At 67.7% G+C, this 57,671-nt stretch carries 45 protein-coding genes, 6 tRNA genes and 1 pseudogene (1 of these 52 running past the window's edge); 23 read left to right on the top strand and 29 right to left on the bottom strand.

Annotated features, from left to right (window positions below):
• The 8 genes and pseudogenes from DEU38_RS25455 to DEU38_RS25490 all read right to left on the bottom strand — a co-directional run.
• Window positions 1-169 (bottom strand): annotated as a pseudogene (locus tag DEU38_RS25455) (pyridoxal 5'-phosphate synthase lyase subunit PdxS); the annotation flags it as partial.
• A 159-nt stretch (window positions 170-328) separates the two neighbouring features.
• Entirely contained in the window at window positions 329-1,345 is a 1,017-nt protein-coding gene (locus DEU38_RS25460; RefSeq protein ID WP_114724169.1) for an NUDIX domain-containing protein, read from the bottom strand.
• Window positions 1,342-2,469: a glycosyltransferase family 4 protein gene (locus DEU38_RS25465; protein ID WP_114724170.1), complete on the bottom strand. Its 1,128-nt coding sequence runs from the start codon at window positions 2,467-2,469 to the stop codon at window positions 1,342-1,344. The genes DEU38_RS25460 and DEU38_RS25465 overlap by 4 nt, the downstream gene beginning before the upstream one ends.
• The gene (locus tag DEU38_RS25470) at window positions 2,466-3,371 is read right to left on the bottom strand and encodes a phosphatidylinositol mannoside acyltransferase (RefSeq protein WP_114724171.1); all 906 of its coding nucleotides are present in this window, start codon (window positions 3,369-3,371) and stop codon (window positions 2,466-2,468) included. The genes DEU38_RS25465 and DEU38_RS25470 overlap by 4 nt, the downstream gene beginning before the upstream one ends.
• Entirely contained in the window at window positions 3,368-4,060 is a 693-nt protein-coding gene (gene pgsA, locus DEU38_RS25475) for a phosphatidylinositol phosphate synthase (RefSeq protein ID WP_114724172.1), read from the bottom strand. The genes DEU38_RS25470 and pgsA overlap by 4 nt, the downstream gene beginning before the upstream one ends.
• A gap of 103 nt (window positions 4,061-4,163) precedes the next feature.
• A complete protein-coding gene (locus DEU38_RS25480; RefSeq protein WP_114724173.1) occupies window positions 4,164-4,724 on the bottom strand; it encodes an HIT domain-containing protein in 561 nt (186 codons plus the stop codon).
• Entirely contained in the window at window positions 4,721-6,772 is a 2,052-nt protein-coding gene (thrS, locus tag DEU38_RS25485; RefSeq protein WP_114724174.1) for a threonine--tRNA ligase, read from the bottom strand. Before thrS ends, DEU38_RS25480 begins: the two co-directional genes overlap by 4 nt.
• 110 nt (window positions 6,773-6,882) lie before the next feature.
• On the bottom strand, window positions 6,883-7,293 hold the full coding sequence (locus tag DEU38_RS25490; protein ID WP_174914651.1) for a TIGR02611 family protein: 411 nt from the start codon (window positions 7,291-7,293) through the stop codon (window positions 6,883-6,885).
• Window positions 7,294-7,708: 415 nt separating this feature from the next.
• Between DEU38_RS25490 and DEU38_RS25495 the strand changes: the two genes are divergently transcribed.
• From DEU38_RS25495 to DEU38_RS25505, 3 genes are read left to right on the top strand one after another with little or no spacing between them, the layout of a single operon-like run.
• Complete coding sequence (locus DEU38_RS25495; protein ID WP_258558160.1) at window positions 7,709-8,959, top strand: hypothetical protein; 1,251 nt, start codon at window positions 7,709-7,711, stop codon at window positions 8,957-8,959.
• A 55-nt stretch (window positions 8,960-9,014) separates the two neighbouring features.
• Window positions 9,015-10,022, top strand: a complete 1,008-nt coding sequence (locus DEU38_RS25500) for a glutamate ABC transporter substrate-binding protein (protein ID WP_258558161.1) — start codon at window positions 9,015-9,017, stop codon at window positions 10,020-10,022.
• A 4-nt stretch (window positions 10,023-10,026) separates the two neighbouring features.
• On the top strand, window positions 10,027-12,378 hold the full coding sequence (locus DEU38_RS25505) for a serine/threonine-protein kinase (protein WP_114724177.1): 2,352 nt from the start codon (window positions 10,027-10,029) through the stop codon (window positions 12,376-12,378).
• 103 nt (window positions 12,379-12,481) lie between these two features.
• On the opposite strand, the gene DEU38_RS25510 is transcribed toward DEU38_RS25505, so the two are convergent.
• Window positions 12,482-12,553 (bottom strand) — tRNA-Val (locus DEU38_RS25510).
• 494 nt (window positions 12,554-13,047) lie between these two features.
• Here DEU38_RS25510 and DEU38_RS25515 point away from each other — a divergent pair.
• The 5 genes from DEU38_RS25515 to DEU38_RS25535 all read left to right on the top strand — a co-directional run bounded on the left by DEU38_RS25515 (window position 13,048) and on the right by DEU38_RS25535 (window position 13,548).
• Window positions 13,048-13,120, top strand: a tRNA-Gly gene (locus DEU38_RS25515).
• Window positions 13,121-13,145: 25 nt separating this feature from the next.
• Window positions 13,146-13,216 (top strand) — tRNA-Cys (locus DEU38_RS25520).
• Window position 13,217: 1 nt separating this feature from the next.
• Window positions 13,218-13,292: transfer RNA gene (locus DEU38_RS25525), tRNA-Val, on the top strand.
• Between the two features lie 45 nt (window positions 13,293-13,337).
• Window positions 13,338-13,413: transfer RNA gene (locus tag DEU38_RS25530), tRNA-Gly, on the top strand.
• A gap of 60 nt (window positions 13,414-13,473) precedes the next feature.
• A tRNA-Val gene (locus tag DEU38_RS25535) sits at window positions 13,474-13,548 on the top strand.
• A 212-nt stretch (window positions 13,549-13,760) separates the two neighbouring features.
• On the opposite strand, the gene DEU38_RS25540 is transcribed toward DEU38_RS25535, so the two are convergent.
• On the bottom strand, window positions 13,761-15,146 hold the full coding sequence (locus tag DEU38_RS25540) for a GH1 family beta-glucosidase (protein WP_254622981.1): 1,386 nt from the start codon (window positions 15,144-15,146) through the stop codon (window positions 13,761-13,763).
• Between the two features lie 58 nt (window positions 15,147-15,204).
• Here DEU38_RS25540 and DEU38_RS25545 point away from each other — a divergent pair, with 58 nt between their 5' ends.
• The gene (locus tag DEU38_RS25545; protein ID WP_114724179.1) at window positions 15,205-16,407 is read left to right on the top strand and encodes a sugar MFS transporter; all 1,203 of its coding nucleotides are present in this window, start codon (window positions 15,205-15,207) and stop codon (window positions 16,405-16,407) included.
• Between the two features lie 112 nt (window positions 16,408-16,519).
• A complete protein-coding gene (locus DEU38_RS25550; protein WP_114724180.1) occupies window positions 16,520-17,050 on the top strand; it encodes a GNAT family N-acetyltransferase in 531 nt (176 codons plus the stop codon).
• Between the two features lie 27 nt (window positions 17,051-17,077).
• Here the strand turns inward: DEU38_RS25550 and zapE are convergent, their stop codons facing one another.
• Window positions 17,078-18,091, bottom strand: a complete 1,014-nt coding sequence (gene zapE / locus DEU38_RS25555; protein WP_114724181.1) for a cell division protein ZapE — start codon at window positions 18,089-18,091, stop codon at window positions 17,078-17,080.
• Between the two features lie 22 nt (window positions 18,092-18,113).
• Here zapE and DEU38_RS25560 point away from each other — a divergent pair, with 22 nt between their 5' ends.
• The 4 genes from DEU38_RS25560 to msrB are packed head-to-tail and all read left to right on the top strand — an operon-like array spanning window position 18,114 to window position 22,283.
• Window positions 18,114-18,911, top strand: coding sequence for a pyrimidine reductase family protein (locus DEU38_RS25560; RefSeq protein WP_114724182.1), 798 nt, complete (start codon window positions 18,114-18,116; stop codon window positions 18,909-18,911).
• Between the two features lie 22 nt (window positions 18,912-18,933).
• On the top strand, window positions 18,934-20,508 hold the full coding sequence (locus DEU38_RS25565; RefSeq protein ID WP_114724183.1) for an alpha/beta hydrolase: 1,575 nt from the start codon (window positions 18,934-18,936) through the stop codon (window positions 20,506-20,508).
• Between the two features lie 52 nt (window positions 20,509-20,560).
• On the top strand, window positions 20,561-21,811 hold the full coding sequence (locus DEU38_RS25570; protein ID WP_254622906.1) for a glycosyltransferase family 87 protein: 1,251 nt from the start codon (window positions 20,561-20,563) through the stop codon (window positions 21,809-21,811).
• Between the two features lie 34 nt (window positions 21,812-21,845).
• A complete protein-coding gene (msrB, locus tag DEU38_RS25575) occupies window positions 21,846-22,283 on the top strand; it encodes a peptide-methionine (R)-S-oxide reductase MsrB (RefSeq protein ID WP_114724184.1) in 438 nt (145 codons plus the stop codon).
• Between the two features lie 68 nt (window positions 22,284-22,351).
• Here the strand turns inward: msrB and DEU38_RS25580 are convergent, their stop codons facing one another.
• The 8 genes from DEU38_RS25580 to hemE all read right to left on the bottom strand — a co-directional run bounded on the left by DEU38_RS25580 (window position 22,352) and on the right by hemE (window position 30,220).
• Window positions 22,352-22,774, bottom strand: a complete 423-nt coding sequence (locus DEU38_RS25580; protein WP_114724212.1) for a hypothetical protein — start codon at window positions 22,772-22,774, stop codon at window positions 22,352-22,354.
• A gap of 69 nt (window positions 22,775-22,843) precedes the next feature.
• Entirely contained in the window at window positions 22,844-23,848 is a 1,005-nt protein-coding gene (locus DEU38_RS25585) for a DUF1648 domain-containing protein (protein ID WP_114724185.1), read from the bottom strand.
• The gene (locus DEU38_RS25590; protein ID WP_114724186.1) at window positions 23,845-24,195 is read right to left on the bottom strand and encodes a GntR family transcriptional regulator; all 351 of its coding nucleotides are present in this window, start codon (window positions 24,193-24,195) and stop codon (window positions 23,845-23,847) included. The genes DEU38_RS25585 and DEU38_RS25590 overlap by 4 nt, the downstream gene beginning before the upstream one ends.
• Window positions 24,196-24,231: 36 nt before the next feature.
• Window positions 24,232-26,502 carry a molybdopterin-dependent oxidoreductase gene (locus tag DEU38_RS25595; protein ID WP_114724187.1) on the bottom strand — a complete coding sequence of 757 codons (2,271 nt, stop codon included), beginning with the start codon at window positions 26,500-26,502 and terminating at the stop codon, window positions 24,232-24,234.
• 49 nt (window positions 26,503-26,551) lie between these two features.
• Window positions 26,552-26,971, bottom strand: a complete 420-nt coding sequence (locus DEU38_RS25600) for a hypothetical protein (RefSeq protein ID WP_147283589.1) — start codon at window positions 26,969-26,971, stop codon at window positions 26,552-26,554.
• 119 nt (window positions 26,972-27,090) lie between these two features.
• Window positions 27,091-27,786 carry a hydrogen peroxide-dependent heme synthase gene (gene hemQ / locus DEU38_RS25605; protein WP_114724213.1) on the bottom strand — a complete coding sequence of 232 codons (696 nt, stop codon included), beginning with the start codon at window positions 27,784-27,786 and terminating at the stop codon, window positions 27,091-27,093.
• Window positions 27,787-27,791: 5 nt separating this feature from the next.
• Window positions 27,792-29,156 carry a protoporphyrinogen oxidase gene (locus DEU38_RS25610; RefSeq protein WP_114724189.1) on the bottom strand — a complete coding sequence of 455 codons (1,365 nt, stop codon included), beginning with the start codon at window positions 29,154-29,156 and terminating at the stop codon, window positions 27,792-27,794.
• Entirely contained in the window at window positions 29,153-30,220 is a 1,068-nt protein-coding gene (hemE, locus tag DEU38_RS25615; RefSeq protein WP_174909834.1) for a uroporphyrinogen decarboxylase, read from the bottom strand. Before hemE ends, DEU38_RS25610 begins: the two co-directional genes overlap by 4 nt.
• Window positions 30,221-30,338: 118 nt before the next feature.
• On the opposite strand from hemE, the gene DEU38_RS25620 reads away from it, so the two are divergent.
• The gene (locus DEU38_RS25620; protein WP_114724190.1) at window positions 30,339-30,926 is read left to right on the top strand and encodes a DUF3000 domain-containing protein; all 588 of its coding nucleotides are present in this window, start codon (window positions 30,339-30,341) and stop codon (window positions 30,924-30,926) included.
• Between the two features lie 45 nt (window positions 30,927-30,971).
• On the opposite strand, the gene DEU38_RS25625 is transcribed toward DEU38_RS25620, so the two are convergent.
• Window positions 30,972-32,252: an alpha/beta hydrolase gene (locus DEU38_RS25625; protein ID WP_258558162.1), complete on the bottom strand. Its 1,281-nt coding sequence runs from the start codon at window positions 32,250-32,252 to the stop codon at window positions 30,972-30,974.
• A 102-nt stretch (window positions 32,253-32,354) separates the two neighbouring features.
• Between DEU38_RS25625 and DEU38_RS25630 the strand changes: the two genes are divergently transcribed.
• Window positions 32,355-33,782 carry a wax ester/triacylglycerol synthase family O-acyltransferase gene (locus DEU38_RS25630; protein WP_181818945.1) on the top strand — a complete coding sequence of 476 codons (1,428 nt, stop codon included), beginning with the start codon at window positions 32,355-32,357 and terminating at the stop codon, window positions 33,780-33,782.
• On the opposite strand, the gene DEU38_RS25635 is transcribed toward DEU38_RS25630, so the two are convergent.
• Complete coding sequence (locus DEU38_RS25635) at window positions 33,727-34,578, bottom strand: alpha/beta fold hydrolase (RefSeq protein ID WP_114724192.1); 852 nt, start codon at window positions 34,576-34,578, stop codon at window positions 33,727-33,729. The two genes, DEU38_RS25630 and DEU38_RS25635, sit on opposite strands and share 56 nt — an antisense overlap.
• Window positions 34,579-34,844: 266 nt before the next feature.
• Between DEU38_RS25635 and DEU38_RS25640 the strand changes: the two genes are divergently transcribed.
• The 3 genes from DEU38_RS25640 to DEU38_RS25650 all read left to right on the top strand — a co-directional run bounded on the left by DEU38_RS25640 (window position 34,845) and on the right by DEU38_RS25650 (window position 39,530).
• Window positions 34,845-36,077 (top strand): ribonuclease D, encoded by a 1,233-nt coding sequence (locus tag DEU38_RS25640; RefSeq protein ID WP_114724193.1) that lies wholly within the window; start codon window positions 34,845-34,847, stop codon window positions 36,075-36,077.
• 120 nt (window positions 36,078-36,197) lie between these two features.
• Complete coding sequence (locus tag DEU38_RS25645; RefSeq protein WP_114724194.1) at window positions 36,198-37,424, top strand: thiolase family protein; 1,227 nt, start codon at window positions 36,198-36,200, stop codon at window positions 37,422-37,424.
• A complete protein-coding gene (locus tag DEU38_RS25650) occupies window positions 37,425-39,530 on the top strand; it encodes a 3-hydroxyacyl-CoA dehydrogenase NAD-binding domain-containing protein (RefSeq protein WP_114724195.1) in 2,106 nt (701 codons plus the stop codon). It begins immediately after the preceding gene.
• A 71-nt stretch (window positions 39,531-39,601) separates the two neighbouring features.
• On the opposite strand, the gene DEU38_RS25655 is transcribed toward DEU38_RS25650, so the two are convergent.
• A complete protein-coding gene (locus DEU38_RS25655; RefSeq protein WP_181818946.1) occupies window positions 39,602-41,869 on the bottom strand; it encodes an MMPL family transporter in 2,268 nt (755 codons plus the stop codon).
• Window positions 41,870-42,107: 238 nt separating this feature from the next.
• On the opposite strand from DEU38_RS25655, the gene DEU38_RS25660 reads away from it, so the two are divergent.
• Window positions 42,108-43,124, top strand: a complete 1,017-nt coding sequence (locus DEU38_RS25660) for an iron-siderophore ABC transporter substrate-binding protein (protein ID WP_114724196.1) — start codon at window positions 42,108-42,110, stop codon at window positions 43,122-43,124.
• 169 nt (window positions 43,125-43,293) lie between these two features.
• On the opposite strand, the gene DEU38_RS25665 is transcribed toward DEU38_RS25660, so the two are convergent.
• The 3 genes from DEU38_RS25665 to DEU38_RS25675 form a co-directional block, all read right to left on the bottom strand.
• Entirely contained in the window at window positions 43,294-44,709 is a 1,416-nt protein-coding gene (locus tag DEU38_RS25665; protein ID WP_114724197.1) for a lipase family protein, read from the bottom strand.
• On the bottom strand, window positions 44,709-45,992 hold the full coding sequence (locus DEU38_RS25670) for a hypothetical protein (RefSeq protein ID WP_258558163.1): 1,284 nt from the start codon (window positions 45,990-45,992) through the stop codon (window positions 44,709-44,711). The genes DEU38_RS25665 and DEU38_RS25670 overlap by 1 nt, the downstream gene beginning before the upstream one ends.
• A gap of 347 nt (window positions 45,993-46,339) precedes the next feature.
• A complete protein-coding gene (locus DEU38_RS25675; protein ID WP_181818947.1) occupies window positions 46,340-47,335 on the bottom strand; it encodes a GlxA family transcriptional regulator in 996 nt (331 codons plus the stop codon).
• Window positions 47,336-47,374: 39 nt separating this feature from the next.
• Here DEU38_RS25675 and DEU38_RS25680 point away from each other — a divergent pair, with 39 nt between their 5' ends.
• A complete protein-coding gene (locus DEU38_RS25680) occupies window positions 47,375-49,150 on the top strand; it encodes an acyl-CoA dehydrogenase family protein (protein WP_114724199.1) in 1,776 nt (591 codons plus the stop codon).
• Window positions 49,147-50,784, top strand: coding sequence for a long-chain fatty acid--CoA ligase (locus DEU38_RS25685; RefSeq protein WP_181818948.1), 1,638 nt, complete (start codon window positions 49,147-49,149; stop codon window positions 50,782-50,784). The genes DEU38_RS25680 and DEU38_RS25685 overlap by 4 nt, the downstream gene beginning before the upstream one ends.
• Window positions 50,785-50,881: 97 nt before the next feature.
• On the opposite strand, the gene DEU38_RS25690 is transcribed toward DEU38_RS25685, so the two are convergent.
• A complete protein-coding gene (locus DEU38_RS25690) occupies window positions 50,882-51,106 on the bottom strand; it encodes a hypothetical protein (RefSeq protein ID WP_114724201.1) in 225 nt (74 codons plus the stop codon).
• 104 nt (window positions 51,107-51,210) lie between these two features.
• Between DEU38_RS25690 and DEU38_RS25695 the strand changes: the two genes are divergently transcribed.
• Window positions 51,211-52,227, top strand: a complete 1,017-nt coding sequence (locus tag DEU38_RS25695; protein ID WP_258558164.1) for an ABC transporter substrate-binding protein — start codon at window positions 51,211-51,213, stop codon at window positions 52,225-52,227.
• Between the two features lie 439 nt (window positions 52,228-52,666).
• Here the strand turns inward: DEU38_RS25695 and DEU38_RS25705 are convergent, their stop codons facing one another.
• From DEU38_RS25705 to DEU38_RS25715, 3 genes are all read right to left on the bottom strand, one after another.
• Entirely contained in the window at window positions 52,667-52,942 is a 276-nt protein-coding gene (locus DEU38_RS25705; protein ID WP_114724203.1) for a hypothetical protein, read from the bottom strand.
• Between the two features lie 659 nt (window positions 52,943-53,601).
• The gene (locus tag DEU38_RS25710; protein WP_114724204.1) at window positions 53,602-54,102 is read right to left on the bottom strand and encodes a barstar family protein; all 501 of its coding nucleotides are present in this window, start codon (window positions 54,100-54,102) and stop codon (window positions 53,602-53,604) included.
• A protein-coding gene (locus tag DEU38_RS25715; RefSeq protein ID WP_258558165.1) for a DUF6531 domain-containing protein crosses the window boundary here: on the bottom strand, window positions 54,090-57,671 show its 3' portion. It continues 711 nt past the right edge of the window; 3,582 of the gene's 4,293 nt are visible here — the last part of the coding sequence; its start codon lies off the right edge, out of view — the gene reads right to left on this strand; it ends in the stop codon at window positions 54,090-54,092. The genes DEU38_RS25710 and DEU38_RS25715 overlap by 13 nt, the downstream gene beginning before the upstream one ends.

Genomic DNA, 57,671 nt, shown 5'->3' on the forward strand with positions numbered 1-57,671 from the left:
CGGCGGGCACACGCTCGAGCGCCATGACCGCGACAGCGCCGGCGTCCTCGGCGATCTTGGCCTGCTCGGCGGTGACCACGTCCATGATGACGCCGCCCTTGAGCATCTCGGCCATGCCCCGCTTGACGCGTGCAGTGCCGGTAGTGGGGGTGGTGTCGGGGGTGCTCACAGCAAACTCCTGGGTTCTCGCCGGCTTCGGATGAAGATCTGACACTTCTGACGCTGACGGGCCGTCGCGGCACCGCAGCGCATTGGCAATTCTAGGACGCCGTCGCGGAACCACCCATATCCAGTGCCCGATAGCTGGCTTGCTGTGGCGTCGGTCACATCACCGGATCGCGCGAACCTCGGGTTCCTCGATCCGGATAACCGCCATGTTCGCCTCCTCCAGCAGATCGGGCAGATCCTGCGGATACACCGCCTCCCCACCGTTCTGGATCGCGCGGATCTCGGCCCCGGTGCACCACCGGTGTTCGCTGATCGTGCGCTGTTCCAGTTCGGTGAATCCGCCTCGGTGCGGGACGAACTCGTCAGTCTGCGCGGCGAAGAACAGTTCCTCGGACCGGATCAGTTCACCCGCGAACGGGAAGATCGCGACGCGCCGCCACAACGGACCGCGCAGGGCGTCCGGCGGGACCACACGACCGGTCTCCTCCTCGATCTCCCGCACCGCCGCCGCACGGAGGGTCTCCCCCGTCTCCACGGCACCGCCGATCGTGAACCAGAACGACACCTCGGGGGTCGCGGGATCGTGGCCCCGCATGAGCAGGACCCGACCGTTGCGGTCGAGCAGCACCACCCGCGCCGAGGTCCGGACCTCGGCGAGCTCGAGCCCCGACGGCTCGGACCGTTCGGCGATCTCGAAGTACGTCGGCAGCGGTGCGGTACCGCCCAGGTGGAGCCACCGCACCGGTCGGCGCGTGCGCAGGGCGAGGGTGTCGCGCACGGCGTCGTTGTGGAAGCGCCGCGCGATCAGTACCCGCGCCTCGGCGTCGGCCAGCTCGGCGACCAGCTGGGGTCGCAGACGATGGGTGTCGAGCGCCGTCAGAGCGCCGGACAGCGCGTTCTCGGCGACCTCTCGATGCGCCCGGTCCGCCCGTTCGGCCTGGTCCGCCAACGCCGACAGTCGCTTGCCCTCGACCGAGGTGGACGTCATCGCCGACGCGATCGCGCGGACCACGACGGCCCGGCGCGCGAGCGCGGCATCGAGGGCCTGCCAGGACAGATCGGAGCGCACGTGCAACCGGTCGAGCCGATTGGCGGTCGCATAGGCCCACGCCCCGACCGTCACGATCACCGCGGCAACCAGCGCGAGGATCAGGATCGTCATCGCGGAGAATGTCACGAGCGAACCTCACGGACGCCGCTGCCGCCGACGGTGACCGTCTCGTAGACCCGCAGGATCTGCTCGGCGACCACCGGCCAGTCGTACTCGGCCACCACCACACTCGCCACGTCGGTGAGCGCGCGACGGCGGCCGTCGTCGCCGAGGACGCCGTCGATCGCGGCGGCGAGCGACACCGAGTCGCCGACCGGCACCAACAGGCCCGCGGTGCCGTCGCGCAGCACCCGGCGGAACGCGTCCAGTTCGCTGGCCACGACCGGGGTCCCGGCGGCCATCGCCTCCACCAGCACGATGCCGAAGCTCTCGCCGCCGAGGTTGGGCGCGCAGTACACGTCGGCGCTGCGCAGCGCCGACGCCTTCTCCGCGTCGCTCACCTGCCCGAGCAGGCGCAGGTGCCGGGCGTACCGTCCGGCTTCCTTGCGGAGTTTGTCCTCGTCGCCGCGACCCACCACGAGAATCTCGATGTCCGGGTACTTCTCGGCGAGCGTCGGCAGCGCCCCCAACAACACCGCCATGCCCTTGCGGGATTCGTCGTAGCGTCCGAGGAACAGGACCGTCTTGCCGGGGCGCGGATAGCCGGGCAGCGGTACGGCGTTCGCGAACGCCGGCACATCCACGCCGTTCGGGATCTCCACCGCATCGGAGCCGAGCGACTCGACCTGCCAGCGACGCGCCAGTTCCGACACCGCGATCCGGCCGCTGATCTTCTCGAGATAGGGCTGTAGGACGCCCTGGAAAGTGCTGAGCACCAACGATTTCGTGGTGGACGTGTGGAACGTCGCGACGATCGGCCCCTCCGCGATCTTCATTGCGAGCATCGACAGGCTCGGCGCGTTGGGTTCGTGGATGTGGAGCACGTCGAAATCGTTGTCGGCGATCCAGCGGCGCACCCGCGCATAGGAGACGGGGCCGAACGTCAGTCGGGCCACCGAACCGTTGTAGGGAATCGCGACGGCCCGACCGGCCGAGACCACGAAATCCGGGAGTTCGGTGCCCTCGGACGCCGGCGCGAGGACGCTCACCTTGTGACCGCGTTCGATCAGCACCTGTGCCAGTTCGACGACGTGCGCCTGCACACCGCCCGGAACGTCGAAGGAGTACGGGCAGACCATGCCGATCTTCATCGCGACTCCATCCGGGCCCGGCGGGCTGCCGACAGGTCGTCCAACCACAGCGGTTGGAGCATGTGCCAGTCTGCCGGGTGCGCCGCGATGTTCGTCTCGAAACGCGACGCCAACGCCTGGGTGGCGGCGCTCAGCCCGCCCGAGACGTCGATCGGCGGATCGACCGAGAAACCCCAACCGTCGTCCGTGAACCAGCAGTGCACGGGCAACAGGGCCGCACCGGTTTCGATCGCGAGCTTCGCCGGCCCGGCGGGCATCCGGGTCGGTTCACCGAAGAACGTGACCGGAACTCCCCTGGCGGCCAGGTCCCGCTCGCCGAGCAGGCACACGATCTTGTTGTCCCGCAGGCGTGCCGCGAGCTCGCCGAACGGCGGGGTCTCGCCACCGCTGAGTGGGAAGATCTCGAATCCGAGCCCCTCGCGGTAGTCGACGAAGCGCTGGTACAGCGACTCCGGCTTCAGGCGTTCGGCCACGGTCGACAGACCACCCCAGTTCTGGGTGCACCACACGCCGGCCATGTCCCAGTTGCCGGTGTGTGGCAAGGCCAGTACCGCACCGCGGCCCTGGGCCATCGCGTGTTCGAGGTACTCCTGACCCTCGACACTCGAATCGATCGCCGCCGCGGTCGCCTCCAGATCCATCGACGGCAGGCGGAACGCTTCCCGCCAGTAGCGGGCGTACGACCGGAGGGAGTCCCGGATCACCTCGTCCGGCACGTCCTCGGCTGGCACACCCAGCACCCGAGCGAGGTTCCGGCGCAACTGCTGCGGGCCACCGTTCCGGCGTGCCGCGAAGTCGGCACCCGCGTCGAACAATGCCGTTGCCACCCGCTCGGGCAGGGCTCGGACGACGCGCCACCCCGTCGCGTAGCCGAGATCCGTCACCCGTTCCGAGAAACTCACGACGCGGATTCCTCTCCGCCACCGGGCTTCTCGTCGACACCCTTCGGTGCGATCGGCAGCAGATCCCGCGCACCCGCCGAATTACGTACCGCGAGGACACGCTGGAAGACGGTGATGATGCTCGCGACGGCGAGGATCCACATCGCGACGTAGACCGCCCAGTGCAACCAGCCGATGTCGAAATGTCCTGCGATACCGGTGAGTCCGGCACCGACGAGCACGATGATCAACCGGTCCGGACGCTCGATGAGCCCACCGTCCGCGGACAGGCCGCTGGCCTCCGCCCGCGCCTTCGCGTACGAGATCACCTGCGAGCTCACGAGGCAGATCAATGTCGCGATCAGCAGGCTCTTGCTGTTCTCGTGGTAGACGGCCCACCACGCCAGACCGGCGAAGATCGCGCCGTCGGCGATCCGGTCGCACGTGGCATCGAGCACCGCCCCGTAGCGCGTGCCGCCCCCTCGGGCACGCGCCATGGCACCGTCGAGCATGTCGAACATCACGAAGAACCAGATGAAGATGGTTCCCCAGAACAAATGACCGGACGGGAAGAGCGTGAGCGCACCCGCGATACTCGCGACGGTGCCGATCACCGTCACCGTGTCCGGCGTCAGCCCGGTCTTCACCAGTGCCTGACCCATCGGCGCCGTCACCTTGGACACCGACGCACGGCCGAAGAAACTCAGCATTCCGCTCCCCCCTCTCGCCACCGGTAGAGGTGCCGGGCCCTGTCGGACCCGGCTTCCGATCCTGCCATTCCGAATCCCCGAGGGACCCGGCCGACTCTGTCGATCACTCGCTCCAGGCCCCCGCGAGCAGCGCACGCGTCTCGCGCAGCAACTGCGGCATCACCTTCGCACCCCCGAGGATGGTGATGAAGTTCGCGTCCCCACCCCAGCGCGGAACGATGTGCTGGTGCAGGTGCTCGGCCAGCGAACCTCCGGCCGCCGCCCCGAGATTGAGTCCTACGTTGAAGCCGTCCGGACGCGAGACCCGCTTGATGACCCGGATCGCCTTCTGCGTGAACGCCATCAGCTCGGCGCTCTCCTCCGGCGTCAGATCCTCGATCGCCGCGACCCGCCGGTACGGCACCACCATCAGGTGACCGGGGTTGTACGGGTACAGGTTGAGCACCGCGTACACCGACTCGCCACGAGCGACGATGAGCCCCTCTTCGTCGCTCATCTTCGGGATCTCGCTGAACGGGCCCTCGCTCGTGCTGGACGTCTTGGGCGCCTCCGCGATGTACGACATGCGGTGCGGCGACCACAGCCGCTGCAGCCGATCCGGGTCACCCGGACCCGTGTCGACGAGCGCACCGGCTTCGTTGGTGCCGTTCGACTGCTCGGTCACTGGGCACCGCCGACGAGTTCGGCTGTGGGCGAGGCGTTCTCGCGACGGCCGATCCACGACACGATCGTCTCGACCGCATCCGCGACCGGTACGCCGTTGACCTGGGTGCCGTCACGGAAGCGGAAGCTGACCGCGCCCGCCTCGACGTCCCGCTCGCCCGCGAGCAGCATGAACGGCACCTTCTGGGTGGTGTGGTTCCGGATCTTCTTCTGCATGCGGTCGTCGCTGACGTCCACGTCGGCCCGAACGCCGGCGGCCTTGAGCTGCTTGACGACGTCGAACAGGTGATCCTCGAACGCCTCGGCGACCGGGATACCGACCACCTGGACGGGCGCGAGCCACGCCGGGAACGCGCCCGCGTAGTGCTCGGTGAGCACGCCGAAGAACCGCTCGATCGAGCCGAACAGCGCGCGGTGGATCATCACCGGTCGCTGCTTGGTGCCGTCCGAACCGGTGAACTCGAGGTCGAACCGCTCGGGCAGGTTGAAGTCGAGCTGAATGGTCGACATCTGCCAGCTGCGGCCCAGTGCGTCCTGCACCTGCACGGAGATCTTGGGGCCGTAGAACGCGGCTCCGCCCGGATCCGGCACCAGGTTCAGCCCGGACGCCTCACCGACCTCGCGCAGCGTCTCGGTCGCCTCTTCCCACAGCGCGTCGTCGCCCACGAACTTGTCGGGGTTCTTGGTCGACAGCTCCAGGTAGAAGTCGTCGAGGCCGTAGTCCTTGAGCAGGCCCAGCACGAACTTCAGCGTCGTGGTCAGCTCGTCGCGCATCTGCTCCTTGGTGCAGTAGATGTGCGCGTCGTCCTGCGTCATGCCGCGGACGCGAGTGAGGCCGTGCACGACGCCGGACTTCTCGTAGCGGTACACCGAACCGAACTCGAACAGCCGCAGCGGCAGCTCGCGGTACGAACGGCCACGCGACCCGAAGACCAGGTTGTGCATCGGGCAGTTCATCGGCTTGAGGTAGTAGTCCTGGCCCGGCTTGCGCACCGTGCCGTCCTCGTTGAGTTCCTCGTCGATGTGCATCGCCGGGAACATGCCGTCGCGGTACCAGTCGAGGTGACCGGAGACCTCGTACAGATGTCCCTTGGTGATGTGCGGCGAGTAGACGAACTCGTAGCCCTCCTGCACGTGGCGCTGGCGGGAGTAGTTCTCCATCTCCTGACGGATGATGCCGCCCTTGGGGTGGAACACCGGCAGGCCGGAGCCCAGCTCGTCGGGGAAGGAGAACAGGTCCAGCTCGGCACCGAGCTTGCGGTGGTCGCGACGCTCGGCCTCGGCGAGCAGCTCGAGGTGCTTGTCGAGCGCTTCGGTCGACTCCCACGCCGTGCCGTAGACGCGCTGCAGGTCCTCACGGCTCTGATCACCGCGCCAGTACGCGGCCGAGCTGCGGGTGATCTTGAACGCCGGGATGTACTTCGTGGTCGGGATGTGCGGGCCGCGGCACAGGTCCTTCCAGATCACCTCGCCGGTGCGCGGATTGAGGTTGTCGTAGATCGTCAGCTCGTTGCCGCCGACCTCCATGACCTCGGGGTCGTCGATGCCCGACTTGTCGCTGATGAGCTCGAGCTTGAACGGCTCGTTCGCGAGTTCGGTGCGGGCGTCCTCGATGTCGTCGACGACGCGGCGGGAGAAGCGCTGCGCATCCTTGATGATCTTCTTCATCCGCTTCTCGAGCTTCGCCAGATCCTCCGGCGTGAACGGGCGGTCCACCTGGAAGTCGTAGTAGAAGCCGTCCTTGATCGGCGGGCCGATGCCGAGCTTGGCCTCGGGGAACTCCTGCTGCACGGCCTGCGCGAGGACGTGCGCGGCCGAGTGCCGGATCACGCTGCGGCCGTCCTCGGTGTCGGCGGCAACCGCCTCGACCTCGACGTCGACGTCGGGAATCCAGGACAGGTCCTTGAGCTGACCCTCGGCATCGCGGACGACGACGACGGCGTCGGAGCCCTTACCGGGCAGTCCGGCCTCGCGCACCGCCGTGCCCGCGGTCGTCCCGGCGGGCACTCGGACGCGTGCGGCTGGGGTGGCGGATGCGGGCGTGGTCACGGCGATGCGCTCCTAGGTATGAGGGTGTGCCCCGGGATGAGGGGCGATCCCATGTTATCGGCACCGCGTCGCCATCAGTGGCACCGTCCCGCCGTCGCGCCGACAGACGGCTACAGGGGGCTCTCCAACCACGACTGATCGAGCCCCACCCACGTTCCGATCAGGCCGAACGTGCCGAGCACCCACAGAGTCGCGATGACGACGATCGTGGTGAAGAGCACGCCGAGTGCCTTGATGACGACGGACTGGCGCGAGAACCACACCATGAAGCGGTCGTAGCGAGCGCGTACCCAGTGCAGCAATCGGTGCGCCCACGCGAATTCGGACGCGAGGATGCCCAGCCCGGCGAAGACGATCAGCCAACCCGGCCCGGGGTACGGAATTGCCACGATTCCGGCCGAGAGAACGAGGAGACCGACGATCCCGACACCGATCCGGTAGGCGAGATTCAGTGAGGTGTTCGCGGCGATCCGCCGGCGTCGACGGCGCCAGCGGTTCTCGACTTCTTCGAGTGCCTCGATCGGATGGAAGCCGTCGTGGCCCGACCCGGCGCCGGCCTTCCCGCCGACCGTTCGGTCGTTCACAGTTCGGTCACCCACACGTCCACACCCACCGTCGCTTCGAGTTTTCTGCCAGTCGACCTACCGACAGATCCAGCGTACCGACGGCGATGGTCGACCGGATCCACCCGCCACGGCGCCGACGGTAGGAAGATGGGTACGGGCAGACCCGGCCACGTATTCGTTGTCGCATCTCCCGACCGTCGGCGGTGAATCACGCGGATTGGATCGCCACCGTCGGAAGTCGAACCCTCACCGCCCGGGAGGAGTGACGCCGGTGTTTCTCCGCCGCGGTTCCGGCACGGCCGGTCCAGGCCCAACTCTCGACGAAACGCGTCTCATCGATCCCGAGCCCAGTCCTCGGTCGGCGCGCGGGTTGGTCTCCTCCACGCCCGGCAAGCTGGCGCTCATCGGGGTGGGGTTGATCACGATCGTGCTCCTCGCGGGCGCCCTGACTTCCGTCGCGATCGTCGCCCGCGAGAAGCGGATCGACACCCTGCATCTGGAGACAGGGCCACTCACCAACTCCGCCCAGGAGCTCTACAGCTCGCTGTCGATCGCGGATGCGGCCGCCACGGCAGGGTTCCTCTCGGGCAGAGTGGCACCGCAGGCCATCCGATACCGCTACCGTCAGGCGATCGGCGAGGCGTCGACCGCACTGATCTCGGCGGCGAACGGCATCTCGGCGAACGACACGCAGTCGCAGGAGTTGCTCGCGGAGATCTCCAGAGGCCTGTCCACGTACACCGGAATCGCCTCTACTGCACGTGCGAACAGCCGGGTCGGAAACGCGGTCGGGGTCTCGTACATCAACGAGTCTTCCGCGCTGATGCACGACACCATGCTGCCGGCGGCGCAGCATCTGTACACCAAACAGGCCGACGCCCAAGCGAACACCCAACAGAGCCTTGCTCGGCCGCCGTGGACCGCGATCGCGCTGTGTATGTTCACGCTGGTCGCGCTGATCGGCGCCCAGATGTATTTGACCAGGCTCAGCCATCGCCGTTTCAATCCGGGCCTGATCGTGGCCTCGGCGTTGATGGCCCTGCTGGCGATCTGGCTGTCGATCGCCGGACTGCTCTCGGCCAACGCCAGCGCAAACGAGATGGCGTCCGCCGAGTCGATGGACGCGCTCGTTCGGGCGCGAATCCTGGCCCAGCAGGCCCGCGCCGACGAGACCTTGGGTCTGCTCCGTCGGGATTCCGACACTCAGAGCGAACAGGAATATGCCCAACACACCGCGGAACTCGCCCGGATACTCGACGGTTTCCGGGCCACGACCGCACAGAACGATGCGGCGGATGCCCAGCTGAACGACGCCATCGCCGCGCTCGACGGCTGGGAGAGCGCCCACCGGGACCAGCGCCAACGACTCGGCGCGGGAGACTACGTCGGCGCGGTCGACGTCGCAGTGGGCGGCGGGCCGCACGATGCGGCGGCGCAGTTCACCCGGCTCGACGACACGTTGGAAAGTGGGATTGCGAGCCTGCGGGGGCAGTCCAGCGAGTACATCGCGCGCTCCTCCTCGTCGCTGAGCCACCTCGACGTCGGCGGTGCGACGCTCGGCGTGCTGTGCGGATTCGCCGTCGGCGCCGGCATCTGGCCCCGTTTGAGCGAGTACCAGTGACAAAGCGAGTACAACTGATGAAGAAGGCCACGGTTTCAGGGGCCACATGATGAGCATGACGGCACGAAGCATCGCGAACATCGCGCGGCGGCCGAAAGGACGTCGCTGGTTGACGGTTGCCTGCGCGGTCGGCGCAAGTGTGCTGGTCGGATGCGCCGACGCCCACCCCCCGCCGCCGACGCCTGTCGGCACCTACACCACGCTGCCCCTGCCGAGCGCGGCGACGATCGTCCCTCCCCCGACGACGACCGTCCCCGGGGTCGCGGACTGCGATGCCACCGCCAGCCTGCGCCCGAGTCCGCCCGGCGTCATTCCTCCCGGAGGCACCGTGTCTGAGATCGTCGCGCGGGGGAAGGTGATCATCGGAGTCGACCAGCGCAACTACCTGTTCAGCAACCGCGACCCCGCCACCGGCACGCTCGAGGGCTTCGACGTGGACATTGCACACGAAGTCGCCCGTGATCTGCTCGGCGACCCCGCGAAGGTCGAGTTCCGGCTGATCAACCCGGCCGACCGGATCAAGTCGGTACAGACTTCCGATGTCGACATGTTCATCATGTCCACGACGATGACCTGTGCCAGGGCTGAACAGATCGCCTTCTCCACCCAGTATTTCGAGGCCCATCAGCGGTTGCTCGTGCCGCGGAACTCCGCGATCAGCGAACCGGCGGACCTGGCGGGCAAGCGGGTGTGTTCCGTGGCCGACACCCCCGCGGTGTACGCCGTGCAGCGGGAAGTGCCCGACGTCGAAATCGTCAGCGTGGTCGACTGGGGTGACTGCCTGGTCGCCATCCAGCAAGGGCAGGTAGATGCGGTGAGCACCGACGACGGCCTCCTGCTCGGTATGGCGGTGCAGGATCCGACGCTGGAGATCGTCGGCCCCGTCATGGAGGTCGCGCCGTACGGCATCGGCATGAACAAGAACGACGACGACCTGGTGCGCTCTGTCAACGGCACGCTCGAGCGCATCAGGAAGGACGGAACGTGGACGCAGATCTACAACCGTTGGCTCACTGCGCTCGGGCCGTCGCCCGGTCCCCCCGCACCCCACTATCAGGACTGACCGGATGACTCCGCCAACGGAAGGCACAGCCGACAGCGCCGCCACCGATCGCGCCGAACCCCCGGACACCACCGCCGCCGATACTGCTGCGACCACTCCCGACACTGCGGCGACCGCCCGTGACGCCGCCACCACCGCTGGCGCGACAGGTGCTGTGCCGCCGCCCCCCAGGTCGAGACGAGCCGGACAACGTGGCGGGCCCCGCGTCACCTCGGGTCACCGAACCATCGGCGACGGACTGGTCGAGATCCCCGTCATCGCGGCGCTCGATCCCTCGTCCGCGGTGCTCAGCAATCCGGTGCTGGCGGAGGACAAACGCTACTGCACCAAGTGCCGCAACCCTGTCGGACGCACGCAGGCAGACGCGACGGCGCCGACCCGGGGTGTGTGCGCGAATTGCGGCACCGGTTTCTCGTTCGGTCCGCGGCTCGAACCAGGCGAATTGGTGGCCGGACAGTACGAGGTGCAGGGCTGCATCGCCCACGGCGGTGTCGGCTGGATCTATATCGCCATCGACCGAAATGTCGACGATCGCTGGGTGGTACTCAAAGGACTGCTGCATGCGGCCGATCCGAAGGCCCAGGCGGTGACGGTCGCCGAACGGCGCTTCCTCGCCGAGGTCACCCATCCGAGCATCGTCAAGATCTTCAATTTCGTCGAGCATCCCGACGCGGACGGCTCCCCCGTCGGGTACATCGTGATGGAGTACATCGGCGGCACCACACTCAAGGACCTGCTCCGCACCAGCGCGGACGAGGTCGGACCGACACGGATGCTGCCGCTCGACCTGACCCTCGGCTACATCCTGGAGATCCTGCCGGCATTGAGCTACCTGCACTCGATCGGGCTGATCTACAACGACCTCAAGCCCGACAACATCATGGTCAGCGAGGGGCAGGTCAAACTGATCGACATGGGCGCCGTCGCCGGGTTCGAGGACTGCGGATTCATCTATGGAACCCCCGGCTTCCAGGCGCCCGAGATCGTGGCGACCGGGCCCACCGTGGCGAGCGACATCTACACCGTCGGGCGCACCCTCGCGTCGCTCACCGTTGCGCTGCCGACGAAGCAGGGCCGCTACCTCGACGGCCTGCCCGATCCAGCCCACGAACCACTGTTCCAGCAGTACGAGGCGTACTACCGCATGCTGCGGCGGGCCACGAATCCGGACCCGGCCCAACGCTTCTCGTCGATCGACGAGATGTCCACCCAGTTGACCGCGCTCCTGCGCGAGATAACGTCCAGGGAGTCCGGCCGGCCACGACCGGGACTGTCGCAGCAATTCAGCCCCCCACGCGGGAGCTTCGGCACCGACCTGACTATCCGTCGGACGGATGTGTTCGTCGACGGCCGGCCCCACCACGGGCGCCCGAGCGCGCTCGCAATGGGTCGAGCGTTGCCCGTTCCGCTGGCAGATCCCGCCGATCCCGGGGCCGCGCTACTCACCGCAGCGATGCACAGCACGCCGCGCGAACTCCTCGGCACCCTCCGCGTGGCGCGTGAACGCAGTGCCGCCGCTCCCCGCAGCCGACTCGAGGGCAGCCTGGAACTGCCCCTGATGGAGGTTCGCGCCCACCTCGATCTGGGCGACGCGCAACGGGCCGCTGATCGGCTGGCCGAGCTCGCCCGGGAACACCCGCGCCGCTGGCGGATCAGCTGGTATCAGGGCCTGTGCGACCTGCTCCGCGGGGAGTACGAGGCGGCGTTCTCCCGTTTCGACACGGTGCTCTCGGCGTTGCCCGGCGAATTGGCACCGAAGCTGGCACTGGCCGGGACCGTCGAACTGATCCTGGACCGACGTACCGACAACCGCCTGTCCACCGACTCCCCGGCTGTGGTCGACGAGCAGTGGCGCGCGGTGGCCGAGCGGTACTACGGGACCGTATGGCAGACGGACCACAGCCTGGTCAGTGCCGCGTTCGGTCTCGCGCGGCAGCTCGAGGCCCGCGGCGATCGGCAGGGCGCAGTACGGATACTCGACCAGGTACCGCCCGACTCCCGACACTTCGGCGAGGCCCGGCTGACGACCGTATTGGTCCTGGTCGGTCGCCTACCGGTGGCCGAGATCAGCGAACGGGATCTCAAGGAAGCGGCCGATCGGGTCGAGCGGCTACCGGAGACGGAACCTCGCGCACTGCAGATGCGCGCGCACGTGCTCGGCGTGGCAGTGGACTGGCTCGAGTCCGGCCGGTCGGCGGCGCTGCCTCTGATCCTGGGGGCCCAGTTCACCCAGCGCAGCCTGCGCGCCGGCGCCGAGGAGGCGCTGCGAACGCTCGCCCGGAACACCGCCGAGCGCACACACCGATACACGCTGGTCGACCTGGCGAACGCAATCAGACCCACGACATGGGTGTAGCGGTGACCAGATCCACGATTTCCGCCCGAACGCAAAAATCGCCCCTCGGAGAGGGGCGATTCTGCAATCAGCCGTGGCGAACCCCGACCTTGGTTATCTTCTGTGGTCCCGGCTGGGATCGAACCAGCGACCTTCCCGGTGTGAACGGGACGCTCTTCCACTGAGCCACGGGACCGAACCGCGCGAACCACTCGCGGTCGAACGAGACGAAACACTAACACGCACTTGTCGCGAACACGAATCCCCTGGTTGTTATTCGTTTCCGGGCCCGCGACGCCTCGACGTAGTACCGAAGCTCACCGATCGCACCCGACCGCGCGCCGGTCACCGCGCGACCCAGGTCCTCAGGACGGCGCTAGCAGCCACGCTCCCAGGCATGCGCTCGCGCGCACGCGCGCACGTGGGTGAATCACTTCCAGGAGCGCCTCGATGGGCGCGCCGCCGCCAGCCCCGCCGGCCCCGCCACTTCGCCTCGCTTCCGCCCGCTTCGCCGACGCCGGAAAGAACCGTTCGTGCCTGTCGGTCCGGTATTCATCGGGCGTTCACCAGCGCAATCGACCCGAAGGTCTGCCATATTTCGCCGCTGACCTGCTGATTTGTGCCTTTCTCGAATGGTCCGCTAATGTTCTCACCGCACCGGGGAAGCGGAAACGCCCCGCCGGTGCGAATGCGGATGTAGCGCAGCTGGTAGCGCATCACCTTGCCAAGGTGAGGGTCGCGGGTTCGAATCCCGTCATCCGCTCGAGAGGTTGGACTCGACCTTTTATGGTGGAGTGGCCGAGTGGTGAGGCAACGGCCTGCAAAGCCGTGCACACGGGTTCGATTCCCGTCTCCACCTCGCGCGATTAGCTCAGCGGGAGAGCGCTTCCCTGACACGGAAGAGGTCACTGGTTCAATCCCAGTATCGCGCACCAAGTTTCGAGGCAGTATGCTGCTGAGAATCTTGAGTGTTACAACATGCGGATGTAGCGCAGCTGGTAGCGCATCACCTTGCCAAGGTGAGGGTCGCGGGTTCGAATCCCGTCATCCGCTCCACGGTCGGCCCTGGTGGCCGGCCAAGGGAGCCCGGTTTTCCGGGCTTCCGATCTTTGACCCGCGCGATTAGCTCAGCGGGAGAGCGCTTCCCTGACACGGAAGAGGTCACTGGTTCAATCCCAGTATCGCGCACCACCGAGAAGGGCACCTCCACTGGAGGTGCCCTTCTTGCGTTCGATCCCCATCGAGTTCCGGGGCGCCCGCTCGATTCGAACCTGAGGGATTCCTCATGTATCGTCGGGCGTGCCATCCCCCCCGATGGTGCGGAGCCCCAGCCCTGACCCCCCATCCACGGCTGGGGCTCACTCATTTCCGGGCGGGCAGCCTCCGCCACCCGCCCGTCGCGCCTACCCGCCGTGCCGCTTCGCGAGCAGATCGCGGAACCAGTAGTACGAATCCTTGGGCGTCCGCTCCAAAGTGTCGTAGTCCACATGAACGAGCCCGAAGCGTTCGCGGTACCCGGCGGCCCATTCGAAGTTGTCGAGGATCGACCACACGAAATAGCCACGGACGTCCACGCCGGCATCCATCGCCTCGCGAACTGCGGCCAGGTGGTCCGCGTGATACGCGATTCGACGATCGTCGCGCACACGACCCGACGAGTCCGGATCCGGGTCGTGGAACGAGCACCCGCTCTCGGTGATGTACACCGGCGGCAAAGCCGCTCCGAACCGGTCCCGGAAGATCGTGAGGATCTCCCGCAGGCCGTCCGGGACGATCGGCCAGCCGAAGTCGGTCTTCGGATAGCCTTCCAGCGGCACCGGCGCGAACGGCATCCCTGGCGGCAGATCGACCTCGAGCACCCCCTCCGTTCCCTCGCCGTCCCGGGGCGCGGCGATGATCGTGGGCTCGTAGTAGTTGATACCGAACCAGTCGAGTGGCTGGGCGATGATCGCCAGGTCGTCGTCGACGGGTCCGGTGAGCAGGGCCGCGAGTTCGTCGGCCGGATACTTGCCGAGCAGGACCGGGTCGGCGAACGTCCAGTTGACGATGTGGTCGTAGATGTCGGCGGCCTCGATGTCGGCCTCGGAGTCGCTCGCTGCATGGACGGGCGCGTGGTTGGACGCGATTCCGATGTTGCCGCAGCCCGCCGAACGCAGTGCCTGCACCGACAGGCCGTGGCCGAGCAGCTGATGGTGCGCGGCCTGCAGTGCGCCGAAGCCGAGCGACAGCCCGGGCGCGTGGACTCCGAGGGCGTGACCGTAGAGCGTATGTACGACGGGCTCGTTGAGCGGCATCCACATTCCGACCCGGTCACCGAGTCGCTCCCCCACGATGGCGGCGTACTCGGCCAGGCGCTGCGCCGTCGCCCGGTTCAGCCATCCCCCGTCGTCCTGGAGGGCCTGCGGCAGATCCCAGTGGAACAGCGTGACCGCCGGCGTGATTCCGGCCGCACACAGTTCGTCGACGAGCCGGTCGTAGAAGTCGAGGCCGGCGGGATTGACTTCGCCCTTGCCGTCGGGCTGGATCCGCGGCCACGACACGGACAGCCGGTACGAGTCGGTGCCGAGCTCGCGCATCAGGCGCACGTCGTCGCGGTAGCGGTGATAGTGGTCGATCGCGATGTCGCCGGTTTCGCCGCGCACGATTGCTCCAGGGACAGAGCAGAATTCGTCCCAGATCGAACGGCCACGCCCGTCCTCGGTCACCGCCCCTTCGATCTGGTACGCCGCTGCCGCGACACCGAAGACGAAATCGTCGGGGAATTCGGGAATTGTTCGTTGTACCGCCATGATGAGCAGTGAAGCAGAGAACCCCACGAAACGGAGCGAAATATTGGACACTCGTCCAGTGATTCGAAACACGAAAACCCTTAGCGGCGCGCGCGTCTCGGCCTCCGTCGCCTTCGGCCTGCAGGGGTTCATGCTGGCCGTACTGCTCACCCAGCTCCCCCAGTTCAAGGAGGACCTCGGGTTCAGCGACACCCTCGTGGCCGTGACGGTCGTGGGTGTCTCGGTCGTCGCGGGTGTCGGCAGCGTCGTCGCCGAGCAACTCGCGAAGGCCACCTCCAGTCGCACCACGCTCCGCGTGGGCCTGTTCGTCATTGCGGCCGGTGCGGTGGTGATCGCGCTCGCGACATCGACACCGGCGTTCCTGGCCGCCTTCGCGTTCTACGGAATCGGACTCGGCATCGTCGACGCGTCGGCCAACATGCAGGCGGTGTCGATTCAGCACGCGTACGGCCGCGTCATCCTCTCGTCGTTCCACGCATCGTGGAGCGTCGGCGCGATCGTCGGTGCCGGGTTCGTCGCGGTCTTCTCGACGCTCGAGCTGTCGGTCATGGCGTCCGTGCTCGTCGCAGCCGTACTGGTCGCGGCGATCTGTGCATGGATCGGCCCGCGCCTGCTGCACACCGGCCACCAGCGGTCCGCGACCGCTGCCGCCGTCCCGGTCGCGATCCCGCTACGACCGTTCCTCGCACTCGGGATCGCGATGATGCTGTTCTACGCGATCGACTTCGGCGTCGGCACCTACTCACCGCTGTATCTCAAGGAGGTACTGCTGTCCGATGCCGGTACCGCAGCCCTCGCGATGGCGGCCTACCAGGTGACCGCGCTGATCTCGCGGCTGACCGGCGACCTCTGGGTCCGGAAGTTCGGCGAGATCGCCGTGGTGCGGGTCGGGGCGATCATCAGCGTGATCGGTCTTCTGATGGTGGTCGTCGCGCAGGCACCGGCGTTCGCGATCGCCGGATTCTTCGTGGTCGGCCTCGGCGCCCCCGTCATCGCGCCCCTGAGCTTCAGTGCCGCGGGCCGGCTCGCGCCCCCGGACCAGACCGACGTGGTCGTCGCCCGCATCAACCTGTTCAACTACGCCGGGACCGTGATTGCCGGTGCCGTCATCGGCGGTATCGCGGCGGTGTCGGACCTGCGGGTCGGATTCGTCGCCCCGCTGCTGTTCGCGGTGGCATTGTTCCTGCTCGCGCCCGCATTCGCGCCGCGCCGCGTGCCGTCCGGCACCACCGCGAGCGAATCCGCTCCCACCGGCGCCTGACCGTGTGTGTCCCGGACCGAGTCATCCGGTCCGTCCAAGACCGAGTCTTCGAGTCCGTCCCGGACAGTGGTGTACTTACCCGGGACACACACGACGTACACGAGGTGGAGCTGTGACGATTTCCGTCGACCGGGCCGGACTCTGGGATGCCGAGGCATTGGCCGACGTCGCCGCGGTGACGTTCCCGCTCGCGTGCCCGCCGCATGCGACGCGGGAGGACATCGCGGCGTTCATCGACAACGTGCTCTCCGCGGAGAAGTTCAGCGAATACCTCACCGACTCGACCCGCACAGTGCTCAAGGCCACCAGCAACGGGGAGATCGTCGGCTACGTGATGCTGATCGACGGAACCCCTGACGACGATTCGGTGCGGTCCGCGGTGTCCCTGCACCCCACTACCGAGATCAGCAAGCTGTACGTGCTGCCCGGTCGGCACGGCACCGGCGTCTCGGCGGCGCTGATGGACGCGGCGGTCGATCATGCACGGAACGCGAACTGCGCCGGGGTGTGGCTGGGCGTCAACCAGGAGAACGAGCGGGCGCAGCGGTTCTATGTCAAGAACGGCTTCGAGAAGGTCGGCACCAAGACGTTCCAGGTGGGCGCCCAGACCCACCACGACTTCGTGATGCAGCGCAGCGTCTGACCGCTGCGCCGCATCACGAGGCGTGGATCAGGCAGCGACCTCGAAGCGCGACAGCGCGAGCAGGCGCGACGTGGCACGCAGGTACTTCTTGCGGTAGCCACCGGCGACCATCTCCGGGGTGAAGATCTCGTCGAGCTTCGCGCCCGACACCGTCACCGGGATGCTGGCGTCGTAGAGGCGGTCGGCGAGAACCACCAGTCGCAGGGCGACGGACTGGTCCGCTGCCGGGTGGACGCCCTTGATGAACACGGCCGGGACACCCGCGACGAGCTTCCCGTAGCGCGACGGGTGCAGCGTGCTCAGGTGCGCGCACAGCTCGTCGAAGTCGTCGAGCGTGGCGCCCTCGATCGCGTCGGCGCGCTCGAGCAGATCGGCGTCGTCGGTGGGGTCGGGGGCGGGCGGCAGGTCCCGGTGGCGGTAGTCGGGTCCGTCGACGCGGATGGTCTCGAAGATCGAACCGAGCTTCTTGATCTCGCGCAGGAAGTCCTGCGCCGCGAAGCGCCCCTCACCGAGCTGGCCGGGCAGCGTGTTCGACGTCGCGACGATCGAGACGCCGCGCGCCGACAGCTCGGTCAGCAGACGCGAGACCAGCATGGTGTCGCCCGGATCGTCGAGTTCGAACTCGTCGATGCAGAGCACGCTGTGGGACGACAGTTCCTCGACCGCCCGGTTGAAGCCGAGCGCGCCGACGACGTGCGTCAGCTCGACGAACGTGCCGAACGCCTTGGGCGAGGGCGAGCTGTGGAAGATCGATGCGAGCAGGTGGGTCTTACCGACGCCGAAGCCGCCGTCGAGGTACAGACCGGCGCCCGTGGACGGCGCCTTCTTGCCGAACAGGCCGCGGCGTCCGCCGCCACGGATCTTCGCGACCTTGCCCGCGAACTCCTCGGCCTTGGCGACCGCGGCGGCCTGGCTCGGCTCCTTGGGATCGGGGATGTAGGACGCGAAACTGACCTCGTCGAACATCGCCGGGGGCACCATTTGAGCAACCAATTGATCGGCCGGCACCACCGGATTGCGATCGACAAGACGTGCATGCATGCACTGAGCGTATCGACGTGCTGTGATCGAACACGTGCACCGTCTGGATATTGCGACCTACCTCACACGAGAAGCAGACAGCAGCGACCGGCCGTCCGAGCTGAGCGACGACGACCTGCGCTCACTGTACGGATATCCGGCGGGTCTCGACAGACCGTGGGTTCGCGTCAACTTCGTCGCCAGCGTCGACGGCGCCGTGACCGTCGACGACGCCTCCGCGGGGCTCGGGACCCTCGCGGACAAGCGGGTGTTCACCGTTTTGCGTGAGCTCGCCGAGGTGATCGTCGTCGGCGCCGGCACCGTCCGCGCGGAGAACTACGGCGGCGCCCGCACCTCCCCCGAATTGGCCCGGCGGCGACGGGACGCGGGCCTGGCGGCGGTGCCTCCGATCGCGGTGGTGACCGCGAGCGCGAACCTCGATCCCGAATCGCGACTGTTCACCGACACGGCCGTCCCACCGCTCGTCCTGACCTCTGCCTCCGCGGCCCCGGACCGCCTGGCCCGGCTCCGCGACGCCGGAGCCGACGTCGAGATCGTCACCGATCGGGACGTCACCGGGCCCGACGTGGTCGCCACTCTCGAGCGTCGCGGGCTGCGACGGGTGCTGTGCGAGGGCGGACCCGGCCTGTTCGGCACCCTGGTCGCCGACGGCGTCGTCGACGAGTTGTGTCTGACGACGTCTCCGCAACTGGTTGCCGGCGGCGCGGGCCGCATCGCGATGTCCCCTGCGGCGAACCCCACGCCGATGAGCCGAGCGCACGTGCTCGGCGACGACGACGGCACACTGCTCACGCGATGGGTACGCGCCCGCGGTGTGTGACGCACCTGGCAGGCTGTCCCGCATGCAGTCGCTTGTGAGCAGGATCGGGGTCGCCGCGATCGCCGGGGCCGTTCTGGCCGTCTGCACCGCGTGCGGCGCGGGCCCGTCGGTTCGGCCCGACGTCGCCGTTGTCGAGCAGGGCGGCGGCAACCCGACGACCACGGAGACCGACGCACCGGCGCCGAAACTGCAGACACCGGTGAAGGATCTGAACTGGGTCGACTGCAAGGACGCCACGCTCGCCGCCGCCGGCCTCGAATCCGGCCCGGCCGGGCTGTCGCTGGAATGCGCCGATTACGCCGCACCCCTCGACGCCACCGGGTCGGCGATGGGCCCCGTCGAGGTGGGCGCACTGCGCGCGCGTCTGCCGCAGACGCCCGCCGATGCCGCGCCCGTGGTGCTGACGTCCGGGTCCGACGTCGCGTCCTCGACCACCCTCGCGGCGCTCGCGACCGGCCCGAGTTCCACGCTGCTCGAGCGGCAGCCGATCGTCGCGATCGATCGACGCGGGATCGGGTCGTCGACGCCGATCGATTGCGGCCGGTCGATGGACCGACGCGCCCTCGCCGATCTGGGACAGTTCGGTCCCGCTGATCCGGCCGCTTCGCAGGGTGTGGACGAGGTGGCGACGCTGGCCCGGGACGCGACGGTGGCGTGCACCGATGCCCTGCAGCCGTCCGAGCTGGCGTACGACACCGCGAACGCCGCCGACGATCTCGAACAGCTGCGGCGCATCTGGCAGGTCGAGCGCCTGGGCATCCTCGGCACCGGCAACGGCGCGTCGGTCGCCCTGGCGTACGCGGCTCGGTACCCCGACCAGGTGGGCCGGCTGGTGCTCGACGCGCCGGCCGCCACGACCGTCGATGCCGCAACGGCGGCCGAACACCGGGTGCAGGGCCAGGAAGCGGCACTCGCCGACTTCAGCCGGCGCTGCGCCGCCCTGAACTGCTCGCTCGGACCGGATCCGACGGCCGCGATCACGGCGCTGCGAGACCGCGCCGCCGCCGGCGAGCTGGCGACGGTGTCGTCGAGCGCACTGCTGGCGACGGTCTCCGCATTCCTGGGATCCCCGCGCGGCGACCAACCTGCGCGCGTGCGCGAACTGGCGGACGTGCTCTCGGCCGCGGGACGCGGCGATACCGGCCCGTTGCTCGGACTGATCGGCACGACCGACGCCGCGATCGGCACCGACGGACAGTTCGTCGCACGATGCAGCGACGGCCAGCAGTGGCCGGGCCCGGGACGAGCCCGCGAACTGCAGGAGGCGTGGGGCGTGAAGTATCCGATGTTCGGCGCCGACGCCGCTGTCGGGCTGATGCGCTGCTCGGCGTGGCCGACCATGTCGCCGCCCCCGCTCCCCGGACGCCTCGACGTACCGGTCCTGGTGTTCAGCGGCGCGGCGGACCCCGTCGTCGGCAATGCGGGCCTGCCCACCGTGACCGGCTCCCTCGCGAGCGCCGGCGCCGAGTGGTCGAGCATGACGTGGGCGGGCTACGGCCACCCGGTGACGACGCATTCGGACTGCGCGCGTCAATCCCTGACCCGCTACCTCGCTTCGGCCGAGCTCCCGACCGACGGCAGCGCGTGCCCGGCGTGACGCGCGGGGGTTGCCGCGGCTGACCGAGGCCGCGGCGGTGTACCGTGCCGTAGTGTTCCTTCGACGATTCGAGCCGCGTACCGGCCGCACCACCGCCGAGGTCATCAACTTCGCTCTGTGGCCTATCGCAGTGATGACTGTGCTGCATCGAGTGTTCGTGTTGGCGGTCAACGGATCCCACACCGACGACTTCGCCCCGGTGTACCGAGCGACCCTGGCGTTCCTCAATCGCCGTGAGGTCTACACCGCCGATTTCAACTCGGTGGATCCGCACTACCTCTACCAGCCCAGCGGCACGTTGTTGATGTCGCCGCTCGCGCTCATCGATCCCGAGAAGTCGCGCTGGCTGTTCATCCTCGCCAACGCGATCGCCGTGATCATCGCGCTGTATCTGTTGCTGAAGATGTTCGACCTGGCACTGAACTCGGTGGCCGCACCGATCCTGCTGTTCGCAGCGTTCTCGACGGAAACCGTCACGAACACGCTCGTCTTCTCGAACATCAACGGCATCATCCTGCTGGGCGAGGTGGCGTTCCTGTTCCTGCTCCTGCGACGGCGGGACCTGTGGTCCGGCGCCGCGATCGGACTGACGCTCGCGGTCAAACCGATCCTCGCGCCCCTGCTGCTGCTGCCGCTGGTGCGGGGTCAGTGGAAGGTGTTCGTCACCGCGATCGGCATCCCGGTGGTCCTGATGGCCGTGGCCTGGCCGCTGTCGGCGGATCCGATGGCGTTCATCGAGCACACGCTGCCGTACCTGTCGGAGTCCCGCGACTACTTCAACAGCGCGATCGTCGGAAATGGCACCTACTTCGGCCTGCCCGTCGCGCTGATCTGGGCTCTGCGTATCGCTTTCACGGCGATGGTCCTGGTGTCGCTGTGGCTGCTGTACCGGTACTACCGGCACGACGAACTGTTCTTCGTCGCGACCGCCTCGGGCGTGATCATGGGAGCGTCGTTCCTGCTGCTGTCGCTGGGCCAGATGTACTACTCGATGCTGCTGTTCCCGCTGATCATGACGGTGGTGCTGCGCAACTCCGTGATGCGTAACTGGCCGGCGTGGCTCGCGGTGTACGGGTTCCTCAGTGCGGACGCCTGGTTCTCGAACCGGTTCATCGAGACCGGCCGCGCAGCCGAATACCTGAAGCCGACGATGGGCTGGAGCCTGCTGCTGATCGTCATCTTCGCGGTGCTCGCGAACCGCTACCTGACGTCGAAGCGCGAGGGACGGCTGGACTCGGGTATCGATCCGGACTTCCTCGTCGCCGAACAGAGCGCCGACACCCCGGTGCCGGCCAAGGTCTGACGCACGGGTTCGCGGATCGTATTAGCGTGAGGCCATGAGTTCCACACAGGATTCCGGCCTGCCCGCACCCACGTTCCGGCGCAGTGACGCCGAATGGCGCGCACATCTGACACCCGAGGAGTACCAGGTGCTCCGCCAGGCGGGGACCGAGCGTCCCCACGTCGGCGAGTACACCGACACGACCACCGAGGGTGTGTACTCGTGCCGCGCGTGCGGTGCCGAGTTGTTCCGCAGCACCGAGAAGTTCGAGTCGCACTGCGGATGGCCGTCGTTCTTCGACCCCGCGGACTCGGACGCCGTCATCCTGCGAGCCGACAACACGCTCGGCATGCACCGCGTCGAGGTGCTGTGCAGCAACTGCCACAGCCACCTCGGGCACGTCTTCGAGGGCGAGGGCTACCCCACCCCGACCGACCAGCGGTACTGCATCAACAGCATCTCGTTGCGGCTGCAGCCGGCCGACGGCTCGTAGAACGACGCTGCCCCCGGCAACCCGGGCTGTCGGGGGCAGCCGGGCGCCACAGCCGACCGGACAACCGCCTACGGGCGGTCCGGCCAGCCGGGTTGAGTCAAGACCACGGCCGGCACCGCCCTCAGCGGCGGGATCGGGTCGAGTTCCCGGAGATCCTCGTCGTCCTCGATCTCGGCCCAGAACTCGTCCGCCGAGACATCGAGGCCCAGAACGATCCACGGCGACCCGGCTTGCTGGTACGCGTACGAGACCGTTCCGATGCGGGGAATCGTCGTAGCGAACAGTCGATCGCCGACGGGATACCCCTGCTGCTCGCCGACCAGCGTGAGCGCTTCCGGTGCGAGGTCGGCGTCGAGAAGGATGCTCGCGACCGCATCGTCGAAAGCTCGCTGGGCACAGACTTCCTCGTCCGCAGCCCACCCGGCGAACTCCGGGAAACGTGCGCAACACAATACGTGGGAGCTGTCCGAGTCTCGGTACAAGCGAAACACGGGAAATCCGCCGGCCATCGGACACGACTGTACAGAACCCCGAGACCGCCTGGTCCGCCGTCGGTCCCGCTACCTGGCGACACGCCCCCGCGCGGCGAGCGAGTTCAGCACGGCCGCGGCCTGGTCGGCGCCGTCGACGGTAACGGTGAACTTGGAGCCGTCACCGCGCGTGACGCGCAACGCGGCACCGGGCCGGACCAGCAGGCCGACGCCGTCCGGGCCGACACGGTAGCCGATGCCGCCGTACCGGTTGATCAGCCCGATGTGTACGACATCGGCGCGGGCGATCTCGTCGAGCGGGATCCGCCGACGACCGCCGGTGAGCACGTAGCGCGTCTCGAGTCCACGCCCGTCCACGACGACGTACACCGGCGCGAGCGTGAGGCCCATCAACACCGCGCCCAGCACGGCCGCACCGAGCAGCATCAGGACGGCTCCGCTCGACGCGGTCGCGGCCGACCAGGCGATCAGCGCAGTCGGCAGCAGCGCCAGCGCCGCCCCGAGCCACCAGGACATCGCGGCCGACCCGGTCCACACGACGGTCTCGGTATCGGCCAGATCGAGGCGAGCCGCGTCCGCCGGCGGGGCCGAGGCCGCCGCCGCCGGCGCCGGTCGCCCGATCAGCGCCAGGCCGGCGAATGCGGCGACGACGCCCACCGCGGCAACCGGCAGGAGCCACCATCCACCGAACGACGCATCCGCCGCGTCGGCGAGGCCTCGCTGCGAGGACAACAGGGCGACGGGCAGGATCGCGACCGCGGTGCCCGTTCCCGCCGACACCGCCGCACCCGTCCGCGCGGCACGCACGTCACGACGGGTGAGCGCCAACAGGATTCCCCCGAGCAGCACGGCGAAGGCGAGACCGAGCACCGGCGACCACTGCGCGGCCGCGCGGGAGGCGAAGCCGTCGGCGGCGCCGCCGGGACCGAAGTGGACGGCGACCGGGTCGGGCAGGTCACCGGACCATGCCGCCAGGACGGCGATCGCGGCGGTCGCCGCGGCGACCGGGGCGAGTAACGCACCACCCAGCCCCCGAACCCACGAAACGTTTTGCACCGCAGTCGAGTCGGTCATGTCATCTCCTTCTTCACCAGGTCGAGCAGGTCTGCCGCGCTCAGGCCGTGCCGCCGCGCCTCCGCGACGAGACCGCGGACCGCCTCCTGCAGCCGGCCCCGCACCGAGGCATCTGCCGAGACGACGGCACCGCGACCGCGGCGCAGTTCGATCAACCCCTCGTCCCGCAGCATCTGGTAGCCGCGCAGCACGGTGTGCACGTTGAGGTCGAGGGACGACGCCAGATCCCGGGCGGAGGGCAACCGCTCCCCCGCGACGACGGACCCGTCGGCGATCGCGCCTCGCACCGACGCGGCGAACTGCTCGTACAGCGGGACGGACGACGACTGATCGATGCGAATGAGCACACACCCACCATATTGTTCTAGTTCAAATAGAACAAGTCAGAGCGGCGGGTCGAACGCCTTGATCGGCGGGAGCACCCCGTCGAACCGCTCGACCTGCACCAGTGCGTGCTGCCCGGAGCAGCCGTGCGACAGCCACGAGGCGCCGACGTCCGCGGTCAGCACGTTCGGATTGCCGTGCACGCACATCGAGTCGGGGTCGGACGGATCGAGCGGGTCGTACCAGGCCCCGGTGGCCAGTTGCACCACTCCCGCCCGCACCTGGTCGTCGAGCACCACACCCGCGAGACACGCACCGCGGTCGTTGAACACCCGCACCACCTCACCGGCGCCGAGTCCCCGCGCGGCCGCGTCGGACGGATGGATCCGGATCGGCTCCCGCCCACGGATCTTCGACGCCTGACTGACCGCACCGTGGTCCAACTGCCCGTGCAACCGGGTCTTCGGCTGATTGGCGATCAGGTGCAACGGGAAACGCTGCGCCCGCTCGCCGCCGAGCCACTCGTCCGGTTCGTACCAGCGCGGGTGCCCGGCACAGTCGTCGTAGCCGAAACCGTCGATGTCGGCGGAGAAAATCTCGATCCTCCCGCTCGGGGTGGTGAGCGGGTTGCGCTCGGGATCGTCACGGAACTCGGAGAACAGCGACAGACCGTCCTCCGTCCGCATCCGCACGTGCCCGCGCCGCCAGAACTCGCCGAACGGGGGTGCTTCGAGGTGCGCCGGGTCCGTGAGCACGAATCCTCGCCACTGCTCGTACAGGTGCTCGATCCACTGATGTGCGGTGCGGCCCTCGGTGAACCGGGCCCCGAACCCGAGACGGTGCGCGAGCGCGGCGAACGTGTCGTAGTCGTCGCGCGCATCGGCGTACCGGGGCACCGCGCGGTGCATCGCGACCAGCAGCGGATCGTTGCGGGTGCACGCGAGATCGTCGCGTTCGAGCGATGTGGTCGACGGCACCACGATGTCAGCGTGCCGGGCCATCGGCGTCCAGTACGGCTCGTGCACGACGATCGTGTCCGGTCGGGCCAGCGCACGCCGCAGCCGGGCCAGGTCCTGATGATGGTGGAACGGATTGCCGCCGGCCCAGTGCACGAGTCGGATGTCCGGGTAGGTGAGGCGTCGGCCGTCGTAGTCGAACTCCTCCCCCGGATGCAGCAGCAGGTCCGAGATCGCCGCGACGGGGATGAAGTCCGGGACGGGGTTGGCGCCCTGGAACAGCGTCGGCAGCGGGTACGGCACCGGCGCCAGCCCGGGTTCGTTCATCGATCCGTAGCCGTGCCCGAATCCGCCTCCGGGAAGCCCGATCTGGCCGAGCATCGCCGCGAGCGTCACGCCCATCCACGGGGCCTGCTCGCCGAACCGGACGCGCTGCAGCGACCACGTCACCGTCACCATCGTGCGTCCGCCGGCCATCCGTCGGGCCAGCGCGGCGATCTGCTCCGCCGGGACGCCGGAGAGTGCCGACGCCCAGCCCGGCGTCTTGGGCACGCCGTCGGTGCGTCCCAGGAGATAATCCTCGAATCGGTCGTACCCCACGCAGTAGCGGCTCAGGAATGCCTTGTCGTGCAATCCCTCCGACGCCAGTACGTACGCGAGCGCGAGCATGATCGCGACGTCGGTGCCGGGGATCGGTGCGATCCACTCGCACCGGCCGTGCAGGTCGTCGCGCAGCGGGCTGATCGAGACCACCTCGCCGCCGCGATCCCGAAATCGGTCGAGGGCACCGCGCGTGGGATGTGCGCTGGTGCCGCCGCTGTTGACGGCGGTGTTCTTGAGCGGCACGCCGCCGAAGCACACCATCAGATCGGTGTGGTCGGCGATCACGTCCCAGTTGGTGGAGCGGGCGAACAGCTTCCAGTGGGTGCCCACCACGCGCGGCATGATGACGCCGGTAGCGCCGAGCGAATAGCTGTGCACCGAGCGGGTGTAGCCGCCGAGCATGTTGAGGAAGCGGTGGATCTGGCTCTGCGCATGATGGAATCGTCCGGCGCTGGCCCAGCCGTACGAGCCGCCGAAGATCGCGCGATTGCCGTGGGTGTCGACGACGCGACGCAGTTCGTGCGCCAGCAGATCGAGCAACTCGTCCCACGACACGGGCACGAACTGGTCGGCGCCGCGCTTGTCGGACGGGCCGGGCCCCGACTCGAGCCAGCCCCGCCGGACCGCGGGGCCGGAGACACGGGCGCGGTGCCGCACCGACCCGGGCAGGTTCCCGAGGATCGGGGACGGTTCGGAGTCTCCCGCGTAGGGGTGCACGGCGCTCACGTCGCCGCCGGCGGACTCGACCTCGAACATGCCCCAGTGCGCCATGTGCTGGTACCGCGCCGACGAAGTCACGGCCTCAGTCTTCCAGCCGGACTCAGGGCACGGAGAAGACACCTGTTCCGGCGATGAACTCGAAGCCCGTCGTCATCGATGCGGTCACGAGTCCCGCCCCGGTGAACACGCTGACCGCCTCGCTGTAGGGAAGCACCAGCATCCCGGCGGTTCCGGTGCCGAGGTTCCTCCAGTGCATGTAGTAGCTGCCCTTGACGTTCGGTTGCCCAGGCTCGGTCGGATACAGAGCGGGGAACGTCACCGTCCCCGGCACCTCACCGGTGATCGCCACCGGGTTGAACGAGCAGGGGTTGAAGAAAGTGCTGCAGTTCATGACGAACGGAACCTGAAAGGTGTTCATGGTGGATGTGGCCGATGCTTGGGGAATCGGACACATCGCGACACCAATCACGACGCCGACCGTCAGGACACCCGCACCGAGGAACCGTCGTGGACTCCACATCGCATGCCCCTCTCGTGGGCCCGCTGATGTGCTCAGGATACGAGGGCCGAGCCACCTCGCGCCGCGGTACACACGAAACACCCCGCCACCTGTCGGGTGCGGGGTGTGGTCGTATCGGGTCAGGGCAGCGAGTTGACCAGCTGCTCGACGGTGACCCGCGGACCGGTGAAGAACGGGGTCTCCTCACGCACGTGCATGCGGGCCTCGGTAGCGCGCAGGTCGCGCATCAGGTCGACGATGCGGTCCAGCTCCGGGGCCTCGAACGCGAGGATCCACTCGTAGTCGCCGAGCGCGAACGCCGGGATCGTGTTGGCGCGGACATCCGGGTAGGTGCGGCCGGCCATGCCGTGATCGGCGAGCATCTTGCGACGGTCGGCGTCGGGCAGCAGGTACCACTCGTACGAGCGGACGAACGGGTACACGCAGATGTAGTCGCCCGCATCCTCGCCGGCGATGAAGGCCGGAACGTGGCTCTTGTTGAACTCGGCGGGACGGTGCAGCGCGACGTTGGACCACACCGGGTCGCTCACCTGGCCGAGGTCGGTGGTGCGGCGGAAGTCCTTGTACAGCTTCTGCAGATCCTCGAGGCGCTCCGCGTGCGTCCAGATCATGAAGTCGGCGTCGGCGCGGACGCCGGCGACGTCGTAGATGCCGCGCACGACGACGTCGGTGTCCTCGAACGAGTCGAAGAACGCCTGCGCCTGCTTCACGGCTGCGGCGCGGTCGTCACCGAGGACGCCGGGCTGCACCTGGAAGACGGAGAACATCGCGTAGCGAAGGGTGGAATTGAGCTTGTCGAAATCGAGGCGTGCCATGCCGCTCATCCTGCCACTCGGGCCGCGAGCCGTGTCGCCGCCGTCGTCGCGGACGCCACGCATGCCGGGACGCCGACTCCGTGCAGGTACGCACCCGCGATCTCGAGCCCGTCCACGTCGGCCGCGGCGGCCTCGATCGCGGCCACCCGATCCAGGTGACCGGGTGCATACTGCGGCAGCCCGCCGTGCCAGCGCGCGACGATCGCGTCGACCGGGTCGGCGCGCACGCCCGTGACGGTCTCCAGATCGGCGCGGGCCTTCGCGATCAACTGCTCGTCGGTGGAATCGACGACGGCGGCGTCCCCGAACCGTCCGTACGACGCCCGCACCAGCGTGACGTCCCGGTCGGCCAGGTGCGGCCACTTGCGGCTCGACAGCGTGAACGCCTTCGCGCCCAACGACTCCCCCGTCGCGACGAGGACCCCGGAGTTCTCCGGGACACCGGCGTCGGTGGGCAGGGCCAGCGCGACGACCGCGGAGGATGCGAGTTCGATGCCGCGGGCCGCCTCGGCCAGCGGGGGTGCGGCGTCGGCGACCAGGCCGACCATCTGCGGCGCCGGCACCGCGAGCACGATCCCGTCGACGTGGTCGAGGGGATCGATCCACCAGCCGTCCTCGTCCCGGCGCAGGCCAGTCGCGGACGCGTCCAGGACCATCTCGGGTGCGGCGGCGTCGCGCAGCGCGGCGAGCAGGACGCCGTAGCCGTCGCGCAGGGTGCCGAACACCGGCCCCGGGGACGGTGTCGGCAGCGCCGCCCGCACGGCCGCGGACAGGCTCGGGGCACCCGAGTCGAGCGCGGCGGCCAGCGTCGGCAGCGCGGCCCGGACCCCGATCGAGTCCGACAACCCCGAATAGACACCACCGAGGAGCGGATCGACCGACCGGCGCACCACCTGCTCACCGAAACGGCCGCCGACCAGGGTCGCGACGTCCACATCGGCCGCCGGATCCCACTCGAACGGCACGGTCGGCTCGGCGACGATGCGCGCGAGGGTGTCCGCGTCGACAAGTCCGGCCATCGACTGCGGATCCGACGGGATGCCCATCAGCGTCCGTGAGGGCAACGGGTGGAGCGAGCCCTGCGACCAGATCAGCGGCGATCGTCCCGTCGGATGGACCAACTGGTCCTGCAGGCCCAGCTCGACGATGAGGTCCGCAACCTCCGGGCGGCGCGCGATGAACGCCTCGGCGCCCACGTCGACGGGATCGCCCGCGAGATCGACGGTCCGCAGCTTGCCACCGGTCCGTGAGCCCGCCTCGACGACGGTGATCCGGGCGCCGTCACCGAGCCGCTGCCGCAGCCGATAGGCCGCGACGAGCCCGGTGACGCCGCCACCGACGACCGCTACCGAGACGCGCCGACCGGTCACAACGAATGCACCAGCTCCACGACGTCGGTGAGCACGGCCGGATCGGTCTCCGGCAGCACGCCGTGGCCGAGGTTGAAGATGTGCCCGGTGGCGCCGGCCGCGATCGCGGCGTCCGCCTCCGCGGCGATGCGCCGCACCTGCTTCTCGATCGCGGGCCAGCCCGCGAACAGGACGGCGGGATCGAGGTTGCCCTGCAGCCCCTTGCCTGGCCCGACGCGGCGGGCGGCGACGTCCAGCGGGATCCGCCAGTCGACGCCGACGACGTCGGCGCCGGCCTCGCCCATCGCACCGAGGAGTTCACCGGTGCCGACACCGAAGTGGATGCGCGGCACCTGGGCCGACTCGACCTCGGCGAACACCCGCTCCGAGTGCGGCAGCACGAACTCGCGGTACTCGGCCAGCGACAGCGCGCCCGCCCACGAATCGAACAACTGGACCGCGTCGACGCCGGCATGCAGCTGCGCCTGCAGGAACGCGATGGTGGTGTCGGTGATGGTGCCGAGGAGCGCGTGCCAGGTCTTGGGATCGGCGTGCATGAGCGCCTTGGTGCGCTCGTGGTTGCGACTCGGGCCGCCCTCGACCAGGTACGACGCGAGCGTGAACGGGGCACCGGCGAAACCGATCAGCGGCGTCTCGCCGAGCTCGGCGGTGAGCAGCCGGACAGCCTGCGACACGGCGCCGACCTCGTCGGGAACCAGGCGGGGCAGCGCCGCGACGTCGGCGGTGGTCCGCACGGGGTTCGCGACGACGGGTCCGACACCGGCCACGATGTCGAGGTCGATGCCCGCAGCCTTCAGCGGAACGACGATGTCGGAGAACAGGATCGCCGCGTCGACCTTGTGCCGCCGCACGGGCTGCATCGTGATCTCGCAGACCAACTCGGGATCGAAGCAGGACTCGAGCATCCCGATTCCCGCCCGGATCTCCCGGTACTCCGGCAACGAGCGTCCGGCCTGACGCATGAACCACACGGGTCGATGCTTCACCGGACGGCCGGTGGCCGCCGCCAACAACGGTGCGTCGCCCAGGACCCGTCGAGACGGGTACTCGGCACGCCCGGTCATACCTGCATTCGTATCTTCCAAGCCGCTCATCGGGCTCCATGCTGCCATGGCCCGGCGCCGGGGCGGAATCGGCGCGCCTCCGACGCCCTACCAGGTGCGGCGTCTAACGTCCGCTGGTGTGACGACCCCGGGATTACCCAACGAACCCGCCCAGTTCCGCGCCGCTGTCGACGCGATGAACTCGGCCGAGGTTCACCCGGATATCGAGCTCGGCCCGATCCGTCCCCCGCAGCGCCTCGCGCCGTTCAGCTACGCGATCGGCGCGGAGGTCCGCCACCCCGACGACGCGGCCGTCGCGGAGCAGTCCGAAGGGGACGCATTCGGACGGCTGATCCTGCTTCACGATCCCGACGGCGACGAGGCGTGGAACGGCACCATGCGGCTGGTCGCCTACATCCAGGCCGACCTCGAGCCGGCCCTCGCCGCCGATCCCCTCCTCCCCGAGGTCGCGTGGAGCTGGCTGGTCGACGCCCTCGACGAGCGGGCCGACGAGGTGGTCGCGCTCGGTGGCACGGTGACGGCGACCAGCTCGGTGCGCTACGGCGACATCGCGGGGCCACCGCGGGCCCATCAACTCGAGCTCCGGGCGTCGTGGACGGCGACATCCACCGCCCTGGCCTCCCACGTCGAGGCCTTCTGCGAGGTCCTCGCCTACGCCGCCGGCCTGCCGCCGGCCGGAATCGCGAGGCTGGGTCGGCGGCCCTGAGCCGCAGCGGCCGCCGATCGCTACACCTCGACGCCGCTCCATCCGCTAACCCGTCCCTTCCTCGTCCACATCGTCCGCATCCACGGTGTCCGCTGCGCCGGCTCGGGTGCCGGCATGCCCCGGGACGCCCGCCGACAGCCGGCGGGCGTGCGCCCAGTCGAAAAAGTCGGCGACACCCTGCGCCACCCGGAAACTCCGGATGGACGGGAAGATGTCGAACGCGTGCTGGGCGCCCCGCAGCTCGGCGTACGCCACCGGATTCGCCGACACCTCACGCAGACGATCGACGAACTCGCGGGCCTCGGCGACGGGAATGAACGAGTCGCTGGTCCCGTGCACCACGAAGAACGGGGGCGCGTCCTCGCGCAGGTGCGCACGCGGCGACGCCGCGAGGTAGTCCCGCGGGAACTGCGCCTTCTTGCCCAGCACCATCGGTGAGAGCGCGGATTCGACCCGCTGACGCGTCGCCTTGATCCCCGTCTCCCCCGCGAAGTCGTACACGCCGTAGTGCGGGGCGCACGCCTGGACCGAGGTGTCCGCATCCTCGAAACCGGGTTGCAGGCCGGCGTCGCCACCCGTCAACGCCAACATCGCTGCCAAGTGGCCGCCGGCCGAACCGCCGGTGACAGCGATGAAATCGGGATCCCCGCCGAACCGGGCGACATTGCCGCGCAACCACGAGACCGCCCGCTTGATGGCGATGAGGTGCTCCGGCCACACCGCCTTCGGCGACAGCGGATAGTTGATCGCGGCGCACACCCACCCACGCGACGCCATCTCCAGCATCAGCGGGATGCCCTGATGATCCTTGGTGCCGATGACCCACCCGCCACCGTGGATCTGCAGCAGGACAGGCGCATTCGCCGGAGTGTCCCGGCGGTGGTAGATGTCGATCCGGAATCGTCGACCGCCGGGCGCATAGTCCAGGTTCTTCACCCGCACGACGTCGTCCCGGCGCATCCGGAACGGGAACGCCAACTGCCGCCACGGCGTCTGCGGGACCGGACGCGCCGCGCCGCCCACCGATCGATAGTCGGGTCCCAACGCCGATTCGAGCGCCGACTCCACCTCGGCCCGCGCCCCACGTCCGGTCGCGATCACGGCTGCGAGTCCCGCGATCGAAGCCCCGGCGGCGGCGAGTCCGACGGCGTCGCCGCGACTCCGGACGCCGTGGCGGGCGACGTGGACAGCAGCATCGGCCGCGGTCGCAGCAAGCAACTGAGGAGCGAGTTCCGTGGTCAGCCATCCGGACAGGAACGTCGGCACCGACATCGGCATCCCCGGCACCGGTCGCAGCGCGTTGGCCGTCAGCGCAGTATTTGCCACCTGACGTAACAGGAACCTGTTATCAATCCTCATAAACCTATTTAACCATGATGTTTGTCACAACGCCCACGTCAAAATGGAACAGGTTCTACCGTTAGCTGCATGGAGAGACTCAGTGGATTGGATGCCAGCTTCCTCTATCTCGAAACCCCGACCCAGATGCTTCACGTGTGTGGCCTCATCATTCTCGACGGGTCCACCATCCCGGGTGGCTATTCTTTCGCAAAGCTGCGAGACGAGTTGGCCGTTCGCGTCAAATCGATGCCGAGCTTCAAGCGTCGGCTCAAGGACACGCGCTTCAACCTGGACCACCCCGTGTGGGTCGACGACACCGACTTCGACATCGATCGCCACTTCCACCGGATCGCGGTACCCGCGCCGGGCGGCCGTGACGAGCTTTCGGAAATGTGCAGTTCGATCGCCAGCCAGCCCATGGACCGCACCCGCCCGCTGTGGGAAATGTTCGTCATCGAGGGCCTCGAAGACGGCTCGGTAGCCGTGATGTCGAAGATGCACCACGCCAACGTCGACGGTGTCACCGGCTCCAACCTCATGTCACAGCTCTGCGGGCTCGAGCCCGACGCCCCCAGGCCCGAGTTCGATCAGCTTCCCGAGGGAGCCGGTCGCGCGAGCTCACTCGACATCGCCGTCAACGGCCTGCTGTCGTTCGCCACGCGACCATTGAAGATCGCGAAGCTGCTCCCGGACAGCGTGTCGCTGCTGCCGAACTGGATCGGGCGGGCCCGCAAGGGCGAGGCGATGCCGACGCCGTTCACCGCGCCGCGCACGTCGTTCAACGGCGCGATCACCGGACGCCGGACCATCGCGTACAACGAACTGAGCCTCGACGACGTCAAGCTCGTCAAGAACGCTTTCGGCGTCAAGGTCAACGACGTCGTGCTGACGATGTGCGCCGGCGCGCTGCGCAAGTACCTCGAGGACCGCAACGAACTCCCCGACAGCTCACTGGTCGCGACGGTACCGGTCTCCGTCCACGACAAGTCGGACCGTCCGGGCACCAACCAGATCTCGGTCATGTTCACCCAGCTCGGGACCGACATCGCCGATCCGGTCGAGCGGCTGCACTTCATCGCCGAGCACAACGCGATCAACAAGGACCATCACAACGAGGCGCTGGGCGCGACCCTGCTGCAGGACTGGGCGCAGTTCGCGGCGCCGGCCACGTTCGGCAGCGCGATGCGGGTGTACTCCAAGCTGAAGCTGGCCGAGCGTCACCCCGTGGTGCACAACCTCGTGGTCTCGAACGTCCCCGGCCCGCCGATGCCGCTCTACTTCCTGGGCGCGCGCATCAAGCAGATGTATCCGCTCGGACCGGTCTTCCACGGCGCCGGCCTCAACGTGACGGTGATGTCGCTCGAGGGCCGACTCGACGTGGGCCTGGTCTCCTGCAAGGAACTCGCGCCGCACCTGTGGGATCTGGCGGACGCGTTCCCGGCGGCCCTGGCCGAACTCGTCAAGGCCGCACGCGCGCAAGCACGGAAGAAGAAGCAGCCAGCAGTCCCTCGGTGAACGGCCCGGCGTTCATGACGCACGACGAGTGACCGCAGTCCACCTCGTACGTGGCGGCGCCGGCGATCTGGCGAGCGAGCCAGCGCTGGCGCCGCGGGGGGATGATCAGGTCCTTCGTGGGCACCACGACGGCGGTGGGGACGTCGATGTCGCCGACCCACGCCGTCGAATCGAACTTGCCGATCTCGGCGGTGGCCCGACCGATCGCGCCGTAACTGGTCTCCCGGAACTGGGAGTACGCCCACACCCGATCTCCGCCGAACCGCGGCCCGCCGACCGGGACCGGACCGGGACGCGGCTTGAGTGCACCGAGCCCCGCACTGAGCGATTCGAGCGCCACCCGTTCACGCGAGTTCCGCTTGAAGTGCGCCGCGCCCGCGCACAGCACCAGACCCGCGACGCGGTCGCGGTGCCGCTTCCACGTGAGCTGCGAGACCAACGAACCCATCGAGTACCCGACCGGCACGACACGGTCGAGCTCCAGAGTGTCGGCGAGCGCGACGACGTCGTCGGCGCAGTCCTCGAGCGTGAATCGCTCCGAGCGGATGCCACGCCCGTGCCAACGCTGATCGAGGACCACCACCCGCGACTTCGCCGCGAGCTTGGCGATGGCCGGGTACCACGTCAGCGTGCCGGTGCACGCGAGCGCGTGCAGCAGCACCAGCGTCGGCTTTCCACGGTTCTCCGGGGTGGCACCCGTATCGATGACGTAGGTGCTGCCCCGGCCCGGTAACTCCACCATGGACCCGGCCGGCACCTCGCCGACGGGAGCGACGGCGGCCGCAAGGTTGAGCATCGATCTGCCTTCCGATCAGGTGTCCTCGATCCGCCCGGAGAAGCCGAGCGGACAAAACTGAAACTCGTTCTACCTCATGGGCCGCACCGCCCGCGAGCGATTCCGACATTCCGCCCGGGCGCACCGACGGGCCGGTCGGTGCGCCGACCAGGCACCGTCACCCGCCGGAGTGGTCTTGGTCACATGTTCAACTTTTTGACAGAATTGCCGCGCGACGCGCAGATCTCGACGTGAGATCGCGCCCTCGCCACGTAGAGTTGCCCCCTATGCCAGATACCACCGAGCCCACCCCCGTCCCCGTACCACTATTGGTTCCGGCAAACGGGGTGCCGCCGGTGATCGAGACGGCCGACGGCGTCCGCGACGCCGCCGAGCGCATCGCCGCGGGCACCGGCCCCCTCGCCGTCGACGCGGAGCGCGCGTCCGGATTCCGCTACTCGTCCCGCGCGTACCTGGTGCAGTTGCGGCGGGCCGGCGCCGGCACGTTCCTGCTCGATCCGATTCCGACGTCGGAGGATCTGGCACCACTTCGTGACGCGATCAACGACCTCGAGTGGGTGCTGCACTCCGCCGACCAGGATCTGCCGTGTCTCGCCGAGCTCGGCCTCGAACCGGCCGCACTGTTCGACACCGAACTGGCCGGACGGCTCGCCGGCTTCGAACGCGTGGGCCTGGCCGCGATCGTCGAACGCACGCTCGGGCTCGAGCTCCGCAAGGGTCACGGGGCGGCCGACTGGTCGTCGCGTCCGCTGCCCGACGCGTGGCTCAACTACGCAGCCCTCGACGTCGAGGTGCTCCTCGAGCTCCAGGACGCCATGGCGAAAGAGCTTGCATCCCAGAACAAGACGGAGTGGGCGAGGCAGGAGTTCGAGCACGTCCGGCTCGCCGGACCGCCGCAGCCCAAGCCGGAGCGGTGGCGGCGAACGTCACAGATCCACAGCCTCAAGAGCCCCCGCCAACTCGCCGCGGTCCGCGAGTTGTGGACCGCGCGCGACGAGGTGGCCCGCAAGCGCGACATCTCCCCCAGTCGCATCCTGCCGGACTCGGCGATCGTCGCCGCGGCGAGCGCCGATCCCAAGAGCATGGAGACGCTACGGGCCCTGCCCGTCTTCGGCGGACCGCGCCAGCGCCGGTCGTCACGGCTGTGGCTGTCCGCTCTCGAGCGCGCCCGTGCGCTGCCGCAGACGGAACTGCCCCCGATCAATCAGCCCTTCACCGGGCCGCCGCCGCCCAGCCGATGGGCCAAGCGCGACCCCGAGGCGGCCGCACGCCTGAACGCCGCCAAGGCCGGCATCACCGAACTCAGCGAGCGAGTGCAGGTGCCTGTCGAGAACCTGCTCAGCCCCGACCTGGTGCGTCGGATCTGCTGGGAGCCGCCGGTCGACGAGTCGGATCCCTCGGCGGCGATCGACGCGGCTCTCGCGGTGGGCGGCGCGCGTCCGTGGCAGCGCGAACTGACCGTGCCCATCCTCGCGGAAGCGGTCCGGGCACAGCCCTGAACTGCGTCGATGGGGTCAGCTACGCCCCGTATGTTACCGGCGGGTAATTAGCGCTACAGTGGTGCGTGTCGGGTCTTCGACTCGGCGTGACCGCTCCACTCCCGCCAGGAGGAATCCAGCGTGGCTGCATCCGCTACCCAGAGAAACGTCGTCTTCGTCGACGGCATCCGCACGCCGTTCGGCAAGGCCGGCCCGAAGGGCATCTACGCCGAAACTCGGGCCGACGACCTGGTCGTCAAGGCCATCCGTGAGCTGCTGCGCCGCAACCCCCAGCTCGATCCTTCGCGGATCGACGAGGTGGCGATCGCCGCGACCACCCAGACCGGCGACCAGGGCCTGACCATCGGCCGCACGTCCGCGATCCTCGCGGGTCTACCCGAGACGGTCCCGGGCTTCGCGATCGACCGCATGTGCGCCGGCGCGATGACCGCCGTCACCACCACCGCGTCGGGCATCGGCTTCGGCCAGTACGACGTCGTGATCGCCGGCGGCGTCGAGCACATGGGCCGCCACCCGATGGGGCAGGGCGCCGACCCGAACCCCCGCTTCCTCGCCGACCGCCTGGTCGACCCGAGCGCACTGGTGATGGGCAACACCGCCGAGAACCTGCACGACCGGTTCCCGAACATCACCAAGGAACGCACCGACGCCTACGCCGTCGCGTCGCAGAACAAGTACGAGGCCGCCAAGAAGGCTGGTTTCATCGCCGACACCCTGGTGCCGGTCGCCACCCGTTCCGAGGCGGGCTGGGGCCTGGCCACCGAGGACGAGCCGCCGCGCCCGGGCACGACGCTCGAGGACCTGGCCAAGCTCAAGACCCCGTTCCGGCCGGCCGGCCGCATCACCGCCGGTAACGCGGCGGGCCTCAACGACGGCGCCACCGCCGCGATCCTCGCCGGTGAGGACATCGCCCGCGAGCTGGGCCTGCCCGTCGGCATGCGCATGGTCGGCTTCGCCTTCCAGGGCGTCGACCCCGCCGTCATGGGCATAGGTCCCGTCCCCGCGACCGAGAAGCTGCTCGCCCGCACCGGCATGAAGATCGAGGACATCGGTCTGTTCGAGATCAACGAGGCGTTCGCCGTGCAGGTACTCGCCTTCCTCGAGCACTTCGGTATCGCCGACGACGATCCGCGGGTCAACCAGTGGGGCGGTGCCATCGCGTGCGGCCACCCGCTGGCCTCCTCGGGTGTCCGCCTGATGACCCAGCTCTCGCGCCAGTTCGCGCAGAACCCGGACGTCCGCTACGGCCTGACCACGATGTGCATCGGCCTCGGCATGGGCGGCACCGTCATCTGGGAGAACCCCAATCACAAGGACTACGCAGCCGACGAAGCGGGAGCCAAGTAAATGACCGACATTGCAACCGCTTTCGCCGACGAAGTCGTCACGAACGCCTACACCAAGCTGATCTCGGTGCCCGGCATCGAGGGTCCGGTCGCACTGGTCACCCTCGACAACGGCTTCGATCACACCAAGCCGAACTCCTTCGGCCCGCGGGGCCTGCTGGCGTTCGACAAGGCGCTCGACGAGGCCTTCGCCGCCAACCCGGCCGCCATCGCCGTCACCGGTAAGCCCTTCATCTTCGCGGCCGGCGCGGATCTCAAGGGCGTCCCGAGCATCAGCACCCGCGAGCAGGGCGTCGAGCTCGGCCAGCTGGGGCACCGTGTGTTCCGTCGTCTGCGCGAGTCGTCGGTGCCGACGTTCGCGTTCGTGAACGGCGTCGCGCTCGGCGGCGGCCTCGAGGTGGGTCTGCACTGCCACTACCGCACCTTCGCCGACAACGTCGGCGCGCTCGGGCTGCCCGAGGCGATGCTCGGCCTGGTTCCCGGCTGGGGCGGAACCCAGTTGCTGCCCAACCTGATCGGGCCGTCGAATGCGGTCACCGTCGCGGTCGAGAACCCGCTCAACAACGGCAAGGTCATAGGCTCGAAGAAGGCCCTCGAGCTCGGCATCGCCGACGTCGTGCTCGGCTCCGCCGACTTCATCGAGCAGTCCCTCGCGTGGGCCGCACAGGTTCTCGCCGGCGACATCACGCCCGCGCGACCGGAGATCGACCGCGGCGCCGGCTGGGACGAGGCCATCGCCCGCGCCAAGGCGATCGTCGAGGGCAAGACCAAGAACAACGCGCCCGGCGCGGTGCGCACGGTCGAACTGCTCGAGCTGGCCCGCACCACCGACCTCACCGACTCGAAGTCCCTCGACGCCGGGTTCGCCGCCGAGGACAACGCCCTCGCCGACCTGCTCATGACCGACGAGTTGCGCGCCGGCCTGTACGCGTTCGACCTGGTGAACAAGCGCGCCAAGCGCCCCGCCGGAGCGCCCGACAAGTCGTTGGCACGCAAGGTCACCGGTGTCGGCATCGTCGGTGCCGGCCTGATGGCGAGCCAGCTGGCAATGCTGTTCGTCAAGCAGCTCAAGGTGCCGGTCATCCTCACCGACATCGACCAGGAGCGCATCGACAAGGGCGTCGGCTACGTCCACAGCGAGATCGACAAGCTGCTGGCCAAGGGCCGGCTGTCGCCGGACGGCGCGAACCGCCTCAAGGCGCTGGTGACCGGCTCGCTCGACAAGGCCGCGTTCGCGAAGACCGACTTCGTCATCGAGGCCGTCTTCGAGAACATGGACGTCAAGAAGAAGGTGTTCGCCGAACTCGAGGAGCACATCTCCCCCGAGACGGTCCTGGCGACCAACACCTCGTCGCTGTCGATCACGGAGATGGCTGCCGACCTGAAGCATCCCGAGCGCGTGGTCGGCTTCCACTTCTTCAACCCGGTCGCGGTGCTGCCGCTGCTCGAGGTCATCAAGGGTGAGCAGACCGACGATGCCACCCTCGCAACGGCGTTCGCCACCGCCAAGGCGCTCAAGAAGTCGGCCGTCGGATCCGCCGACCTGCCGGGCTTCGTCTTCAACCGCCTGCTGATCCGCGCGCTCGGCGAGGTCATGAACGCGGTCGACGAGGGCACCCCGTTCGACGTCGCCGACAATGCGATCGCCGAACTCGGCATGCCGATGACGCCGTTCACGCTGCTCGCGCTCGTCGGCCCGGCCATCGCACTGCACACCGGCGAGACCCTCAACGCGGCCTACCCGGAGCGCTTCAAGCCGTCCCCCGGACTCGAGGCCATCGTCGAGGCCCGCAAGCCCGGCGTGTGGTCCTGGACCGACAAGGGCCAGGTCGTCGACCCTGAGGTCGCGGCGCTGTGGCAGCAGGGCGACAAGCCGTCCACGTCGGACGAGGTGCTCGAGCGCACGCGTCGCGCGTTCGCCGAGGAGATCCGGATCATGCTCGAGGAGGGCGTCGTCGCCGGTCCCGAGGACATCGACCTGTGCCTGATCCTGGGCGGCGGCTTCGGCTTCTGGAACGGTGGCATCACGCCGTACCTGGACCGGACCGGAACGTCGGAGGCCGCGAACGGCAGGACGTTCCTGGCCAAGGGTGTCGCGAGCGTCTAGCCCGACCCGTCACGAGAGGAGCGCGTCCCCGAGATTGGGGCGCGCTCCTCTTCGCATCGACGGGGTACCGGTCAGGAGATCGCATCCTCAGGAAGCGACTCCCGTGCCGGGATCGTTTCCGGCTCCGGCGACTCCGGAACGACGGAGGTATCCGGGTCCGCGAGATCGCGCACGTCGCCCCGGGCCAGTTCGCTGTCGAGGATCGGTTCGCCCAGCCCGACCTTCTCCTGGATGCGCTTCATCCAGGCAGGCGCCCACCAGCAGTCGTCGCCGAGCAGCTTCATCACCGCCGGCACCAGGAACATGCGGATCAGGGTCGCGTCGATGACGAGCGCCGAGATCATGCCGTACGCGATGTACTTCATCATCACCAGCTCGGAGAATCCGAACGCGCCGGTGACGACGATCAGGATCAGTGCGGCCGCGGTGATGATCCGGCCGGTGTGCGCGGTACCGATCCGGATGGCCTCGGTGGTACTCGCACCCTGCGATCTGGCCTCGACCATGCGGGAGAGCAGGAACACCTCGTAGTCGATGGACAGGCCGTAGACGATCGCGACGATCAGCACCAGCATCGGCGACGTGATCGGTCCGGGCGTGAAGCCCAGCACGCCCGAGCCGTGACCGTCGACGAACACCCAGGTGAGGATGCCGAGCGTCGCGCCGAGACCGAGCGCGCTCATCAACACGGCCTTGATGGGCAGCACGAGTGAGCCGAATGCCAGGAACATCAGCAGAGTCGTGACGGTGAGGACCGTGACGATCATGAGCGGCAGGTTGTCGAGCAGTGCACTGATGCTGTCCTGCTCGATCGCCGGGGTGCCGCCGACGAGGACGTCCACGCCGCCCGGGACGTCCATCGCCCGCAGATAGTCGATGGTCGGGGCCGAGTCGTTGCGGTCGACCAGACCGGCCTTGAGGACCTGCACGCCGTCCTTCGCGGGCCCGGTGATCGAGAACTTCTCGACCAGGCCGGGCGCCCCGCTCGCGGTCTTGAGGATCTGGCCCACCTGCATGCCATCGGCGCCGGTGATCACCAGTTTCACCGGTTCGGTGCGATTGCCCGGGAACAGCTCGTCGAACTGCTCCTGCGCCGTCCGCGTCGGGTTGTCGGTCGGCAGATACTCCTCGTTGATGCCACCGAACTTGATACCCGTCAGCGGGACCATCAGCATCAACAGACCGACCACGATCGGGATCGTCACCTTGAGCGGGTTACGCATCACCCACCGCGTCAGGCGACCCCAGACACTGGACTCGATCTCCTCGGTCGACTTGATCTGGCCGAACCGCTTGAGGCCGAACTTGTCGATCCGCCGGCCCAGGATGCTCAGGATCGCCGGCAACACCGTGACCGAGGTGAACGCCGCCAGCAACACCGTCGCGATCGCGCCGTAGGCCATCGACTTCAGGAAGCCCTGTGGGAACAACAGCAGGCCACCGAGACTCGCGATGATCATCGTCGCGGAGAACAACACGGTGCGACCGGCGGTCATGACGCTGCGGCGCACCGCATCCCTGGTGCTGCGCCCGTCGCCGAGTTCCTCGCGGAACCGGCTGACGATGAACAGGCCGTAGTCGATCGCCAGACCCAACCCGATCAGTGAGACCACCGACGCGACGAACGCATTGACCTCGGTGAAATGCGTGATCACCCGCACGATCCCGTTCGCGCCGACGATTGTCAGGCCACCGACGATCAGCGGCAACGCCGCCGCGACCGCGCCTCCGAAGACGAAGAACAGCAGCACCGCGACCGCCGGGATCGCGAGGATTTCCATGCGGTGGATGTCGTTGGCGATCGTGTCGTTGATCGCGCTCGCGACCGGCTGCATGCCGGCGAGTTGGACCTCGACCCCGTCGATCTGGAACGCGTCCTTGATCTCACGGAAGTTGTTGGTGATCGCGGTGTCGTTGTCGCCCTTCAGGGCGATGCTCGCGAGCGCATGGGTGCGGTCCGTCGTTGCGAAAGCCGGCAGCCGCGGCGTGTTCGGTACCGGGAAGTAGCTGCCGTTGATCTTCGCGACCTGGTCGGGGTGGTCCTGCACCAGTCGCTGCAGGCTGTCGGTGACCTTCGCGCTGAAGGCCGGGTCGTCGACCGTCTTGCCGTCGGGGGCGGTGTACATCGCCACGACGTCACCGGTGGCATCCCGGCCGAACGTGCCGTCCGCCAGTCTCGCCGCCGCCACGGACTCCGAGCCGGGATCGTCCAGCCCGCTCTGACTGAGGTGCGCACCCAGCCCGGAACCATAGGCGCCCAGCGCCAACAGTCCGGCCACCATCACCGCGATGACGGTGAAACGGGCCCGGTAGACCAGATCCCCCCAGCGAGCAAACACCTATGGACTCCTCAGCCCCCGACGAGCAGCGCGGATAGTGGACGGCGGCGGCTGTGACCAGTCGCCGCCGTGGAGCACAGGCCTTCACATTACGGGCCGCCACCGCGTCATACGTTCATGATCGATTTCGCCGCGAGGCGATCGTGTCGGGCCGGACCGACCCACCCCGCCACACAGCCTCCGAGACACAGGTTAGGCTCACCTTCTCCGATCTCGTCGATCCCGAAGGAGTTCCCCGGTGTTCGCTCTCACCACCCGCCGCAAGGTTGCGACGGTCGTCGCCACCCTGAGCGCGACGGCACTGCTCGCGTCCTGCTCGTCGTCGACCGACAGCGATTCCACGACCACGGCCTCCGACGGTGCCTTCCCCGTCACGATCGCGAACACGTTCGGAGAGACCACGATCGAGTCGACCCCCGAGCGGATCGTCACGCTCGGCTGGAACGCCGAGGACGTCGTCTACGCGCTCGGCGGCACCCCGGTGGGCATGCCGAAGAACTCCTACGGCGCCGACGAGAACGGTGTCATGCCGTGGCTGTCGGACAAGTACGACCCCCGCGAGACCACCCTGCTCGACGCGGCGACGTCCACGCCCGTCGAGGCGATCGCCGCGCTGGCACCCGACACGATCATGGCACCGTACGAGGGCTTCGACCAGGCCACCTACGGCCAGCTGTCCTCCCTCGCACCGACGGTCGCCTATCCCGGCAAGGCGTGGCAGACCACGTGGCAGGACCAGACCACGCTGATCGGTCAGGCGATGGGCAAGTCCGACGAGGCGACCAAGCTCATCGACAGCATGAACACGATGCTCGCCGACACCGCCGCCGCGCACCCCGAGTTCGCCGGCAAGACCCTGTCGGTGATCAACCTCGACACCACCAACGGTCAGGTCAACGTCTACAAGCCGACGGACCCCCGCGTGCAGGTCCTCACCCAGCTCGGGTTCGTGAACTCCTCGGGCGTCGAGGAGCTCGCGGCCGAGAGCGATCCGGACAGCTTCTTCGCCACCATCTCCGCCGAACGCATCACCGAGGTCGACGCGGACGTCGTGGTCGTGTTCGTGCCGGACGAGGGAGAGACCACGAAGAACCCCACGTACAACTCGCTCGGCGCCGTCCAGCGCGGCAGCGCGGTGCCCCTGTCCGACACCCAGGTGGTTGCGGGCCTCAGCCGTACGGGCGTCCTCGCGACACCGTGGGTGATCGACCGGATCGCCCCGCAGCTGTCGGAGGCCGCGAAGCGGGTTGCGTGACGACTTCGCGTTCGGAGCCGGGCTCGTCCGCGACCGCGGTCAGGAACCGAAGATGCGTCCGAAGGCTTCGAGAAATGCGACAGGCCCCAGGGAGAACATGTAGCTGCTCCCGGTGAACATGGCATCGATCACGTCGGTCACCTCCTCCCGTTCTCGCGGCGTGCGCTGCTCATTCGGCGAAGTTCTGTTCGATCCAGTCGATGGTCTGCATCCCGAACAGGTCAGTGCCCCACCCGTAGAGGTCCGTGAGCATCCGCACCATGCTGCAGTCACTCGGCGCGTACGTCACGTCGGTTCCCCCGGCCCGATACTTGTCGGCGAGTTCCCGTGAGTCCTTTGCCGGCACAAGGGACATCGGTGAGTCGTCCTTGGCGCACGACGTGATGAGAACCTTCGACTTCGGAGCCTCGGTCCCGAGCAGATTGTCGTCGTAGACGTGCTGGAACGCGGGAATGTCGGCCGGGTTCTGCCCACCGACGAAGAGCGTCTCCAATGGAACGAACGGCGCCGTGAAGTACGCGGGCGTCTGGCACTGCGTTCGATACACGTGGGCCAGCGCCCTGCCGACGGGGTTCAGCTTCTCGTCGATCCGCATCTCGGGGTACTTCGGCTCCAGACCGAGCAACGTGGCGAAGGCGAACCCGGAGCCGATCGAACCGTCGGCGGTGCGCATGAAGTTCCGCGTGTTGACCACCATGCCCTCGAGGACGGTGGACCGGATGTCCAACTCCGGGGCGTACTGCGCCTGCGCCTCGGCGGCGAAGCCTGCGCCGACTCCGCCTCCCGCAATACCGAACAGAGAGATCGGGGCGTGTGCGCTGAGCCCCGTGCTCGGGGCCGACACGGCGGCACGAATGGCGTCGAGTTGGGCGTGGCCGGCGTACTTTCCGGCGAAGACGCCGTGCGGGTCGGGGTCGCCGTCGTTGCCGACGTCGGAGATGACCACCGCGTAGCCCTTGCCGAACATCAATGCCAGCGGTCCGAGCGCGGACCAGGCGGCGCCGTCGAGCGGATTCCCGCCGGTCCACTGGGTGCTCGGATGACAGTAGGCGCCGACGCTGTCGTTGGCCTCCTGGTAGCTGATCACCTTCTTCTCCGCTGCGGGCGTGCCGTCGACGGGGATCATCACGATGCCGGTGCTGACCTCGGGTGTGGTTCCGTCGAGTCCGGCCGTCACGTACATCATCTTGTAGGCGTCGATCCTGCCCGGCTTGTAGCCGAGGAACATCATGTCGACCGGCTTGATCTTGAGCACGGTGCCCGGGCGCTCCGCCCCGGTCAGTGGTGGTTCGTCGTAGAAGGAGTCGCGCGACGTCAGCGCCTTGAACGACTCGACTCGCGATGCAGCCGTCCCGGCGTCGAGCGCGCCGACGACGAATCCGTTGAACACCTCGTCGAGGCGCGGCGTCCGCACGTCGGACTGGCCGCCGCCCGACGACGACCCGTCAGCCGACGACGACCCGTCAGCCGATTGGGCGGACGCGCCGACCGGGGCGACCATGATCGCGGCGGTGGCCACCGCCGCGTAGGACAGGATTCGTGTAGCTGCGGAGAGCCTGTGGCCCCGAGTCGCATTGACTGTCATCAGGACACCGTCACTTCCGTGTTCTGCAGGGCGGCCTGCATGATCTGGGGAATGTTGAGCAGCGGTCGATGCGTTTCGAGTTGCGTCTCGTAGGGCACACGTAGCTCGGATTCGAGCTGCGGCCAGTTGTTCTCGACCATGTCCTTGTACTTCGGGAGGAGCTGGGTGGTGATGTAGTCCCATCGCTCGTCGTAGACGGACCAGTTCCACGCCGGGAGCGGACTGGTCAGGGTAGCGGTGCGCCCATCGGGCAGGCGCGAGCTGACTTCGATGGGACGGAACGAGCGTGGCGGCAGTACCCCGGCAACCGACGGCGACCCCGCCACGGTGGACAGGTACGTGATCGCCTGGCCGACGGTGTCCTTGTAGTTGCGAACGGTGTCCCACTGGTCCCGGATGATCACACCTTGTTCCCGCTGCAACAGCGCACCGTTGCCGCGCGCGATCCGGTCCGGATCCTGCGACGCGACATCACGCCACGCGGTCATGATGTCGTCACCGAACAGCCCCGCACGTTGCATCTCTTCGAGGGCGGGGAGCCCACCGGTGACGTAGGCGCGATGCATGGGCATCAGGTCGGAGAAGATGTTCTTCTGCATCACCATGATCATTCCGAGGATGAAATGTAGGTCCTCGCTGGTGATTTCGCTTCCAGCCTCGGCCAGCGCCCGCAGTCCGTCCGGGAGCGAGTCGACGATGTCCGGGCCGGCGACGCCGGTGGCGGCCGCGACCACGGCCCGGGCGGACTGCTGAATCGGCGGGAGGTCGTAGGCGTTCGTCATGAGTTCGAAGTCGATCAGCCCGCCGCCGAAGTCGGCGCCGACCATGCCGCCCATGCCCGCCCACTGCAGTTCGCGGCGCTCCAGCTGCAAGTCCTCGTAGAGGCGGTACGACCTGATCAGGTTGTCCCGGTTCACCGCCACCCCGGCACGCGGATCCCACGCGGCCAGGTCGATCCCCGCGGTGTCGGTAGCCTCCACCAGCCAGTATTGGAAGAGCAATGCCTGATACTCGTGCGGTGCGGCGCCGCTCGCGCGGGCCTCGCCCAGAAGTCGGCTGAGCGTGGCGCGGTCGGTGGGCAGCGCCGGATTGACCCCGCCGGGGCCGTGCGCCGCGTCCCGATTGCTCATCGACAGATTCAGATAGTGGTCGACGTCCGTTTCGGACGCCGCCGCCGGTGTCGACGCCACGCCCCCGACCGCCACGGTCGTCGCGACCAGGACCCCGACCACGCCCGCGACGGACGCGCGCAGGGTCCAGCGCCCCTTCAATCCAGCACTCATGTCGCCCCCCAGGGCTCACTCGGAAATGGCCACCCCGACATGCTCGATCTACGCAGACAATACTTACCGACCGGTTCGAATCATCGGAAATCGTCGATACGACCCACCAAAACTCCTGGATAGCGACAAATGGGATGACTACCCCATTTCAGAACATCGCACCCCCGGTGACCCCATTCGATCACCGTCACGCACATCATTGATCAATCTCGAGGAAACCCGTCGGCGTTCTCTTTTCCAGAAATCAGAACGCGTCCCTGCAGTGATCCGAGATGCCGGAATCCAGGACACACGCCCGCCCTGGCGGCCCCTCAGCGGGCGGCGGGGAAGGTCCTCGCTGCCCCGGATCATCTGTCGCCTGCGCGGTTTCCTCCTTTGGCCGAGGTACGTATGGCGCTCGGACGCCTACCCCAGGCACGGAGGTATGCGTCCGAAAACGCTCCGGTATTGGTGTACCCGACCCGCCGGGCGACCTCCGAAACGGTGAGTCGGTGGTTACGCAACAGGTCGTCGGCGACGGACATTCTCAGTCGGGTGAGATATTCGGTCGGCAATTCCCCTGTTGCAGAATGAAATCTGCGCGTCAGCGTGCGCGGGCTCATCGAGAAGTGCGCGGCGAGCCGGGAAAGCTGGACCGGGTGATCGTAGTGAGTCTCGAGCCACAGTTGGACGTCGAGGATATCGGCGTGCCCGTGGTATCTGGCGGCATCGAATTCAACCTGAGTGACGCGATACGAACGGTGGAAATCGACGAGATAGTCGTCGGCGACGGACGCGGCAACACGCGGCCCGTGCAGTCGCTCGATCAGGGACACTGCCAAGTCGGCTCCGGAGTTGATCCCCTGCGCGCAGAACACCCCGCCGGCGGCGGTGAGCGCGCGCGTCGGCTCCAGATTGACGGCAGGAAAATGCTCGACGAAGGCCGCAGCTGCCTGCGGATACGTTGTCGCAAGGCGCCCATCCAGAATGCCCGCCGATGCGACCAATGTGGTGGCGGTCCCCGCGGCGCCGATCAATGATCCCGCGTCGTGTGCTCGGGCGAGCCACGACTCGATCGCCGCCGTCTGTTGACCGGGCCAGCCCCACACCCCTGCAACCCACACCAGATCGACGGTGTCCTGCAGATCGTCGATGCCGCAATCGGCGTCGATGTAGGTGTTGCCGCCGCAGCAAATTGGTTCGCCGTCCGTGGAAGCGATGAGAACTCGGTGCGGACCGGCGGGGGCGATGAGCGTGGCAGCCCAGAAGAGATCCTTCGCCAAAGCGATGCTCATCGCGACCGCTCTGGGCGGACAGAGGATGACCACCGTTGTCTCTTGCGCCGATTGTTCTGTCTGTTTCACCGATAGATTTGGCTCCATAGTCTTCGTAACGTACTCAACATGACATCGACATGGATCGCCGAAAATGCAATCAAGGCCGGCGGCAGCAGCGAGGCATCCCAGCCGAATCACCACAAATTCCGCGGCGAGTACGCGCGATTCCAAGAGAAGATGGAAGAGAACTTCTGGAATCGCCAGGGCGAGATGCTGCATACCCTCCGCCAGTATTTCCCGGCGGAGCAGTTGGAGAGCATCGCGGGCGAGCTCGATCAGGCCGGCGCGACGCTCGCTGCAGTGCAGCCGGCGGCGAACGCCAACGATTCGCGCATGAACTACCCCATCCACGAGCCCTATGACGGCATCGGGCGTCGCATCGACGAGGTGCGCCACCATGGCGGATACGCGAAGGTCGGCGATGCCATCTACGGCACCGACATCGTGCGCCGGCTCACCGAACGCGGCGGCCTGAAGGAGGGCTTCGCCTTCTACTTCCTTGCCAGCATGCTCGGCGAAGCCGGTCACAATTGCCCGGTCATCTGCAACTTCGAGACCGCCCGCCTACTGGAGAAGCACCCGGAAATCCCCTTCGCCCAGGAGTGGATCGGGAAACTCCTCACGCCCAACTACCGCGACAACCTCACCGCCTCGCAGTTCCTGACCGAAGTGACCGGAGGATCCGACGTGGGCGCCAACGCGACGATCGCGGAGCGCGACGAGGACGGCGAGTGGCGGATCACCGGCGAGAAGTGGTTCACCTCCAATGCCGATGCCGACTTGAACATCATCACCGCCCGGTACGACACCGATCGCCCCGGCACCAAGGGCTTGTCGGTGTTCCTGGTCCCGCGCACGTTGCCGGACGGCTCGCACAACTCGTACACGCTGCGCCGCCTGAAGGACAAGCTCGGTACGCGCGCGCTCGCCACCGCGGAAATCGACTACCGCGGAGCCTGGGCCATTCCGCTGAGCGACGACGCCGAACGCGGCTTCAACATCGTCATGAGCAATTTCATCCATCTCTCCCGAATGGCGCTGTCCGTCGCTGTGATCGCAATGTCGACACGGGCGTACGACATCGCCAAAATGTACGCGCAGGAACGCTCGGTTTTCGGCCGGACCGTCATCGACCATGCCGTCAACAGGGAGAACCTGGCCCTGATGCGCTCGCACACCCTCACGATGCAGGCCGGGCTGTGGCAGCTGATCGATCTGCAGGACCAGGTCGACCTCGGCGTTGTCGATGACACCGCATCGACCCGCTACATCCGCCTGATGTCCAGCGCGGTCAAGGCGGTCTCCGGTGAGGCAGCCGTCGATCATTGCCACCATGCGCTCGACACGTTCTCCGGGAACGGCACCATCGAGACCTTTTCCCCCATCCCGCGTCTGCTCCGCGACGCGATCACCCAGGAGAACTGGGAGGGCGCCCACAACGCGATCCGCGCCCAGATCATGCGCGACATCCTGCGCTACGACGTCGATGACGCATACCTCGTCGTCATGCGTCGTTTCGCCGGCAAGATGGCGTCGCTCGAGGACACCTCGATGGTGGCCGACCGTCTCGACCGCATCGAGGATGCGGTGAAGGTGATCCGGGCGTCGGAGGACGACGACGAGCGCCACATGCTTGTGACCTGGCTGATCCGCGACATGGTCAATGTCGCCGGCTGGGCGGCGCTGCTCTCCGAGGCCCGCGACCAGGAGGAGCGGGACGGTGGCTCCGTGAAGCGCCATGCGGCGAACCTCTTCCGGATGCGGTACCTCGAGGAAGGTCGGCCCACCTACTCCCAGGCAGAGCGGATCGCGATCGACGGGGTGATCGAATGGACCCGATGACCATGCCGGATATCCCGGCAACGCTCGCCGCACTCGCTGTCAGCGGCGCGCGGCACCGCGGCTTCCCAGCGTTCCGCCACCGCGGGCCGGAGGGTCTCGGCGGCGACTGGCACGACGTGAGTTACCTCGAGGCCGACGAGCTCATCCAGCGCACCGGGGCCGGGTTGGTCGCGATGGGGGTCGCCCCCGGCGACCGCATTGCGATCTTCGCGGATTCGCAAACCGCCTGGACCGTCGCAGATATGGCGATCTTCGCGGCCGGGGCGGCGACGGTCCCCGTCTTCTCCACCAGCACCGCGGCCGAGGTCGATTGGGTGCTGCGAGACAGCGGGACCCGTCTGGTGTTCGTCGACAACACCGCCACCGCGGAGATGGTGGACTCGCTCGGCCTGGGCGTGACCATCATCGGCCTGCACCCGGGATTGGTCGAGGAGTCGATCGGGGATGTAGCTGCCCGCGGTGACAATGCCGCCCACCGGGCGGAGTTGCTGGCGCGCGCGGCGGCGGCGACGCCGGATGATGTCGCCAGCGTTGTCTACACCTCGGGAACGACGAGCAGGTCGAAGGGTTGCACGCTCACCCACGACAACCTGCGGGGCGTCTACGCCGGCCTGCTCGCGTACAAGATGGTCCTGCCCGGCGAGACCGCTGCGGTGTTCCTCCCACAGGCCCACCTGTTCGCCCGCGTCGTCGTGTTGTGCTGCTACGCCTACGGCAGCACCGTCGCATACGTCTCCAAAGACCCACAGCAGATGCTGGCGGATCTGGGCGAGATCAAGCCGCACTACATCCCGGCGGTGCCCCGGATCTTCGAGAAGCTGTACTCCGCCGTCCATGCCGACCCGACCCGATCGCACCAAGACCGCCTTGCGATGACCCGGGCGATGCTGGGCGGGCGGGTCCGGCAATTCAGCGCCGGCGGAGCGCCGATCGACTTGAAGATCCTGGAGTTCTTCCATGAGGCGGGAGTCCCGGTCCTCGAGGGCTTCGGACTCACCGAAGGCGGCGGTGTGGTGACAAATTCTGCGACCGACGCCTTCAAGTTGGGTTCCGTCGGCCGCGCCCTTCCCGGATTCGAGATCAAGATCTCCCCAGAAGGAGAGCTCCTGGTCGGCGGTGTCGGCGTGTTCGCCGGCTACCAGAACAACCCGGAGGCCACCGCGGCGGCGCTGCGTGACGGGTGGCTGCACACCGGTGACCTCGGTTCGATCGATGAGGACGGCTATCTGACGATCACGGGGCGGATCAAGGATCTCATCATCACCTCGGGTGGGAAGAACATCGCGCCGACCCCGATCGAGCACGAACTCTCCCGGCACCCACTCGTCTCGCAGGCGCTCGTCGTCGGCGACCGGCGCCCGTTCTGCTCGGCGCTGTTCACACTGTCCCCACCAGCGGTTGAGCACTACGAAGACCCCGAGCGCGAGATTGCGCAGATCGTCGACTCGGTGAACGAGACGCTACCGGGGTACTCGAGGATCCGACGATGGCAGATACTGCCCGAGGAACTCTCGATCGGTGCGGGCACGTTGACCGCCACACAGAAGATCCGCCGCAGCGCGGTCTCGGAGCGCTACGCGGATCTGATCGACGCGATGTACGCCAACGCGGGGAGACCGGTTGAGGTGCACTAGGTGTGAAGTCCAGGGAGGTTGGTCCGGACTCTGTCCGGTGAGTCGACCTGACAGGTGAAGGCCTCCGGTTGTGAAGTGGAGCTGACTGGGTTCCGCTTCACAACCAGGCGCGTTCGCGACTGAATTCAACGGCAGCAACATAGTTCGCCGTGTCGGTCATCAACGAGCCACCGAACTGCAACAGATCGTCGTTCCGATTCTGCTCCACCAACGTCGTCGCATCCCACGTGAACACGGTCCGCTCTGCCACCGAACCGTCGCCGGCCAGACGGGACTTGACAGTGCGGCGCCCCAGCGCGGCGTAGCTGTACCGCCACCGCACCCGTCCGGGGTCGACACCTCGGACAGCTGGTCGAAGGCGTCGTACCGGTACCGCCACACATCCGGTTTGCGCACCCCGCCGTGCCGTCGTCGACCACGGATGTGATGCGGCCCGCCGCATCCAGCTCGAACTGCCGGCGCAACACCCGATCGGTGGTCGTCGTCCTCGCGCCCTACGAGGGTTTCGACAAGGCCACATACGATCAGCTGTCCGCCGTCGCCTACCCCGACAAGACGTGGCAGACCACGTGGCAGGACCAGACGAAGCTGATCGGCCAGGCGTTGGGCAAGTCCGACGAGGCCACCGAGTTGATCGACGGCATGAACACGATGCTCACGGACACCGCGGCGGCCCACCCCGAGTACGCGGGCAAGACGCTGTCGGTGATCAACCTCGGCACCGCGAACGGCCAGGTCAACGTCTACAAGCCGACCGACCCGCGCGTCCAGATCCTCACCCAGCTGGACTTCGTGAACTCCCCCGGCGTCGAGAAACTGGCCGCGTCCAGCGACCCCGACAACTACTTCGTCGATATCTCGGCCGAACACATCTCCGAGGTCGACGCCGACGTGGTCGTGGTATTCGTGCCCGACGCCGCCGAGGCCGAAAAGAACCCCGCCTACGCCTCCCTCGGCGCGGTCAAGCGCGGCACCGCGGTGGCCCCCCGGTCCGACACCAAGATCATCGCCGGCCTGAGCCAGACCAGCGTCCGGGCTCACCTCGTGGGTGATCGACCAACTCACCCCGCAGCTGACGGAAGCGGCGAACAAGGTCGCGCAACGCCCCGCGACTTCAACCGACCAACGGCACATCGTCAACCGGGCGCCGGGACCGGATCCGATCCGGTGCCGGCGCTCGGGCGTCGGATCAACCTAGGGTGCCGTCCCTCCGTCGGACATCCAGCGTTCGACACCCGATTGAATAGCGTCGAGCGCCCGCTCGTCCGCATAGATATCCGTGCCGACGACCCGGTCGTCGAACGACCCGAACCCCCGAACAAGCTTCGCGCCCTCGAGAACAAGCGGAACGAAATGCCTGACCAACGAGTTCCCGTCGACAGGAACCCGGCGAACTCCTTCGATCACGCGCTCGAGTTCATCGATTGCGAACTCTGGGGGTAAGAGAAGGCAGACGGCTGAGCGGTCACGACTGACTTCAACGGCCGCACCAAGATTGGCCGTGTCGGTCGTCAACCAGCCACCGAACTGCAGCCGGTCGTCGTTTCGATCCAACTGGAAGTCGTGCCGATCTCCGGGCGGCAGCACTGCTCCATCGTTCTCCCAACGCTTCCATAGTGATTCACGTTTCATCGTGAGAGCACCGATTCGATTGAGGGGTGCAAGTGGCGGAGTTGCGCCGACAAGGACCAGGCGACCTGCCAAGACAGAGGGGGCAGCGTGGCTCAGTGCACTGGAGGCGACGGCGACCGCGGCGGGAATCGACCGCGATCCCTCTCGACGGACCTCGATACCGACAACACCGATTCGTGGACGTCGTTGAGCAAGATCTGCAAGAACAGGGACGGATTCGGCCGACTCCCGATTCAGTGAGATTCTCTCGCTAGTAGTCATAATGATCGCCGCTGCTCTCTTCTAGATCCCCGTCGGGTACACCCGAGCACAGCCACCAACCACGCGAACCGATCGAGATGGCCTCGTTCAAGTCCTCCCGACAGAGCGCGACAACCAAACCCGGTATCTCCACCTCAATGTCCAACACCGCCCCGGAAGCGACCGGATCGTCTCCCATCCAGATGACCTGGAAGTCACCCCTGACACTAGATACCTCGATGCGATCGCCTGGGATACCACCGGCTTTCACGGCCACCTGCATCACTGCCAGCCCCCTCGAAAGCGCGTCCCGAGACGGGACGCACGCACCCCTAGATCACCAATCCCCGTCCGCCAATACAGCCGAGCAGTCAACGATCAGGAAATCAACCGAAACAATCCTTCGCTGTAATCCCAGCTCATCTCGCGATCCTTCCATCAAACTTCCGAAATTAATCCATCGCGGGCGGAATCCGGTTCCATATGCGGGGGGCAATCCCCCGAGCGGCGAGGCCACGGTTCAAGGAATCACGGAAGGCCAGGCCCTCCGAGGCCAGTGTTTCGTCAACCCTAAATTCGCTGAAGTCGACATACCCAGATATCGAAGAATCCGTCGACGCAGGAAACTTTCTAAGTAGCGACTCGGCAACTTCGCCCCCATACTCACCGTCCCGCATTCGTCACACATCAGGACGATACGACCACTCTCCAGCATGGCAGGCGTGACATCCCCCGCATCGCAAATCCGGCACCATCCGAAGGACATCATTAGGGTGCTCCTATCCAACATCCCGCGAGTCGCACGGCCACTCCAGAAATACATCTATCCAAGACTTAGGGGCCCTACACCCACCACGCCTCCGTCGGCACCACCCTCGACATCCGGGTTGCAGAGCTTTGCCCACACCGATGGATTATCGAAAAACATCCAATCGAGGCTTCGATCTAAAATACTAAAACGTTGCCGCCCGAACTCGCCACATCAAACACTGGACCCGACAGGCTGGAAAAGGAAAGCAGCGTATTGAATGCAACCTCCCCACCTCCCCAGCGTTCCCCTAGGCCAACTCGAGTTGACCAGTACCTTCCGATCTCAGAACACACCTTTAAGAATGTCACCAGTTCATCGAAATCTCTTACCAGTATGACTTCTGCATGCTCGATGACCACGAGATACTTCGGCGATGGCATGTCGCGAAGATCTGTCAAACACTCATCAAACGCAGGCCAATTTTTGCCAAAGTAGGCCGGGAACCTGAAGGCTTTCCCGTAGATCTCGAAGAGGTCATCGAGTGTTGACATATCCGTGGCGTCGAAATGAAAGACCAGCGTGTCAGATGACCTGGAAACATCACCAACAGAAACCTCAAGATCTTCCGCCCCACCTGCAAAAACCCACGGTCGCGCGTTCGATGTCAGAGCCGTAGCGGGATCTAGCCTGTCCATGGGATAAAACTCCTGTAGTGGTCTGGACTGTAGTAGATCGACTGGTCGGAGCCCGTAACAATCCTCTCGGACCCTGGGGTCGGGTTACCCTCGGTAGGCACCGTACCCCACTCACGATATTTGATTGGATTGCCGATTTCATCAACATGCGGGAGGATCTCTCCTCCTGAGCGACCATCGTTGTTGAACATTTTGGGAACGTCTGGGCCCGAGACTCCGTACTCCCATATCACCCCCGCATCCCTGATTTGATCTATCACTCTCAGCGATTCTTCAGGGATGGTCTCGCCGAACTGCTCCCGGGCGCACGGGTCCGGTACCAACCCGAGCGGATCCGACCACACCGTCGGGTTGTGCGGGTAGCTGTTCGGATTCGGCGACGGCGCGAGTCCCAGCGGGTCCATCGTCGCGTAGCGGGCGGTGACGGGGTCGTAGTAGCGGTGCAGGTTGTAGTGCAGGCCGGTCTCGTCGTCGAAGTACTGGCCGGGGAACCGGATCGGGGTGTCGGCGGCGCCGGCCCAGGACGTGCTCCCCCACAACGACATCGCCGACCGCCCCGCGACGTCGGCCGTCACCGGATCGACCAGTTCGGTCGGCGTGCCGACGAGGTCGGACACGATCGCGTAGAACTCGGCATCCACCGAGGCCTGATCCGCCAGCTCCACCGCCGGCACCGAGGCCTGGGTCAGGGGCGTGTGCGTTCCCGGCTGATAGGTCCACCGGGTGACGCGGTCGGACGTGGACTGCTCCACCAACGTCGTTGCATCCCACGTGAACACGGTCCGCTCCGCCACCGACCCGTCCGCGGCGAGACGGGACTTGAGGGTGCGCCGGCCCAGGGCGTCGTAGCTGTACCTCCACCGCACCCCGTCCGGCGTCGTCACCTCGACCATCTGGTCGAACGCGTCGTACCGGTACTGCCAAACATCCGGTTTCCGCGACAGTCGCGTCGTGACCTTGCGGATCAGCCTGCCGGCGTCGTCGTAGCTGTACCGCGTGCGGCCGTCGCGCACCAGCAGCGTCCCGTGGTATTCGCGTCGGCCCGCGTCATCCCGCTCCGCCGTGGCCGTCTGCGTCACTATGTTGCTCAGCGCGTCGTACGCGTACCGCTCCACCGCGGTGCCGTCGTCGACCACGGATGTGATGCGGCCCGCCGCATCCAGCTCGAACTGCCGGCGCAGCACCCGGTCGGTGGTCGTCGTCTGCCCGGCCAGATAGCCGTCCGGACGGTAGTCGAACACGTCGGACCGCAGCACCCGCGAAGCGGAGGCCGGACCGGAATCGAAACTCAAGCTCAGCGACGACGCCGGATGCGCCACCGCCTCCTGCATGGTGAGCCGCCCGCGCGAATCGTGGCCACGAGTGATCCCCAACTCTCCCGCTCTCCACCCGGTGACCGCGCCGCGCGCGTCGTAGGTGAGACCGATCGAGTGCCCGTCGACCGCCACCGAGGCGACGAGGCCCGCCGCATTCCAGCGCCACCCGGTGACACCTCCGGTGTGCGAACGCCGCTCGACGCGCCGCCCGAACGGATCGTGGTCGAAGCGCAGTTCGCCCGCTCCGTCGACGCTCTGCCGCGCCAACTGCCCCGCAGCCGTGTACTCGAACTCGACCGTGTGGATCGGATCCCCGCCGATGCCACTGACTGCCGACAGCGTCCGTCCGGCCAGGTCGTGGGTGTAGCGCCGGAACTCGCCGGTGTCGGCGGTGACGTCGAGCAGGCGGCCCAGGATGTCGTGCGAGTGGTGGCGCGTCACGCCGGTCGCGGACGTCACCGTTGCGACTCGTCCCGCGACATCGTGCGTGTATGCGGTTCGCGCACCGTTGAAATCGGATTCGGCGACCAGACGCCCGTCCGCGTCGTACTCGTACCACCAGGTCTGGCCGAGCGGGTTCGTGACCGCCGTCAGGCGCCGCTCGGTGTCCCACGTGTACGCGGTGACCGAGCCGTCCGGGTCGGTCCGCGAGGCCATCAGATCGAAGGATCCGTACGTGTACGACGTCGTCGCGCCGACGGGGTCGGTGTGCCGCACGAGGTTTCCCTCGCCGTCGTACTCCCACGACTCGACTGCGGCGTCCGGATGCGTCCGCTCCAGGAGCCTGCCGTCGGGCGACCACCGCAGTCGCGTCACCGCACCCGTCGGGTCGGTCACCGAGGCGGTGCGCCCGAACGCGTCGCGCGCGATGCGCGTCGTCGCCCCCATCGGGTCGGTGACGGCGACGGGCAGCCCGGCGTCGTCACACTCCACGATGGTGCGGGCGCCGGTCGGCTCGGTGACAGAGGACACCGCCCCGGTCGAGTGGTAGGTGTACTCGGTCCGCGCTCCCCCGGCGTCGGTGACGGCCACCAGGTTGTTCGCGGTATCCCAGTCCTGGCGGACGACCGTGCCGTCGACCTGGTGGACGGCGACCGGCCTGCGCGGCCCGGCGTAGTCGACGGTGATCGAGTGACCGTCCGGCCGGGTGATCTGCGCGACGTCGCCGTCGGCGGTGTAGCGGTACCGGGTCACGGCGCCGTCCGGGCCGGTGACGCGCAGCGGCTCGCGGCGCTCGTCGTAGTCCGTGTGCGTGCGAGAGCCGTTCGGCGACATCAGGTCCCGTTGCCGCAGGTCGCTGTCGAACCCGTGCGCGGTCTGGGCCCCGAGCGAGTCGGTGACAACCGTGACCGACCCCGGCCCGTCGGCCGTCGGCACGTAGTCGAAGCGGGCCGACATGATGCCGTCGGTGCCGTTCTGGACCACTACCCGTCCGTCGGCGTCGTAGGTGTTGACCATCCGGTTGCCGTTGGCGTCCTGCCACGACAGCATCCGACCGTCGGCGTCGTACGCGTAGCGGGTCGTACCGCCGAAACCGTTGGTGACCGCGGTCAGATGCCCGCCGTCGTAGCCGAAACGGCGGACCACGACGGCGGCACCGGTCTCCGGGTCGATCACCGACAGCGCGCCGATCCGTCCGCCGCGCGCGTCGACGAGCACGCGGTAGCCGCCCGTGTGGGACACCTCGACCGGTGCACCGTCCGGGCCGTAGTGGAACCGGATGCGGTTGCGGAACCCGTCCGTGATCGCGCTGATGGCGATGTTGCCCAGCGCCGAATCGACCCCGCCGAGTTCGGGTTTGGGGGCGAAGTGCCAGGTCAGCGACCGGTCCGGGTCGTGCACCGCGTAGCCGCCGGTCTCGGTCCGCGAGAGCGTCCAGCGCTGCAGCGACTGTCTCGGACGGACGGGTTCGCCCACCGCCGGGTGCGGATAGACCACCATCACGCCGTCCTCGGCGAGCAATGTGACACCCGATTCCTCGACCACGACCCGCATGTCGATCGTCGACGACCAACTCGGGCCGAACCACCGGCCGAATCCGTAGCTCGAGCGGTGTCGCCGCCCGAACCCGAGCGGCAGCACGCCGGGCAGCGTCAGATCGGTTTCGGGCAGCAGGAACTCGCCGGTGGCGGCATCGACGGGGTCCTGGCACTCGGTGACCTGGTTGCTCGTCTGGTCGCTCGCCGGGCCGTTGTCCTCCGCGGTCCGCGCCGCGCCGGAGTCGGATTCGGCGAGATGCTGTGGGTTCGGGTT

The organism is Rhodococcus sp. AG1013, assembly GCF_003350365.1.
In the GTDB taxonomy this organism is placed as follows: domain Bacteria; phylum Actinomycetota; class Actinomycetes; order Mycobacteriales; family Mycobacteriaceae; genus Prescottella.

Coding starts and splice junctions, on each gene's coding strand:
- DEU38_RS25685 (WP_181818948.1), top strand. CDS start 49,147: ATGACCATGCCGGATATCCCGGCAACGCTCGCCGCACTCGCTGTCAGC.
- msrB (WP_114724184.1), top strand. CDS start 21,846: ATGAGTTCCACACAGGATTCCGGCCTGCCCGCACCCACGTTCCGGCGC.
- pgsA (WP_114724172.1), bottom strand. CDS start 4,060: ATGCTGAGTTTCTTCGGCCGTGCGTCGGTGTCCAAGGTGACGGCGCCG.
- DEU38_RS25595 (WP_114724187.1), bottom strand. CDS start 26,502: ATGGCGCACTGGGGCATGTTCGAGGTCGAGTCCGCCGGCGGCGACGTG.
- DEU38_RS25500 (WP_258558161.1), top strand. CDS start 9,015: ATGACGGCACGAAGCATCGCGAACATCGCGCGGCGGCCGAAAGGACGT.
- zapE (WP_114724181.1), bottom strand. CDS start 18,091: ATGCATGCACGTCTTGTCGATCGCAATCCGGTGGTGCCGGCCGATCAA.
- hemQ (WP_114724213.1), bottom strand. CDS start 27,786: ATGGCACGCCTCGATTTCGACAAGCTCAATTCCACCCTTCGCTACGCG.
- DEU38_RS25505 (WP_114724177.1), top strand. CDS start 10,027: ATGACTCCGCCAACGGAAGGCACAGCCGACAGCGCCGCCACCGATCGC.
- DEU38_RS25670 (WP_258558163.1), bottom strand. CDS start 45,992: ATGAGTGCTGGATTGAAGGGGCGCTGGACCCTGCGCGCGTCCGTCGCG.
- DEU38_RS25465 (WP_114724170.1), bottom strand. CDS start 2,469: ATGAAGATCGGCATGGTCTGCCCGTACTCCTTCGACGTTCCGGGCGGT.
- DEU38_RS25600 (WP_147283589.1), bottom strand. CDS start 26,971: ATGTGGAGTCCACGACGGTTCCTCGGTGCGGGTGTCCTGACGGTCGGC.
- hemE (WP_174909834.1), bottom strand. CDS start 30,220: ATGACCGGGCGTGCCGAGTACCCGTCTCGACGGGTCCTGGGCGACGCA.
- DEU38_RS25665 (WP_114724197.1), bottom strand. CDS start 44,709: ATGACAGTCAATGCGACTCGGGGCCACAGGCTCTCCGCAGCTACACGA.
- DEU38_RS25710 (WP_114724204.1), bottom strand. CDS start 54,102: ATGGACAGGCTAGATCCCGCTACGGCTCTGACATCGAACGCGCGACCG.
- DEU38_RS25635 (WP_114724192.1), bottom strand. CDS start 34,578: ATGCTCAACCTTGCGGCCGCCGTCGCTCCCGTCGGCGAGGTGCCGGCC.
- DEU38_RS25680 (WP_114724199.1), top strand. CDS start 47,375: ATGACATCGACATGGATCGCCGAAAATGCAATCAAGGCCGGCGGCAGC.
- DEU38_RS25585 (WP_114724185.1), bottom strand. CDS start 23,848: ATGACCGACTCGACTGCGGTGCAAAACGTTTCGTGGGTTCGGGGGCTG.
- DEU38_RS25640 (WP_114724193.1), top strand. CDS start 34,845: ATGCCAGATACCACCGAGCCCACCCCCGTCCCCGTACCACTATTGGTT.
- DEU38_RS25650 (WP_114724195.1), top strand. CDS start 37,425: ATGACCGACATTGCAACCGCTTTCGCCGACGAAGTCGTCACGAACGCC.
- DEU38_RS25695 (WP_258558164.1), top strand. CDS start 51,211: ATGCGGCCCGCCGCATCCAGCTCGAACTGCCGGCGCAACACCCGATCG.
- DEU38_RS25630 (WP_181818945.1), top strand. CDS start 32,355: ATGGAGAGACTCAGTGGATTGGATGCCAGCTTCCTCTATCTCGAAACC.
- DEU38_RS25565 (WP_114724183.1), top strand. CDS start 18,934: ATGCAGTCGCTTGTGAGCAGGATCGGGGTCGCCGCGATCGCCGGGGCC.
- DEU38_RS25540 (WP_254622981.1), bottom strand. CDS start 15,146: ATGGCGGTACAACGAACAATTCCCGAATTCCCCGACGATTTCGTCTTC.